This window comes from Burkholderia sp. ZZQ-2, assembly GCF_050768715.1.
Taxonomy (GTDB): Bacteria; Pseudomonadota; Gammaproteobacteria; order Burkholderiales; family Burkholderiaceae; genus Burkholderia; species Burkholderia cepacia.
The window spans coordinates 1-56,167 of record NZ_LDVA01000197.1; the positions used below are offsets into that span (position 1 = coordinate 1).

53 protein-coding genes and 1 pseudogene are annotated in these 56,167 nt (G+C 66.2%); 28 read left to right on the forward strand and 26 right to left on the reverse strand.

Annotated features, from left to right (window positions below):
• The 6 genes and pseudogenes from ABY44_RS13570 to ABY44_RS13595 form a co-directional block, all read right to left on the reverse strand.
• Positions 1 to 600 (reverse strand): annotated as a pseudogene (locus ABY44_RS13570) (hypothetical protein); the annotation flags it as partial.
• Positions 601 to 889: 289 nt separating this feature from the next.
• Positions 890 to 1,900, reverse strand: coding sequence for a HoxN/HupN/NixA family nickel/cobalt transporter (locus ABY44_RS13575; protein ID WP_060174861.1), 1,011 nt, complete (start codon positions 1,898 to 1,900; stop codon positions 890 to 892).
• 161 nt (positions 1,901 to 2,061) lie between these two features.
• Positions 2,062 to 4,173, reverse strand: a complete 2,112-nt coding sequence (gene fusA / locus ABY44_RS13580) for an elongation factor G (protein ID WP_027786656.1) — start codon at positions 4,171 to 4,173, stop codon at positions 2,062 to 2,064.
• A 262-nt stretch (positions 4,174 to 4,435) separates the two neighbouring features.
• Entirely contained in the window at positions 4,436 to 4,936 is a 501-nt protein-coding gene (locus tag ABY44_RS13585) for a DUF192 domain-containing protein (protein WP_027786657.1), read from the reverse strand.
• Between the two features lie 160 nt (positions 4,937 to 5,096).
• Entirely contained in the window at positions 5,097 to 5,312 is a 216-nt protein-coding gene (locus ABY44_RS13590; RefSeq protein WP_011352970.1) for a hypothetical protein, read from the reverse strand.
• 280 nt (positions 5,313 to 5,592) lie between these two features.
• The gene (locus ABY44_RS13595; RefSeq protein ID WP_021163328.1) at positions 5,593 to 6,171 is read right to left on the reverse strand and encodes a pseudouridine synthase; all 579 of its coding nucleotides are present in this window, start codon (positions 6,169 to 6,171) and stop codon (positions 5,593 to 5,595) included.
• Positions 6,172 to 6,448: 277 nt separating this feature from the next.
• On the opposite strand from ABY44_RS13595, the gene icd reads away from it, so the two are divergent.
• Together icd and ABY44_RS13605 are read left to right on the forward strand one after the other, a co-directional pair.
• Positions 6,449 to 7,705, forward strand: a complete 1,257-nt coding sequence (gene icd, locus ABY44_RS13600; protein WP_006478026.1) for an NADP-dependent isocitrate dehydrogenase — start codon at positions 6,449 to 6,451, stop codon at positions 7,703 to 7,705.
• Positions 7,706 to 7,984: 279 nt separating this feature from the next.
• Entirely contained in the window at positions 7,985 to 10,213 is a 2,229-nt protein-coding gene (locus tag ABY44_RS13605; protein ID WP_060174860.1) for an NADP-dependent isocitrate dehydrogenase, read from the forward strand.
• Between the two features lie 123 nt (positions 10,214 to 10,336).
• Here the strand turns inward: ABY44_RS13605 and ABY44_RS13610 are convergent, their stop codons facing one another.
• Positions 10,337 to 10,561 carry a hypothetical protein gene (locus ABY44_RS13610; protein WP_006490888.1) on the reverse strand — a complete coding sequence of 75 codons (225 nt, stop codon included), beginning with the start codon at positions 10,559 to 10,561 and terminating at the stop codon, positions 10,337 to 10,339.
• 671 nt (positions 10,562 to 11,232) lie between these two features.
• Here ABY44_RS13610 and ABY44_RS13615 point away from each other — a divergent pair.
• Positions 11,233 to 12,840: a multicopper oxidase family protein gene (locus tag ABY44_RS13615; protein WP_060174859.1), complete on the forward strand. Its 1,608-nt coding sequence runs from the start codon at positions 11,233 to 11,235 to the stop codon at positions 12,838 to 12,840.
• 181 nt (positions 12,841 to 13,021) lie between these two features.
• Here ABY44_RS13615 and ABY44_RS13620 read toward each other — a convergent pair whose 3' ends face one another.
• Entirely contained in the window at positions 13,022 to 13,225 is a 204-nt protein-coding gene (locus ABY44_RS13620) for a cold-shock protein (RefSeq protein ID WP_006488945.1), read from the reverse strand.
• A gap of 545 nt (positions 13,226 to 13,770) precedes the next feature.
• Between ABY44_RS13620 and clpS the strand changes: the two genes are divergently transcribed.
• The 4 genes from clpS (at position 13,771) to ABY44_RS13640 (ending at position 18,774) form a co-directional block, all read left to right on the forward strand.
• The gene (gene clpS, locus ABY44_RS13625) at positions 13,771 to 14,085 is read left to right on the forward strand and encodes an ATP-dependent Clp protease adapter ClpS (protein ID WP_006398529.1); all 315 of its coding nucleotides are present in this window, start codon (positions 13,771 to 13,773) and stop codon (positions 14,083 to 14,085) included.
• On the forward strand, positions 14,082 to 16,382 hold the full coding sequence (gene clpA, locus ABY44_RS13630) for an ATP-dependent Clp protease ATP-binding subunit ClpA (protein ID WP_027786662.1): 2,301 nt from the start codon (positions 14,082 to 14,084) through the stop codon (positions 16,380 to 16,382). The genes clpS and clpA overlap by 4 nt, the downstream gene beginning before the upstream one ends.
• A 103-nt stretch (positions 16,383 to 16,485) precedes the next feature.
• Positions 16,486 to 17,865 (forward strand): amino acid permease, encoded by a 1,380-nt coding sequence (locus tag ABY44_RS13635; protein WP_027786663.1) that lies wholly within the window; start codon positions 16,486 to 16,488, stop codon positions 17,863 to 17,865.
• A 138-nt stretch (positions 17,866 to 18,003) separates the two neighbouring features.
• Positions 18,004 to 18,774, forward strand: a complete 771-nt coding sequence (locus ABY44_RS13640; RefSeq protein WP_060174863.1) for a COG4705 family protein — start codon at positions 18,004 to 18,006, stop codon at positions 18,772 to 18,774.
• A gap of 51 nt (positions 18,775 to 18,825) precedes the next feature.
• Here ABY44_RS13640 and dut read toward each other — a convergent pair whose 3' ends face one another.
• The 5 genes from dut to ABY44_RS13665 form a co-directional block, all read right to left on the reverse strand.
• Positions 18,826 to 19,272: a dUTP diphosphatase gene (gene dut / locus ABY44_RS13645; RefSeq protein ID WP_021160741.1), complete on the reverse strand. Its 447-nt coding sequence runs from the start codon at positions 19,270 to 19,272 to the stop codon at positions 18,826 to 18,828.
• A gap of 55 nt (positions 19,273 to 19,327) precedes the next feature.
• A complete protein-coding gene (gene coaBC / locus ABY44_RS13650) occupies positions 19,328 to 20,539 on the reverse strand; it encodes a bifunctional phosphopantothenoylcysteine decarboxylase/phosphopantothenate--cysteine ligase CoaBC (RefSeq protein WP_059697759.1) in 1,212 nt (403 codons plus the stop codon).
• A 67-nt stretch (positions 20,540 to 20,606) separates the two neighbouring features.
• Complete coding sequence (gene lspA / locus ABY44_RS13655; RefSeq protein WP_021160743.1) at positions 20,607 to 21,107, reverse strand: signal peptidase II; 501 nt, start codon at positions 21,105 to 21,107, stop codon at positions 20,607 to 20,609.
• Positions 21,108 to 21,109: 2 nt separating this feature from the next.
• Positions 21,110 to 23,947: an isoleucine--tRNA ligase gene (gene ileS / locus ABY44_RS13660; RefSeq protein ID WP_027786666.1), complete on the reverse strand. Its 2,838-nt coding sequence runs from the start codon at positions 23,945 to 23,947 to the stop codon at positions 21,110 to 21,112.
• Between the two features lie 102 nt (positions 23,948 to 24,049).
• Positions 24,050 to 25,042 (reverse strand): bifunctional riboflavin kinase/FAD synthetase, encoded by a 993-nt coding sequence (locus tag ABY44_RS13665; protein ID WP_059686577.1) that lies wholly within the window; start codon positions 25,040 to 25,042, stop codon positions 24,050 to 24,052.
• Between the two features lie 122 nt (positions 25,043 to 25,164).
• Here ABY44_RS13665 and purN point away from each other — a divergent pair, with 122 nt between their 5' ends.
• The 6 genes from purN (at position 25,165) to nadC (ending at position 32,254) form a co-directional block, all read left to right on the forward strand.
• Complete coding sequence (gene purN / locus ABY44_RS13670; protein WP_060174857.1) at positions 25,165 to 25,827, forward strand: phosphoribosylglycinamide formyltransferase; 663 nt, start codon at positions 25,165 to 25,167, stop codon at positions 25,825 to 25,827.
• Positions 25,824 to 27,089: an RsmB/NOP family class I SAM-dependent RNA methyltransferase gene (locus tag ABY44_RS13675; RefSeq protein WP_021160747.1), complete on the forward strand. Its 1,266-nt coding sequence runs from the start codon at positions 25,824 to 25,826 to the stop codon at positions 27,087 to 27,089. Before purN ends, ABY44_RS13675 begins: the two co-directional genes overlap by 4 nt.
• 18 nt (positions 27,090 to 27,107) lie before the next feature.
• Positions 27,108 to 28,472 (forward strand): mechanosensitive ion channel family protein, encoded by a 1,365-nt coding sequence (locus ABY44_RS13680; RefSeq protein ID WP_060174856.1) that lies wholly within the window; start codon positions 27,108 to 27,110, stop codon positions 28,470 to 28,472.
• A 221-nt stretch (positions 28,473 to 28,693) separates the two neighbouring features.
• The gene (locus ABY44_RS13685; protein ID WP_027786669.1) at positions 28,694 to 29,887 is read left to right on the forward strand and encodes a DesA family fatty acid desaturase; all 1,194 of its coding nucleotides are present in this window, start codon (positions 28,694 to 28,696) and stop codon (positions 29,885 to 29,887) included.
• Positions 29,888 to 30,236: 349 nt separating this feature from the next.
• Positions 30,237 to 31,373: a quinolinate synthase NadA gene (gene nadA, locus ABY44_RS13690; protein ID WP_021160750.1), complete on the forward strand. Its 1,137-nt coding sequence runs from the start codon at positions 30,237 to 30,239 to the stop codon at positions 31,371 to 31,373.
• Positions 31,370 to 32,254 carry a carboxylating nicotinate-nucleotide diphosphorylase gene (gene nadC / locus ABY44_RS13695; RefSeq protein ID WP_060174855.1) on the forward strand — a complete coding sequence of 295 codons (885 nt, stop codon included), beginning with the start codon at positions 31,370 to 31,372 and terminating at the stop codon, positions 32,252 to 32,254. The genes nadA and nadC overlap by 4 nt, the downstream gene beginning before the upstream one ends.
• A 90-nt stretch (positions 32,255 to 32,344) precedes the next feature.
• Here the strand turns inward: nadC and nadB are convergent, their stop codons facing one another.
• From nadB to radC, 4 genes are all read right to left on the reverse strand, one after another.
• Positions 32,345 to 33,931 carry an L-aspartate oxidase gene (gene nadB / locus ABY44_RS13700; protein WP_060174854.1) on the reverse strand — a complete coding sequence of 529 codons (1,587 nt, stop codon included), beginning with the start codon at positions 33,929 to 33,931 and terminating at the stop codon, positions 32,345 to 32,347.
• A gap of 160 nt (positions 33,932 to 34,091) precedes the next feature.
• The gene (rpmG, locus tag ABY44_RS13705; protein WP_006478046.1) at positions 34,092 to 34,259 is read right to left on the reverse strand and encodes a 50S ribosomal protein L33; all 168 of its coding nucleotides are present in this window, start codon (positions 34,257 to 34,259) and stop codon (positions 34,092 to 34,094) included.
• A gap of 17 nt (positions 34,260 to 34,276) precedes the next feature.
• Positions 34,277 to 34,510, reverse strand: a complete 234-nt coding sequence (gene rpmB, locus ABY44_RS13710; protein ID WP_004186391.1) for a 50S ribosomal protein L28 — start codon at positions 34,508 to 34,510, stop codon at positions 34,277 to 34,279.
• A gap of 237 nt (positions 34,511 to 34,747) precedes the next feature.
• Positions 34,748 to 35,521, reverse strand: a complete 774-nt coding sequence (gene radC / locus ABY44_RS13715; RefSeq protein ID WP_060174853.1) for a RadC family protein — start codon at positions 35,519 to 35,521, stop codon at positions 34,748 to 34,750.
• A 135-nt stretch (positions 35,522 to 35,656) separates the two neighbouring features.
• Here radC and ABY44_RS13720 point away from each other — a divergent pair, with 135 nt between their 5' ends.
• The 8 genes from ABY44_RS13720 to ABY44_RS13755 all read left to right on the forward strand — a co-directional run bounded on the left by ABY44_RS13720 (position 35,657) and on the right by ABY44_RS13755 (position 42,885).
• Positions 35,657 to 36,112 carry an FKBP-type peptidyl-prolyl cis-trans isomerase gene (locus ABY44_RS13720; RefSeq protein ID WP_027786673.1) on the forward strand — a complete coding sequence of 152 codons (456 nt, stop codon included), beginning with the start codon at positions 35,657 to 35,659 and terminating at the stop codon, positions 36,110 to 36,112.
• Positions 36,113 to 36,114: 2 nt separating this feature from the next.
• On the forward strand, positions 36,115 to 37,095 hold the full coding sequence (gene ispH, locus ABY44_RS13725; RefSeq protein ID WP_021160756.1) for a 4-hydroxy-3-methylbut-2-enyl diphosphate reductase: 981 nt from the start codon (positions 36,115 to 36,117) through the stop codon (positions 37,093 to 37,095).
• Positions 37,096 to 37,299: 204 nt separating this feature from the next.
• Positions 37,300 to 38,043: an amino acid-binding protein gene (locus ABY44_RS13730; RefSeq protein ID WP_230948927.1), complete on the forward strand. Its 744-nt coding sequence runs from the start codon at positions 37,300 to 37,302 to the stop codon at positions 38,041 to 38,043.
• 211 nt (positions 38,044 to 38,254) lie between these two features.
• Positions 38,255 to 39,205 carry a branched-chain amino acid ABC transporter permease gene (locus tag ABY44_RS13735; RefSeq protein WP_006478051.1) on the forward strand — a complete coding sequence of 317 codons (951 nt, stop codon included), beginning with the start codon at positions 38,255 to 38,257 and terminating at the stop codon, positions 39,203 to 39,205.
• Positions 39,206 to 39,223: 18 nt separating this feature from the next.
• A complete protein-coding gene (locus tag ABY44_RS13740) occupies positions 39,224 to 40,393 on the forward strand; it encodes an ABC transporter permease subunit (protein ID WP_027786675.1) in 1,170 nt (389 codons plus the stop codon).
• Positions 40,394 to 40,417: 24 nt separating this feature from the next.
• Positions 40,418 to 41,194 carry an ABC transporter ATP-binding protein gene (locus tag ABY44_RS13745; protein ID WP_021160760.1) on the forward strand — a complete coding sequence of 259 codons (777 nt, stop codon included), beginning with the start codon at positions 40,418 to 40,420 and terminating at the stop codon, positions 41,192 to 41,194.
• On the forward strand, positions 41,194 to 41,910 hold the full coding sequence (locus ABY44_RS13750; RefSeq protein ID WP_027786676.1) for an ABC transporter ATP-binding protein: 717 nt from the start codon (positions 41,194 to 41,196) through the stop codon (positions 41,908 to 41,910). The genes ABY44_RS13745 and ABY44_RS13750 overlap by 1 nt, the downstream gene beginning before the upstream one ends.
• 303 nt (positions 41,911 to 42,213) lie before the next feature.
• Positions 42,214 to 42,885, forward strand: coding sequence for a DUF2278 family protein (locus ABY44_RS13755; protein WP_059686583.1), 672 nt, complete (start codon positions 42,214 to 42,216; stop codon positions 42,883 to 42,885).
• Positions 42,886 to 42,909: 24 nt separating this feature from the next.
• On the opposite strand, the gene ABY44_RS13760 is transcribed toward ABY44_RS13755, so the two are convergent.
• From ABY44_RS13760 to ABY44_RS13770, 3 genes are all read right to left on the reverse strand, one after another.
• Positions 42,910 to 43,365 carry a GNAT family acetyltransferase gene (locus ABY44_RS13760; RefSeq protein ID WP_027786678.1) on the reverse strand — a complete coding sequence of 152 codons (456 nt, stop codon included), beginning with the start codon at positions 43,363 to 43,365 and terminating at the stop codon, positions 42,910 to 42,912.
• 13 nt (positions 43,366 to 43,378) lie between these two features.
• A complete protein-coding gene (locus tag ABY44_RS13765) occupies positions 43,379 to 44,563 on the reverse strand; it encodes an acetylornithine transaminase (RefSeq protein ID WP_027786679.1) in 1,185 nt (394 codons plus the stop codon).
• A gap of 286 nt (positions 44,564 to 44,849) precedes the next feature.
• The gene (locus tag ABY44_RS13770; protein WP_021160764.1) at positions 44,850 to 45,881 is read right to left on the reverse strand and encodes a CDP-6-deoxy-delta-3,4-glucoseen reductase; all 1,032 of its coding nucleotides are present in this window, start codon (positions 45,879 to 45,881) and stop codon (positions 44,850 to 44,852) included.
• Positions 45,882 to 45,988: 107 nt separating this feature from the next.
• Between ABY44_RS13770 and ABY44_RS13775 the strand changes: the two genes are divergently transcribed.
• Positions 45,989 to 47,026, forward strand: coding sequence for an NAD-dependent epimerase/dehydratase family protein (locus ABY44_RS13775; protein WP_060174851.1), 1,038 nt, complete (start codon positions 45,989 to 45,991; stop codon positions 47,024 to 47,026).
• On the opposite strand, the gene ABY44_RS13780 is transcribed toward ABY44_RS13775, so the two are convergent.
• Positions 47,009 to 47,197, reverse strand: a complete 189-nt coding sequence (locus ABY44_RS13780; RefSeq protein ID WP_027786681.1) for a hypothetical protein — start codon at positions 47,195 to 47,197, stop codon at positions 47,009 to 47,011. The two genes, ABY44_RS13775 and ABY44_RS13780, sit on opposite strands and share 18 nt — an antisense overlap.
• A gap of 105 nt (positions 47,198 to 47,302) precedes the next feature.
• A complete protein-coding gene (locus tag ABY44_RS13785; RefSeq protein ID WP_060174850.1) occupies positions 47,303 to 48,019 on the reverse strand; it encodes a pseudouridine synthase in 717 nt (238 codons plus the stop codon).
• A 114-nt stretch (positions 48,020 to 48,133) separates the two neighbouring features.
• On the opposite strand from ABY44_RS13785, the gene copC reads away from it, so the two are divergent.
• The 4 genes from copC to ABY44_RS13805 all read left to right on the forward strand — a co-directional run bounded on the left by copC (position 48,134) and on the right by ABY44_RS13805 (position 51,168).
• Complete coding sequence (copC, locus tag ABY44_RS13790; protein WP_027786683.1) at positions 48,134 to 48,508, forward strand: copper homeostasis periplasmic binding protein CopC; 375 nt, start codon at positions 48,134 to 48,136, stop codon at positions 48,506 to 48,508.
• 68 nt (positions 48,509 to 48,576) lie between these two features.
• Positions 48,577 to 49,077: a DinB family protein gene (locus ABY44_RS13795; protein ID WP_059697739.1), complete on the forward strand. Its 501-nt coding sequence runs from the start codon at positions 48,577 to 48,579 to the stop codon at positions 49,075 to 49,077.
• Positions 49,078 to 49,256: 179 nt separating this feature from the next.
• Entirely contained in the window at positions 49,257 to 50,030 is a 774-nt protein-coding gene (locus ABY44_RS13800; RefSeq protein WP_021160770.1) for an SDR family oxidoreductase, read from the forward strand.
• Positions 50,031 to 50,229: 199 nt separating this feature from the next.
• Positions 50,230 to 51,168 carry a LysR family transcriptional regulator gene (locus tag ABY44_RS13805; protein ID WP_060174849.1) on the forward strand — a complete coding sequence of 313 codons (939 nt, stop codon included), beginning with the start codon at positions 50,230 to 50,232 and terminating at the stop codon, positions 51,166 to 51,168.
• A gap of 38 nt (positions 51,169 to 51,206) precedes the next feature.
• On the opposite strand, the gene ABY44_RS13810 is transcribed toward ABY44_RS13805, so the two are convergent.
• A complete protein-coding gene (locus ABY44_RS13810) occupies positions 51,207 to 52,103 on the reverse strand; it encodes a LysR family transcriptional regulator (protein ID WP_060174848.1) in 897 nt (298 codons plus the stop codon).
• A gap of 106 nt (positions 52,104 to 52,209) precedes the next feature.
• Here ABY44_RS13810 and ABY44_RS13815 point away from each other — a divergent pair, with 106 nt between their 5' ends.
• A complete protein-coding gene (locus tag ABY44_RS13815; protein ID WP_060174847.1) occupies positions 52,210 to 53,100 on the forward strand; it encodes an alpha/beta fold hydrolase in 891 nt (296 codons plus the stop codon).
• Between the two features lie 37 nt (positions 53,101 to 53,137).
• Here the strand turns inward: ABY44_RS13815 and ABY44_RS13820 are convergent, their stop codons facing one another.
• On the reverse strand, positions 53,138 to 54,037 hold the full coding sequence (locus ABY44_RS13820) for an SDR family oxidoreductase (protein ID WP_059697732.1): 900 nt from the start codon (positions 54,035 to 54,037) through the stop codon (positions 53,138 to 53,140).
• Positions 54,038 to 54,077: 40 nt separating this feature from the next.
• Positions 54,078 to 54,815 (reverse strand): SDR family oxidoreductase, encoded by a 738-nt coding sequence (locus tag ABY44_RS13825; protein WP_060174845.1) that lies wholly within the window; start codon positions 54,813 to 54,815, stop codon positions 54,078 to 54,080.
• Positions 54,816 to 54,932: 117 nt separating this feature from the next.
• Here ABY44_RS13825 and ABY44_RS13830 point away from each other — a divergent pair, with 117 nt between their 5' ends.
• Positions 54,933 to 55,835, forward strand: a complete 903-nt coding sequence (locus ABY44_RS13830; protein WP_059484675.1) for a LysR family transcriptional regulator — start codon at positions 54,933 to 54,935, stop codon at positions 55,833 to 55,835.
• 36 nt (positions 55,836 to 55,871) lie between these two features.
• Here ABY44_RS13830 and ABY44_RS13835 read toward each other — a convergent pair whose 3' ends face one another.
• Complete coding sequence (locus tag ABY44_RS13835) at positions 55,872 to 56,039, reverse strand: hypothetical protein (protein WP_021160775.1); 168 nt, start codon at positions 56,037 to 56,039, stop codon at positions 55,872 to 55,874.
• Positions 56,040 to 56,167: the final 128 nt, after the last annotated feature.

Sequence of the window (56,167 nt, forward strand, 5' to 3'; positions counted from 1 at the left end):
ACCACCGGAAGAGCCACCACCGGAAGAGCCACCACCGGAAGAGCCACCACCGGAAGAGCCACCACCGGAAGAGCCACCACCGGAAGAACCACCGCCGGAAGAACCACCGCCGGAAGAACCACCGCCGGAAGAACCCCCACCGGAAGACCCTCCCGAACCACCGTTACCAGACGCGTTGCCACCGCGGCCCGAGCCACCCGAACCGCTCGTGCCGCCGGATGTTCCGCTCGTCGTTCCGCCGACGCCGGCAGGTCCGACGGTACCGTTCCCGTTGTTGCCGTTGCCGCTGCCGCCGCCATTGCCATTTCCGCTACCGGGGCTGCTGCCGCTGCCATTGCCGGTCGCACCTGCGCCATTCCCGCCGGCGCGCCCACCGGCGAAGACGTGCACCGAGCACGCAGCCGGATTCGCTGCGCACGGCGAAGCGTCGTCGACCAGCATCATGACGGCGTCCGCGCCGGCAACGGCATCGGGCGCGGAGTCCGGTGTCGCGTCCTGTGCGACGGCATACGAGCAGCAGCACGCGAACGCGGCTGCGGCGAACAAGGTTGCGCGATGGCACCGTCCCGTCGTGCGGAACGGTCGTTTCGTCTTGAGCATCATGGCCTCCCCATGCGCGCGATGCCTCGTCGCCGCGCGGCAATCTACGTGTAGTGCAGGGGGCCGGTAAAGGTTCGTAGTCCTGTCGGCAGCCGATCGCCTTCGGGCCGGCGCTGGACGCCAGCCTCGATCGCGGAGCGGCATGCGGGCCCGCCGTGCGAAGCCCTATCTGCCAGATCCGTGCCATCGGCCGCTTGAGCCCGTGGCTCAAGGCGCGCGCAGCGCGCGACGGCGCATGCAACGTCTTTGGTAGGAGTTTTGTTTCCGGAATGAAACGTCTGAGCTAAGTTCAGCGCGCCGGCGCATCGGCCGCGCGCTGCCAGCGGTGGAACAGGATCGATGCGATCCAGCAGACGAGGAACAGGGCGACGATGCCGTAGCCGATCGAGCCGAAGCGCTCGCCGACCGCATCGAGCGCGTCGCGCACGGGGCCCGTCAGCGACAACTTGTCGGCCAGCAGGCCGGCTGCCTCGATCCCGCCGATCGCCAGCGCGACGGCCGCCGACACGAACGTGATGCTCGCGTTGTAGAGCAGCTTGCGCTGCGGATCGTCCATTGCCCAGCCGTACGCGTGAATCATCAGCACGTTATCGGTCGAGTCGATCAGCGTCATGCCGGCGGTGAAAAGCGCGGGAAACAGCATGACCGTATAGACCGGCAGCCCCTGGCTCGCCTGTGCGGCCGCGATCGCGAGCAGGCCGATTTCGGTTGCAGTATCGAAACCGAGCCCGAACAGCACGCCGACCGGATACATGTGCCAGCTCTTCGACACGAACCGGAACAGCGGACGCAGCAGCCGCGACACGAGCCCGGCCGGGCGGTGCACATGCGCCGCATCGTGCCCATGCCCGTGCGTGCCGCGATAGCGCCGCCACACGTCGCGCAGGATCGCCAGGTTCACGCACGCGAGCACGAGCAGGAAGGTGGCCGACACCGCCGTGCCGATCGTGCCGCCGATCTCGCGGAACGCATCGAACCGGTCGCGCAGCGCGAATGCCGTCAGCGCGATGCCGAGCGTCGCGGCGATCACGATCGTCGAATGGCCGAGCGAGAAGAACAGCCCGACGCTCACCGGACGCTGGCCGTCCTGCATCAGCTTGCGCGTCGCAACGTCGATCGCGGCGATGTGATCGGCGTCGACCGCGTGACGCAGCCCGAGCCCGTAAGCGATCGCCGCGGTGCCGAGCAGCAGCGGATGATCGCGCAACACGGCGAGCGCCCACAGCCAGACGGCGGCGTTTGCGGCGATCAGGCCGGCATAGAGGATCAGCAGGCGGCGCAGGGCAGGGGTGGGCGGCATCGGGACGTTCCATCTGACGATTCGCGCTGCATTGTGGCACGCGAAAAAAATACCGGTCGTGCCGATCAAAAAAGCCGTGTGCACGGTGTGCACGAATAAAAAAGGCCCGTCCGGTTCCGGACGGGCCTTGCTGCGTGCGACAGCGCGAGATCGCGCCGCGCTTACTTCACTTTCGCGCTGATCACGCCTTCCGATACGTTGGCCGGCGTTTCCGCGTACTGCTTGAACTCCATCGTGTAGGTTGCGCGGCCCTGCGTGGCCGAACGCAGCGACGTCGAATAGCCGAACATCTCCGCGAGCGGCACCTCGGCGCGAACGAGCTTGCCGCCGCCGCCCGCGATGTCTTCCATCCCCTGCACGATGCCGCGACGGCTCGACAGGTCGCCCATCACGTTGCCCATGAACTCCTCGGGCGTCTCGACCTCGACCGCCATCATCGGCTCGAGCAGCACCGGCTTCGCGCGGCGCATCGCTTCCTTGAACGCCATCGAGCCGGCCATCCGGAACGCGTTTTCGTTCGAGTCGACGTCGTGGTACGAGCCGAACGTCAGGTGCACCTTCACGTCGACGACCGGGTAGCCCGCGAGCACGCCGCTCTTCAGCGTTTCGGTGATGCCCTTGTCGACGGCCGGGATGAATTCACGCGGAATCACGCCGCCCTTGATCTCGTCGAGGAACTCGTAGCCCTTGCCGGGGTTCGGCTCGAGCGTGATCACCGCATGGCCGTACTGACCGCGGCCACCCGACTGCTTGACGAACTTGCCCTCGACGTCGGACGCCGTCGTGCGCACCGTCTCGCGATACGCGACCTGCGGCTTGCCGACCGTCGCTTCGACGCCGAATTCACGCTTCATCCGGTCGACCAGGATTTCGAGGTGAAGCTCGCCCATCCCCGAAATGATCGTCTGGCCGGACTCTTCGTCGGTCTGCACGCGGAACGACGGATCTTCCTGCGCGAGACGGTTCAGCGCGAGGCCCATCTTTTCCTGGTCGGCCTTCGTCTTCGGCTCGACGGCCTGCGAGATCACCGGTTCCGGGAATTCCATCTTCTCGAGGATGATCGGCTTCGCCGGGTCGCACAGCGTGTCGCCGGTGGTCGCTTCCTTCAGGCCGACGGCGGCCGCGATGTCGCCCGCGCGCACTTCCTTGATTTCCTTGCGCTCGTTCGCGTGCATCTGCAGGATCCGGCCGAGCCGTTCCTTCTTGTCCTTGGTCGCGTTCAGCACCGTGTCGCCCGATTCGACGACGCCCGAATACACACGGAAGAAGATCAGCTGACCGACGAACGGGTCGGTCATGATCTTGAACGCGAGCGACGAGAACGGCTCGTCGTCGCTCGGATGACGTTCCGCCGGCTTTTCCGGATCGTGGAAGTCGTGGCCGAGGATCGCGGGCACGTCGACGGGCGACGGCAGGTAGTCGATCACCGCGTCGAGCATCGCCTGCACGCCCTTGTTCTTGAACGCGCTGCCGCACAGCATCGGCACGATCTCGTTCGCGATCGTGCGCTTGCGCAGCGCGGCCTTGATCTCGTCCTCGGTCAGCGATTCATGGTCGTGCAGGTACTTCTCGAGCAGTTCCTCGCTCGCTTCCGCCGCGGCCTCGACCATCTTCTCGCGCCATTCGTGCGCGAGCTCGACGAGGTTCGCGGGGATGTCCTCGTACGTGAACTTCACGCCCTGGCTTTCGTCGTCCCACACGATCGCCTTCATCTTCACGAGGTCGACGACGCCCTGGAAATGATCCTCCGCGCCGATCGGAATCTGGATCGGCACGGCGACGCCTTTCAGGCGCTCGCCGATCTGCCGCTGCACGCGGAAGAAATCGGCGCCGATGCGGTCCATCTTGTTGACGAACGCGATGCGCGGCACCTTGTACTTGTTGGCCTGGCGCCAGACGGTTTCGGACTGCGGCTGCACGCCGCCGACCGAGTCGTAGACCATGCACGCGCCGTCGAGCACGCGCATCGAGCGCTCGACTTCAATCGTGAAGTCGACGTGCCCGGGCGTGTCGATGATGTTGATCCGGTGCTCCGGATAGTTGCCGGCCATGCCCTTCCAGAAGGCCGTGGTCGCGGCCGACGTGATCGTGATGCCGCGTTCCTGCTCCTGCTCCATCCAGTCCATCGTGGCCGCGCCGTCGTGCACTTCACCGATCTTGTGGCTCACGCCGGTGTAAAACAGGATGCGCTCGGTCGTCGTGGTCTTGCCGGCATCGATGTGAGCACTGATCCCGATATTGCGATAGCGCTCGATGGGGGTTTTGCGGGGCACGTGAACCTCCTTAGGTTCGGATCGTAAGCGGGCCGGCTGGGCCGGCCCGGGCTGGACTAGCGAGATTTAAAGGATAGCGCTTGTCCGTGGCTTTTGCAGATGCGGGCAGTGTTGGCCGAATCAAGGCGGGCGCCGCCGCCGACAGGCGAAAAAAAGCCGGCGCGCAACGGGCGGCCGGCTTGGGTCGGTACGCGGCGCGGCGCGGCGTGACGTGACGTGACGTGACGCGGGTCGGGTCGGGTCGGCGGCGCGGCGATATCCGTTACTGGGCTTGCGGCAGCCCTTCGAGCTTCATCCCGGGCTTGATACCTTTCGCCGCGAACCAGCCCTTGCTCATTTCGAGGGCATAGACGCCGTTGTTGCGCGGGCAGTGGTTGTCGGTCGTCTCGGCCTTCATCTCGTCGATGTCGGTGATCGTGCCGTCCGCGCGGATGAACGCGATCGACAGCGGGATCAGCGTGTTCTTCATCCAGAAGCAGTGCACCGCGTTCTCGTTGAACACGAACAGCATGCCTTCGTTCGGCGCGAGCTGCGAACGGTACATCAGCCCCTGTTCGCGGTCGGGGTCGTTCGCGGCGACGGCCGCGTCGATCACGTACATGCCGGCGCGCAGCTTCACGCGCGGGAATTCGCTCGGCTGCTTGGCGCCGGGCGGCACTTGCGCGCTGGCGGCCTGCATGCCGAGCGCGAGGACGGCGAGCGCGGCGGGAAACACGGCGGCGCGCGCAAGGCGGCCGAGCGACGAGCGCAGGGAGAATTGCACAGCAAGGCTCCTATCTGGAAAACAAGACCCGCATGGTACGCGATGCGCGCTGACGGGCACATAAAAGAAAAAGGCAGATCGCCTCGCGGTGATCTGCCTTTCAACGCCGTAAGAACGGCAAGACTGCGTGTTCTTGACTGCGTTATTACAGCAAGCTTACTTAGTTCGAAGCAGCTGCCGGTGCTGCTGCGTCGCTTGCTGCAGCCTTCTTCGATGCCTTGTGGTGCTTCTTAGCTGCGTGGTGCTTCTTAGCAGCGTGCTTAGCCGGTGCCGAAGCAGCTTCAGCAGCAGCCGGAGCAGCTTCCGGAGCCGATGCTTGTGCGAAAGCAGCCGTTGCGAAGAGGCCAGCGACCAGAGCGGCGATCAGTTTGTTCATGTTGTGTTCCTCAGCTTTAGTTAATTAACCAAATGACCCGGCAATAGGAGTCATGTCGTCTAACGGTGCCATCCACCTTTCGGTTGACAGACGCTTCGAGAAATTTCTCATTGCGCTGCGGGCGCCGAATCGTATTCGATAAAAACGTCGCTTTCGTGACGCAAACACGGCTCGGCTGCCAATGCCGGATAGCTAAGGTTGGCATCTGCGTGGTTTAACGCGCGATCTTCGCGGGCGGTTGACGAAAAAGATGACGAAAAATTCGCCTGTCCCGAATTCGTCATCCGGCGGGCGCGAAACCGTCCCACGGCGCGCGCGGCGGCAGCGCGATTGTTTCTCCCGGTGCAATGTCGAGCGCGAATATATCCAGTGCACCGATGCCGACGCGTACCAGGCGCAACGTCGGGAAGCCGACGGCCGCCGTCATCCGGCGCACCTGCCGGTTCTTGCCTTCGGTGATCGCGAGTTCGATCCACGTCGTCGGAATCGCGGCGCGGTAGCGGATCGGCGGGTTGCGCGGCCATAGCGCGTCGGGCGGTTCGATGAATTCGGCGCGGCATGGCCGCGTCACGTAGTCGCCGAGGTCGACGCCGCGCGCGAGCGCCTTCAGGTCGGCGGCGCCCGGCGCGCCCTCGACCTGTGCCCAGTAGCGCTTCACGAGCTTGTGGCGCGGCTCGGCGATGCGCGCCTGCAGCGCGCCGTCGTCGGTGAGCAGCAGCAACCCCTCGCTGTCCGCGTCGAGCCGGCCGGCCGCGTAGACGCCGGGCGTTTTTACCCAGTCGCCGAGCGACGGGCGCGTCTCGTGCGCGGAAAACTGGCAAATCGTGCCGAACGGCTTGTTGAGGGCGATCAGGTTCATGGCGGGTCGTCCGCCCGGCGCGCCGCGGGAGGCGGGGGCGGGCGGTCTATGGCAAATGGCGGAATCTTAATGCATAATACGGAACGCCAAGTCCTCTGTCTTATATAAGACATAAGTGGGGTCTTGATACGCAGTGCCGCGCTTCATGCCGAAGTGCCCGGTTGGGGCGCTAGAATAGCGGCTCGCTGTTGCCGTCACGGGGTGGCCATGCCGCGCCCCCGCGGCGCGCGCAGCTTCGACCAGCATCACCTGCTCAGCCACGTCACTGGAGTCGATCATGCCGTATCAGCACATCAAGGTTCCGGAAGGCGGTGACAAGATCACCGTCAACAAGGACTTCTCGCTCAACGTTTCCGATCAGCCGATCATTCCCTATATCGAAGGCGACGGTACGGGCTTCGATATCACGCCGGTCATGATCAAGGTTGTCGACGCGGCGGTCGCGCATGCCTACAAGGGCAAGCGCAAGATCCACTGGATGGAGATCTTCGCGGGCGAGAAGGCGACGAAGGTGTACGGCCCGGACGTGTGGCTCCCGGACGAAACGCTGCAGGTGCTCAAGGAATACGTGGTGTCGATCAAGGGGCCGCTCACGACCCCGGTCGGCGGCGGCATCCGTTCGCTGAACGTCGCGCTGCGCCAGGAACTCGACCTGTACGTGTGTCTGCGCCCGGTGCAGTACTTCAAGGGCGTGCCGTCGCCGGTGCGCGAGCCGCAAAAGATCGACATGGTGATCTTCCGCGAGAACTCGGAAGACATCTACGCGGGCATCGAATGGGCCGCGGGCTCCGAGCAGGCGAAGAAGGTCATCAAGTTCCTGCAGGACGAGATGGGCGTGAAGAAGATCCGCTTCCCGGAAACCTCGGGGATCGGCGTCAAGCCCGTGTCGACCGAAGGCACCGAGCGTCTCGTGCGCAAGGCGATCCAGTACGCGATCGACAACGATCGCAAGTCGGTCACGCTGGTGCACAAGGGCAACATCATGAAGTTCACGGAAGGCCTGTTCCGTGACGCCGGCTACGCGCTGGCGCAGAAGGAATTCGGCGGCGAGCTGATCGACGGCGGCCCGTGGATGCGCGTGAAGAACCCGAAGACGGGCAACGAGATCGTCATCAAGGATTCGATCGCCGATGCGTTCCTGCAGCAGATCCTGCTGCGCCCGGCCGAATACGACGTGATCGCCACGCTGAACCTGAACGGCGACTACATCTCCGACGCACTGGCCGCGCAGGTCGGCGGCATCGGGATCGCGCCGGGCGCGAACCTGTCGGATTCGGTCGCGATGTTCGAGGCGACGCACGGCACGGCACCGAAGTACGCGGGCAAGGATTACGTGAACCCGGGTTCCGAGATCCTGTCGGCGGAAATGATGCTGCGCCACCTCGGCTGGACGGAAGCAGCCGACACGATCATCGCCGCGATGGAGAAGTCGATCCTGCAGAAGCGCGTCACGTACGACTTCGCGCGCCTGATGGAAGGTGCGACGCAGGTGTCGTGCTCGGGCTTCGGTGAAGTGCTGATCGAGAACATGTAAGTCCCCTTCCGGGGTGGGCCGGCAGGTGCCGGCCGCCCCGGCGCTGACTGCCGGCGCCGGAGCGTTTCGTGGATGGCAGGTTTGTTGGCAGGGTGGTCCGGCATGCGGGCCGCGGCGCCGCGATGCGGCCCGGAGGCCCTGCAAGGTAGAACATGACGGCCCTCGCAACACCACCGCCCGGCTGAGCCGGCGCGCCCCTTTCGCGACCGACCTGGTCGCTCCCCGCCGGTTACCGCCGGCGCTCCTCAGTCCAAATTTTCACGTAGCAACGCATCGACCATGTCCACTTCGCCCAAGATCATCTATACCCTCACTGACGAAGCGCCCGCGCTCGCGACCTATTCGCTGCTGCCGATCGTCAAGGCCTTCACGCGTTCGTCCGGCGTCGCCGTCGAAACGCGCGACATCTCGCTCGCCGGCCGCATCGTCGCGGCATTCGCAGACGTCCTGCCGCCCGAGCAGAAGGGTTCCGACGATCTGGCCGAACTGGGCCAGCTCACGCTGAAGCCGGAAGCGAACATCATCAAGCTGCCGAACATCAGCGCATCGGTGCCGCAGCTCAAGGCCGCGATCGCCGAACTGCAGGCGCAGGGCTATTCGCTGCCGGCCTATCCGGAAGATCCGTCGACGGACGAAGAGAAGGCCGTCAAGGCCCGCTACGACAAGATCAAGGGCAGCGCGGTGAACCCGGTGCTGCGCGAAGGCAACTCCGACCGCCGCGCGCCGCTGTCGGTCAAGAACTACGCACGCAAGCATCCGCACAAGATGGGCGCCTGGAAAGCGACGTCGAAGGCGCACGTCGCGCACATGAGCGAAGGCGACTTCTACGGCAGCGAGAAGTCGGCGCTGATCGCCGAAGCCGGCAGCGTGAAGATCGAACTCACGACGACCGACGGCGCGAAGAAGGTGCTGAAGGAAAAGACGGCCGTGAAGGCGGGTGAGGTCATCGACGCATCGGTGATGAGCCGCAACGCGCTGCGCAGCTTCATCGAAGCGCAGATCGCCGACGCGAAGGCGCAGGACGTGCTGTTCTCGGTGCACCTGAAGGCGACCATGATGAAGGTCTCGGACCCGATCCTGTTCGGTCACTTCGTGTCGGTGTTCTACCGCGACGCGCTTGCGAAGCACGCAGACGTGCTGGCGCAGGCCGGTTTTAACCCCAACAACGGGATCGGCGACCTGTACGCGCGCCTGAAGGACCTGCCGGCCGACACGCGCGAAGCGATCGAAGCCGACATCAAGGCCGAATACGCGGTGCGTCCGCGCCTTGCGATGGTCAACTCGGACAAGGGCATCACGAACCTGCACGTGCCGAGCGACGTGATCGTCGACGCATCGATGCCGGCGATGATCCGCGATTCGGGCGGCATGTGGGGCCCGGACGGCCAGCTGTACGACGCGAAGGCCGTGATTCCGGATCGTTGCTACGCCGGTGTCTACCAGGTCGTGATCGAGGACTGCAAGCAGCACGGCGCGTTCGATCCGGTCACGATGGGCAGCGTGCCGAACGTGGGCCTGATGGCGCAGGCGGCTGAAGAATACGGTTCGCACGACAAGACGTTCCTGATCCCGGCGGATGGCGTCGTGCGCGTCACCGACGAAGCGGGCAACGTGCTGCTCGAGCATGCGGTGGAGTCGGGCGACATCTGGCGCATGTGCCAGACGAAGGACGCACCGGTGCAGGACTGGGTCAAGCTCGCGGTCAACCGCGCGCGCGCGACCGGCGCACCGGCCGTGTTCTGGCTCGATCCGGCACGCGCGCACGACGCGCAGATCATCGCGAAGGTCGAGCGTTACCTGAAGGACCACGACACGAACGGCCTCGACATCCGCGTGATGACGCCGGTCGACGCGACGCGCTTCTCGCTCGAGCGCATCCGCGCGGGCAAGGACACGATCTCGGTCACCGGCAACGTGCTGCGCGACTACCTGACCGACCTGTTCCCGATCATGGAACTCGGCACCAGCGCGAAGATGCTGTCGATCGTGCCGCTGATGGCCGGCGGCGGGATGTTCGAAACGGGTGCGGGCGGCTCCGCGCCGAAGCACGTGCAGCAGTTCGTCGAGGAAGGCTTCCTGCGCTGGGATTCGCTCGGCGAATTCCTCGCGCTCGCGGCATCGCTCGAACACCTCGGCAACGCGTACCAGAACCCGAAGGCGCTCGTGCTCGCGAAGACGCTCGACCAGGCGACCGGCAAGTTCCTGGACGAGAACAAGTCGCCGGCGCGCAAGGTCGGCGGCCTCGACAACCGCGGCAGCCACTTCTACCTGTGCCTGTACTGGGCGCAGGCGCTGGCCGAGCAGACCGAGGACGCGGCGCTGAAGGCGCAGTTCGAAGGCGTGGCGAAGTCGTTGTCGGACAACGAAGCGCGCATTCTGGAAGAGCTGGCTGCCGCGCAGGGCAAGGCGCAGGCCATCGGCGGCTACTATCGTCCGAACGTCGACCTGACGAGCCAGGCGTTGCGCCCGAGCGCGACGCTGAACGCCATCGTCGACGCGGTTGCCTGACACGGGCCGCGCGATCGCGCGAGTCGAAGCAAGTGACGGCGTGGCGGGCCTGGCTGCCCTCCGCCCGTCACAAGAAAAAAACGCCCCGGTCGCCCGGGGCGTTTTTTGTTGCAGGCTTGCCATTCAGACGTGAACGATTTCCCATTCGGCGATTTCGTGCGGCACTTCGAGCGTTGCCGTGTCCAGTTCGGACAGTTGCTCGCAGTCGCCGCGGGAGATGTGGTCGGCCGCCACTTCGGGGCACGAGAATGCGCCGAGCAGGGCGTTGCCGAACGTCGCTTCCCAGCCACCGTTACCCGGCAGGATGTAGAACGACCCGAGCGCTGAACCAAAGCGAAATCCCTTCATTTCCGTTCTCCCTTTCTGATCACAAGCGATTCTGTTGTGCCGTCTGCCGGTTCGACCGGCTGTGGCCCGACTGGCTGCTTGCGCCGCGTTCCTTATCGAACGTCGTGGCGAAGCGTCAGTGCATGGGACAAAGTCTACGTCCGCGACCCGGTTGGATGGTGCATGTCGAACGGCTCCACTAAACAAAAATTCTCTTTCAAAAACAAATATTTACATTCTGCGTTTTGTATTGCAGAACGTTTTTCGGCATCGCGAAACGGGAAATTTGTGCCCTGCACCACGAATTTTTACAACGCAGAGACTTGTTCCGCATCGTGAAATATTGGCGGGTTGGCGAACCGGTGACGCGGCCGGTGCTGGGGCGCGGCTGAACGGCAGGTGCCGGGCGGCCGCCTGGAGACTGCATGGGGCGGGCGGCGAGTGGGGTTGGGGAGCGAGTGAAGGGCTGCGGATCGCCGATCGGCGATGCCGGTCGATGCGTGCTGAATCCAGCGCGGCGTTGTCGAGTCTGCGGCGTATCGCCGCCAGTCCGGCGGCGACGCGTCTCGATATGAGCCTGCGGTTATGATGACGCGGGCATCAGGATTGGCGTCGCGCATCGGCGCTTCAGCCGGCCGGCGCGGGCGTCGCGGCGGTCGCGCGACGCAGCATGGATAACGAGGAACGATTTGATGATACGGAGAACCTTCCTGTCGCGCGCCATCGGTGTCGCGGCCGCGTCGCTGTTCGCCCGCGCCGCGTGGGCGCAGCATGCCGGTCACGCCGGCATGGCCGGCATGGACTCGATGGACGACATGCCCGGCATGTCGGACATGTCAGGAATGGCGGGTCACGGGCAGCATGGCAAGTCCGCGCCGGCCGCGCTCGCTGCCGCCGACGCGCTGCCGGCCGGCGCGCCGCTCGCGGCGCTGCGTACGCTCGCGAACGAAAGCCGCGATCCCGGCACGTTCCGGGCCACGCTGGTGGCCCAGCCGGTGGCGCGCCCGATGCTGCGCGGTGCGCGGCCGACCACGTTCTGGCAGTTCGGCTCGGGCACGCAGGGCCCAGTCGTTGGTCCGCTGATCGACGTGCGCGAGGGCGACTCGGTCGAGATCAAGTTCGTGAACAAGCTGCCGCAACCGTCGACGATCCACTGGCACGGTCTGCCGGTGCCGCCCGACCAGGACGGCAACCCGTCCGATCCCGTCGCGCCCGGCGCGTCGCGAGTGTACCGCTTCACGCTGCCGAAGGGGAGCGCCGGTACCTACTGGTACCACCCGCACCCGCACATGATGACGGCCGAGCAGGTGTTTCGCGGGCTCGCCGGCCCGTTCGTCGTGCGCGCCGCGGACGATCCGCTGGCGGGTTGGCCCGAGCGCAACCTGTTCGTGTCGGACCTGAAACTTGCGCGCGACGGCACGATTGCACCGAACGACATGATGGACTGGATGAACGGCCGCGAAGGCCAGTTCGTGCTGGTTAACGGCGCACGCCGGCCGCGGATCGACGTTGCGGGCGACGAGCGCTGGCGCGTGTGGAACGCGTGCAGCGCGCGCTACTTGCGGGTCGCGTTCGACGACGGCCGTGCATTCGAGCACGCGGGCACCGACGGCGGGCTGTTCGACGCGCCGCGCCGTGTCACGTCGCTGCTGATCGCGCCGGGCGAACGTGCGGAGCTGCTGGTGCGCGCCGGCGATCGCGCGTCGCGCGCGGTGCTGCAGGCGGCCGAATACGACCGCCGCAAGATGTCGATGTCGCACGATGACGGGCACGGCAGCCTGCCGGCCGATCCGGCACTGGCGCTGGCCGACGTCGCGTTTTCGCCGGCCACCGCGCGTGTGCTGCCGACGACATTGCGTGCGGTGCCGTCGTTGGGCGAGCCGGTTGCGCACAAGGAGGTCGCGTTCGGCGAGGAGATGGATATGGACGCGATGATGAAGGGGGGCGCACACGGCCGCCCGGCGGGCATGCGCTTCACGATCAACGGCGACACCTACGCGCCGCACCGTGCAACGCTGACGAGCCGCGCTGGCGACGTCGAGCGCTGGACGATCCGCAACGGCACTGACATGGATCACCCGTTCCACCTGCACGGCACGCAGTTCCAGGTGATCGAACGGGCATCGGGCGGTTCACGCACGAGCGAACCGTTCCGTGCATGGCGCGATACCGTGAACGTGCGCAGCGGCGAAACCGTGACGATTCTCGTCACGCAGGACATGCGCGGAGAGCGCATGTTTCATTGCCACATTCTCGAACACGAAGATCTCGGCATGATGGGTACGCTGAAGGTCGTGTAACGAAGTGACGATTATGTTTCACGTGCCGGATGAGTATCCGATCTGCGTGTGTGACAAGACAATACGTGTTCAATTATCGGGATTGAACGAAAAGGCCGGCCAATCGATAATCGATTGGCCGGCCTCGAAAAAAAGAAACCCGGCGCAATGCGCCGGGTTTCTTCGTCTGATATCCGGTGCCTTATACGGCCTGGATGTTCGACGCTTGCTTGCCCTTCGGCCCTTGGACGACGTCAAAGCTCACCTTCTGGCCTTCCTTCAGCGTCTTGAAGCCATTCATGGTGATAGCCGAGAAGTGCGCAAACAGATCCTCACCGCCCTCATCGGGAGTGATGAAACCGAAGCCCTTCGCGTCGTTGAACCACTTAACGATACCAGTTGCCATTTCCTACTTCCCCTGTCACACAGTCGCTGCTACTTACCACGAGCACGCTCGAAAAGCTAAACGACCGGAAAATGCAGCCGTTCCCCCCTCACAAGCTCACCTCGGCCTCTTTCAACTTGCCGACCGGCAAATTGAAAAAAGTGCCAGCTTGATTGTTGGCGCTCTTTATTGGAGTGTCAAGTGGAATTTTTAGACGTTTAGAGGGACGTTGTAAAGAACCCATTTTCAGGGTTTTTCCGGCTTTGCTTGGCAGCACGCGGCCAAGCGCGAGGACTTGAAAAGCCGCATAATCGGCTCATATACCAGGCTCGAGTGACACGCGTTCGAGTCGTCCCGGCTTGTGGGATACTGGATGCGGACACGACGTTCCGGTGCGGTTCCCCCTGACGGTTCGTGTTCCGCGCCACGCGTGAAAGCCGGCACCGCAGCCGGCTTTCGTATGGCACGAAGAAGATTGCGTGTTCCGGGATTCCGGGGAGGGCGCCGGCCGGTCGGTCGGGTAATGGCAGGATTGCGGGCCTGTCCGAGTTGTTTAGAATGGGTGTATGGCGATTATCCCGGACAAGCAGGACAGCACCGTCCTGGAACGCAAGCAGCAGAAGCTCAAGCCGCCTTCGATGTACAAGGTGGTGCTGCTGAACGACGACTTCACGCCGATGGAATTCGTCGTGATGGTGGTCCAGGAGTATTTCAAGAAGGATCGCGAGACGGCCACGCAGATCATGCTGAAGGTCCATCGCGAAGGGCGAGGGGTTTGTGGGGTCTATACGCGGGACATCGCGTCGACCAAGGTTGAGCAAGTCGTTACCCATGCGCGGCAGGCCGGGCATCCGCTGCAGTGCGTGATGGAGGAAGCATGATTGCCCAGGAATTGGAAGTCAGCCTGCACATGGCGTTCATGGAAGCACGCCAGGCGCGCCATGAGTTCATAACGGTCGAGCATTTGCTGCTGGCCCTGCTGGATAATCCGACGGCAGCCGAGGTGTTGCGCGCGTGCGCGGCCAACATCGAGGACTTGCGTCAGAACCTGCGCAATTTCATCCACGACAACACACCTACCGTCCCGGGTACCGACGATGTCGATACCCAGCCGACGCTCGGTTTCCAGCGCGTGATCCAGCGCGCGATCATGCACGTCCAGTCGACGTCGAACGGCAAGAAGGAAGTCACCGGCGCTAACGTGCTGGTCGCGATCTTCGGCGAGAAGGATTCGCATGCCGTCTACTACCTGCAGCAGCAGGGCGTCACGCGCCTGGACGTCGTGAACTTCATTTCGCACGGCATCGCGAAGACCAACGGCGGCGAAGCCGCGAAGTCGGCCGACGCGAGCGCGGAAAGCGAAGACGCGAACGCGCAGAAGGAAACGCCGCTCGCGCAATTCACGCAGAACCTGAACCAGATGGCGAAGGACGGCCGCATCGATCCGCTGATCGGTCGCGAGCCCGAAGTCGAGCGCGTGGTCCAGGTGCTGTGCCGTCGCCGCAAGAACAATCCGCTGCTCGTCGGCGAGGCCGGCGTCGGCAAGACCGCGATCGCGGAAGGGCTCGCCTATCGCATCACGCGCGGCGAAGTGCCGGACATTCTCGCGAACGCGCAGGTCTACTCGCTCGACATGGGCGCGCTGCTCGCCGGCACCAAGTACCGCGGCGATTTCGAGCAACGTCTGAAGACGGTGCTGAAGGAGCTGAAGGAGCGTCCGCACGCGATCCTGTTCATCGACGAAATTCATACGCTGATCGGCGCGGGCGCCGCGTCGGGCGGCACGCTCGACGCGTCGAACCTGCTGAAGCCGGCGCTGTCGTCGGGCACGCTCAAGTGCATCGGCGCGACCACGTTCACCGAATATCGCGGCATCTTCGAGAAGGATGCGGCGCTGTCGCGGCGCTTCCAGAAGGTCGACGTGAGCGAGCCGACCGTCGAGCAGACGGTCGCGATCCTGCGCGGGCTGAAGTCGCGCTTCGAGGAGCATCACGGCGTCAAGTATTCGTCGGGCGCACTGTCGGCCGCGGCCGAACTGTCGGCGCGCTTCATTACCGACCGTCACCTGCCGGACAAGGCGATCGACGTGATCGACGAGGCAGGCGCCGCCCAGCGCATCCTGCCGAAGTCGAAGCAGAAGAAGACGATCGGCAAGAGCGAGATCGAGGAAATCATCTCGAAGATCGCGCGCGTGCCGCCGCAGAGCGTGTCGCAGGATGATCGCAGCAAGCTGCAGACGCTCGACCGCGACCTGAAGAGCGTCGTGTTCGGCCAGGATCCGGCGATTGATGCGCTTGCGGCCTCGATCAAGATGGCACGCGCGGGCCTCGGCAAGATGGACAAGCCGATCGGCGCGTTCCTGTTCTCCGGCCCGACGGGTGTCGGCAAGACCGAAGTGGCGCGCCAGCTCGCGTTCACGCTCGGCATTGAGCTGATCCGCTTCGACATGTCGGAATACATGGAGCGTCACGCGGTGAGCCGCCTGATCGGCGCGCCGCCGGGCTATGTCGGGTTCGACCAGGGCGGCTTGCTGACCGAAGCCGTCACGAAGAAGCCGCACTGCGTGCTGCTGCTCGACGAAATCGAGAAGGCGCATCCGGACATCTTCAACGTGCTGCTGCAGGTGATGGACCACGGCACGCTGACGGACAACAACGGCCGCAAGGCGGATTTCCGCAACGTCATCATCATCATGACGACGAACGCGGGCGCCGAGTCGATGCAGAAGGCGACGATCGGCTTCACGACGCGCCGCGAGACGGGCGACGAGATGACCGACATCAAGCGCCTGTTCACGCCGGAGTTCCGCAACCGCCTGGATTCGATCATCAGCTTCCGCTCGCTCGATGAGGAAATCATCATGCGCGTGGTCGACAAGTTCCTGATCCAGCTCGAGGAACAGCTGCACGAGAAGAAGGTCGACGCGCTCTTCACCGACGCGTTGCGCAAGCATCTCGCGAAGCACGGCTTCGACCCGCTGATGGGCGCGCGGCCGATGCAGCGGCTGATCCAGGACACGATCCGGCGCGCGCTGGCCGACGAACTGCTGTTCGGCAAGCTCGTCAACGGCGGCCACGTGACGGTCGATGTCGACGAAAACGACAAGGTGCAGTTGTCGTTCGACAAGCTGGCGAATCCGCCGCACAAGCCGAACGAAGAGACGGTCGAAGTCGAGTAAGCGATAATTCGTTGTTCATGCGAACGGCGCGGGAAGTTCTCCGCGCCGTTTCGTTTTATCCGGCGCCGGCGGCGCAATGGTGGTGCAGGGGAGTGGTAAGGCAGTGACACAACAACAACGGTCGTTCGACAACATCGTCGCGCGCGAACAAGGGTTGCGCCATGCGCTGACGTCGGGGCAGATGGCGATGATCGCGATCGGCGGCGCGATCGGCACGGGCCTGTTCCTCGGCAGCGGGTTCGCGATCGGGCTCGCCGGCCCGAGCGTGCTGGTCTCGTATGCGATCGGCGCGCTGATCGCGCTGCTGCTGATGGGCGCGCTCGCGGAAATGACGGTCGCGCATCCGACCGCCGGCTCGTTCGGCGCGTATGCCGAGCACTACGTCGGCCCCCTCGCCGGCTTCCTGGTGCGCTATGCGTACTGGTTCGCGGTGGTGTTCGCGATCGGCACCGAGATCAGCGCGATCGCCGTGTTCATGAAGTACTGGTTCCCGGCCGTGCCCGGCTGGTACTGGGTGATCGGCTTCTCCGCGCTGCTGATCGCCGTGAATCTCGCGAGCGTCACGCTGTACGGCACGGTCGAATACGCATTCTCGCTGCTGAAGATCGCGGCGATCGTCGTGTTCATCGTGCTCGGCGCGTATCTCGTGTGGTCGGCGCCGGTCGCATCCGGCATCGGTTTCGCCAACTACACCGCGCACGGCGGCTTCATGCCGAAGGGGCCGTGGGGCACCTGGGTCGCGGTGATCGTCGCGATCTTCAGCTACATGAGCATCGAAGCCGTCGCGATCGCGGCCGGCGAGGCACGCGATCCGCAGCACGCGGTCACGCGCGCATTCCGCTCGACCGTGTTTCGGCTCGTCCTGTTCTACCTGCTGACGCTGTCGCTGATGCTCGCGATCGTGCCGTGGACGCAGGCCGGCACCGACGAAAGCCCGTTCGTGAAGGTGATGGCCGCGACCCACGTGCCGTACGCGGCGGGCGTGATCAACTTCGTGTTGCTGATCGCGGCGTTGTCGGCGATGAACAGCCAGCTTTACGTGACGACGCGGATGATGTTCAGCCTGTCGCGTGCGCGGCTCGCGCCCGCGGTGTTTGGCCGGCTCGGCACGAACGGCGTGCCGCGCGCGGCGCTGTGGATCTCGACCAGCGGCGTCGCGGTCGCGGCCGTGCTGGTCGCGCTCGCGCCCGACACCGCATTCACGGTGATGATGGCGATCGCGATGTTCGGCGCGCTGTTCACGTGGCTGATGATCTTCGTCACGCACCTGCGCTTCCGTTCGCGGTATCGCGGCCCCGCGCTCGCGTTCCGGATGTGGGGGCACCCGTTCGGCAGCCTGCTCGGTGCGGGGCTCGTCGCGGCGATCCTGTTCACGACCGCGTTCACGCGCGAATTCCGGATGACGATGGTGGTCGGCGTCGTGTTCGTCGTGCTGCTCACGCTCGCGTACGCGCTGCATTACCGGCACGAACACGCTCGTTGACGGTGCCGGCGCGGCCGCCCGCGCCGTTTTTTCCGGTCGCTAAGGTTCGGTTAAGCCCGCGGCGACTACATTCGATCCTGCCTGCAAGGCGGGCGCGGCATGCGCCGGCTCGCCACCTTCCTGCAAAAAGGGGTGCGAATGAACAAACTTCCCGAAATCACGGTCGCGTTCTGGATCATGAAGATCTGCGCGACGACGCTCGGCGAAACCGGCGGCGACCTGTTGTCGATGACGCTGAACGTCGGCTATGCGGCGAGCTCGATCCTGCTGTTCGGTTTCTTTCTCGTGACGCTGGGTGCGCAGCTCAGGACGACGCGTTATCGCCCGGCGATCTACTGGGCCGTGATCGTCGCGACGAGCACGGCCGGCACGACGATGTCCGATTTCATGGATCGCACGCTCGGCCTCGGCTATGCGGCCGGCTCGTCGATCCTGGTCGCGATCCTGCTGGCCATCTTCGCCGTGTGGCGCCTCAGCGGCGAATCGCTGTCGGTCGACCTGATCCGCACGCGCAAGGTCGAGCTGCTGTACTGGATCGCGATCCTGTTCTCGAACACGCTGGGCACCGCGCTCGGCGACTTCCTCGCGGACAGCTCGGGGCTCGGTTTCGGCGGCGGCGCGCTGCTGATCGGCGGGTTGCTCGCGGCGATCGTGCTTGCGCACTATTTCACGCGGATCTCGGGCGTGCTGCTGTTCTGGGCCGCGTTCGTGCTCACGCGGCCGTTCGGTGCGACGGTCGGCGATCTGCTGACGAAGCCGGTTGCGAAGGGTGGTCTCGCGCTCGGGACGGTTGGTTCGTCGGCGGTGCTGCTCGGCGTGCTGGTCGCACTGGTGATCTACGCGATCGTCGCCCAGGCGCGGCAGCGCGACCTTGCGCCCGCGCGGATCGTGCAACCCGTCGAAGAGTGACGGCGACGGACTGGAAAAAGGGGCCGCGAGGCCCCTTTGTCATTGCGCCGTTCAGTGACGGCCAGTGCTGCCGAAGCCGCCCTCGCCGCGATCGCTTTCCGCGAAGTCGTCGACGATGTTGAACTGCGCCTGCACGACCGGCACGATCACGAGCTGGGCGAGCCGTTCGAACGGATTCAGCACGAACTCGGTCTGGCCGCGGTTCCACGTCGAGACCATCAACTGGCCCTGGTAGTCGGAATCGATCAGGCCGACGAGGTTGCCGAGCACGATCCCGTGCTTGTGGCCGAGGCCCGAGCGCGGCAGGATCAGCGCGGCGTAGCCCGGATCGGCGAGGTGGATCGCGAGCCCCGTCGGCACGAGCGTCGTTTCGCCCGGCTGCAGCGTCACCGGCGCGTCGAGGCACGCACGCAGGTCGAGGCCCGCGCTGCCGGTGGTCGCGTAGGCGGGCAGGTAGTCGCGCATGCGCGCGTCGAGAATCTTCAGGTCGAGTTTCATGCGGTTGTCGGATGAGGCGGGAAGGGCGCGGCGGCGACGGCCGCCGCGCGGGAGATCAGATCAGGCGGTTGTCGGGCAGGCGTTTCGCGATTTCCGCGACGAGCGTGTGCGCGAGTTCGTCTTTCGGTGCACGCGGCAGGCGCGTGAGGCCGGCGGCCTCGAACAGCACGACTTCGTTGTCGTCGCGGCCGAACGTCAGCGGGCCGAGGTTGCCGACGAGCAGCGGCACGTTCTTGCGTTTGCGCTTCTCGTCGCCGTGCACGTCGAGGTCGCCGCTTTCGGCCGCGAACCCGACGCAGTACGGCGGATCGGGCAGCGCCGCGACCGATGCGAGGATGTCCGGGTTCTCGACGAATGCGAGTGCGGGCATCTTGCGGTCGGCCGTCTTCTTCATCTTGTGCTCGGCCGGCTGGGCGACGCGCCAGTCGGCGACCGCGGCCACCGCGATGAAGATGTCGGCGTCGTTCACGGCATGCATCACCGCGTCGTACATCTGCTGGGCCGTCTGCACGTCCTGCCGGTAGACGCCCCACGGCGTGTCGAGCGCGACCGGCCCCGCGACGAGATGCACGTCGGCGCCGGCCTGCTGCGCGGCGCGCGCGAGCGCGAAGCCCATCTTGCCGCTCGAGCGGTTCGTGAGGCCGCGTACCGGATCGAGCGGTTCGAACGTCGGGCCGGCCGTGATCAGCACGCGCCGGTGCGCGAGCACCTTCGGCGCGAAGTGCGCGACGATCGCTTCATAGATCGCCTCGGGCTCGAGCATGCGGCCGTCGCCGACTTCGCCGCACGCCTGCGCACCCGAATCCGGGCCGAGCACCGACACGCCGTCCGCGCGCAGTTGCGCGGCATTGCGTTGCGTGGCCGGGTTTTGCCACATCTGGCGGTTCATCGCGGGGACGACGAGCAGCGGGCAATCGCGCGCGACGCACAGCGTCGACAGCAGATCGTCCGCGAACCCGTGCGCGAGCTTCGCGAGGAAATCCGTCGACGCGGGCGCGATCACGATCGCGTCGGCTTCGCGCGACAGGTCGATGTGCGCCATGTTGTTGTCGATGCGCGCGTCCCATTGGCTCGTATAGACGGGCCGGCCCGACAGCGCCTGCATCGTGACGGGCGTGATGAACTGGGTAGCGGCTTCGGTCATCGCGACCTGCACGGTCGCGCCTGCCTTCACGAGCAGCCGCGTGAGCTCGGCGATCTTGTAGCAGGCGATGCCGCCCGTCAGGCCGAGAACGAGGTGTTTTCCTGCGAGTTCTGCTTGTGCCAACTCAGGCCTCCAAGGGTCGAACGGAACGGCCGGCGCGAAGCCGGCCGTCGACGCCGAGTATGCGCGCTTAGCGCGAGCCGCGCACGCGACGCAGTTCGTCGTAGATCAGCAGCACCGCGCCGATCGTGATCGCGGAATCGGCGAGGTTGAACGCCGGGAAGTGCCAGGCGCCGAGGTGGAAATCGAGGAAGTCGATCACGTGGCCGTAGACGAGCCGGTCGATCACGTTGCCGAGCGCGCCGCCGAGGATCAGCGCGAGCGACACGCTGAACAGCCGCTGGTGGCCGTGGCGCTTCAGCAGGAAGCAGATCACGAGCGTCGCGCCGATGCCGAGCGCGGTGAACGCCCAGCGCTGCCAGCCGCTCGCGGTCGACAGGAAACCGAACGCGGCGCCGCGGTTGTACACCAGCACGAGGTTGAAGAACGACGTCAGCGCATGCTGCGCGCCGTACACGAACGTTTTCAGGATCGCGATCTTCGACAGCTGGTCGAACAGGATCACGATCAGCGAAATGCCGAGCCAGGGCGCAAGCGCGCCGCTGGCCGGTTTCGAGAGGGTTTTCGCCATATTCAAGCAGCGCTCCGGATTTCGCCGTTTTCGAACAGGTTGGAGAAGCAGCGGCCGCACAGCGTCGGGTGATCGGCGTGCGCGCCGACATCTTCGCGGTAGTGCCAGCAGCGTTCGCACTTCTGGTACTTCGACGCTGCGACGTCGACGCTTTCCTGCGCCTCGTCGTCGACCTTGACGACCGTCGCGGCCGACGTGATCAGCACGAACTTGAGATCATCGCCGAGGCTCGTGAGCGCGTCGTAGCGTGCGCCGCTCGCATGCACGGCGACTTCGGCCTGCAGCGACGAACCGATGCGGTTCGCGGTGCGCGCTTCCTCGAGCGCCTTCGTCACGTTGCCGCGCACGTCGCGCAGCAGCGCCCACTTCTCGATCAGCGCGGCCGAGCCGGCGACTTCCGGATACGCGTAGTAGGTTTCCGTGAAGATCGTGTCGCTGGCCGGCTGGAACACCTTCCACGCTTCTTCCGCCGTGAACGACAGGAACGGTGCGAGCACGCGCAGCAGGCCGTGCGTGAGGTGGTACAGCGCGGTCTGCGCGGAGCGGCGCGCGCGCGAATCGGCCGCGCTCGTGTACAGGCGGTCCTTCAGCACGTCGAGGTAGAAGCCGCCGAGATCTTCCGAGCAGTACGTCTGCAGCTTCGCGACGACCGGGTGGAATTCGTACTTCTCGTAGTGGCCGAGCAGTTCCGTCTGCAGTTGCTGCGAGAACGCGACCGCATAACGGTCGATCTCGAGCCATTCGTCGACGGGCACCGCGTGCTGCGCGAAGTCGAAGTCCGACAGGTTCGCGAGCAGGAAGCGCAGCGTGTTGCGGATGCGGCGGTAGCCTTCGGTCACGCGCTTCAGGATTTCCTCGGAGATCGCGAGCTCGCCCGAATAGTCGGTCGATGCGATCCAAAGGCGGATGATTTCCGCGCCGAGGCGGTTCGCGACTTCATGCGGATCGATGCCGTTGCCGAGCGACTTGCTCATCTTGCGGCCTTCGCCGTCGACCGTGAAGCCGTGCGTGAGCAGGCCCTTGTACGGCGCGCGGCCGTCGATCATCGATGCGGTCAAGAGCGACGAGTGGAACCAGCCGCGGTGCTGGTCCGAGCCTTCGAGGTAGAGGTCGGCCGGGAACTGCAGCTGATCCTTGTGCGAGCCGCGCAGCACGTGCCAGTGCGTCGTGCCCGAGTCGAACCACACGTCGAGCGTGTCGCGGTTCTTTTCGTACAGGTTCGCGTCGTCGCCGATCAGCTCGCGCGGGTCGAGCGTCTGCCAGGCCTCGATACCCGACTGCTCGACGCGCTTCGCGACTTCCTCGAGCAGCTCGAGCGTGCGCGGGTGCAGCTCGCCGGTTTCCTTGTGCACGAAGAACGCCATCGGCACGCCCCATTGGCGCTGGCGCGACAGCGTCCAGTCGGGACGGTTCGCGATCATGCTGAACAGGCGCTGCTTGCCCCACGACGGGTAGAACGCGGTGGCGTCGATGCCTTCGAGCGCGGTTTCGCGCAGCGTCTTGCCGCCGTCGCGCGGCGTCACGTCCATGCCGGCGAACCACTGCGACGTCGCGCGGTAAATGATCGCCGTCTTGTGACGCCAGCAGTGCATGTAGCTGTGCTTGTAGTGCTCGCTGCGCAGCAGCGAGCCGGCCTCGCGCAGCGCGTCGACGACCTTCGGGTTTGCGTCCCAGATCGACAGGCCGCCGAACAGCGGCAGCGATTCGATGTAACGACCGTCGCCCATCACCGGGTTGATGATGTCCGAGTCGGTCATCCCGTGCGCCTTGCACGACTGGAAGTCCTCGATGCCGTACGCGGGCGACGAGTGCACGACGCCGGTACCGGTGTCGGTCGTCACGTAGTCGCCGAGGTAGACGGGCGCGGTGCGCTTGTAGCCGGGGTGAGCCGATGCGAGCGGGTGGTGGAAGCGCAGGTTCGCGAGCTTCACGCCCGGCGCGGTCGCGACGACGCGGCCGGTCAGCTTGAAGTCGGTCATGCAGGCTTCGACACGTTCTTCCGCGATGATCAGCAGCCCGCGCTCGGTGTCGACCAGCGCGTAGACGATTTCCGGATGGAGGTTCAGCGCCTGGTTCGCGGGGATCGTCCACGGCGTGGTGGTCCAGATCACGATGCCGCCCTCGGCGCGCGGCAGCGCCGGCAGGCCGAACGCCTGCGCGGTCTTTTCCGGTTCCGCGAACGCGAACATCACGTCGATCGTCGGGTCGGTGCGGTCCTTGTACTCGACTTCCGCTTCCGCGAGCGCCGAGCCGCAGTCGAAGCACCAGTTCACCGGCTTCAGCCCGCGATACACGTAGCCCTTTTCGATGATCTTGCCGAGCGCGCGGATCTCTTCAGCCTCGTTGACGAAGTTCATCGTCTTGTACGGGTTGGCCCAGTCGCCGAGCACGCCGAGACGCTTGAAGCCGACCTTCTGCTTCTCGATCTGCTCGGTCGCGTACGCGCGTGCCTTGCTCATCACTTCGGCCGCCGGCAGCGACTTGCCGAACTGCTTCTCGATCTGGATCTCGATCGGCATCCCGTGGCAATCCCAGCCGGGCACGTACGGCGCGTCGAAGCCGGCCATGTTGCGCGACTTGACGACGATGTCCTTCAGGATCTTGTTGACGGCGTGGCCGAGGTGGATGTCGCCGTTCGCATACGGCGGGCCGTCGTGCAGGATGAACTTCGGCCGGCCCTTGCTGGCTGCGCGGATCTTCTCGTAGAGGCCGCGCTCTTCCCATTCCTTGACCCACTGCGGCTCGCGCTTGGGCAGGTCGCCGCGCATCGGGAACGGCGTGTCGAGCAGGTTGACCGGATACTTGGCCTGCGGTTTCGAATCGGCTTTCTTGTTGCTCATGATGGGATCGCTATCTAAATCGGGAGACGCGCGAGCGTCGTGAATCGGGGATGCGCGCGAGTGAGCGGCGCGAGGGTGCGGCGCCAGGCGCCGCCGTCCGGATCAGCTAATTCGGTCGGTGGCCGACGTCGAGAAGCCCGTGGCGCGGCTGCCCGGCGCACGGTCACGCTCGATGAAGTACGCGCGTGCATTCGCGACGTCCAGCGCGATCGCGCGCGACAGCGCCTCGAGATCGTCGAATTTCGCCTCGTCGCGCAGCTTCTTCAGGAATTCGACGCGGATGAGCTTGCCGTACGCGTCGCCGTGCCAGTCGAGCAGGTGGACCTCGAGCAGCACGCGGCCGGAATCGTCGACGGTCGGGCGCAGCCCGAGGCTCGCGACGCCCGGCAGCGGGGTGGGGCCGAGGCCGTGCACCTGCACGACGAAGATGCCCGCGAGCGCCGGACGCTTGTGCGCGATCGGGAGGTTCAGCGTCGGGAAGCCGAGGTCGCGGCCGAGCTTCAGCCCGTGCGCGACGTGGCCGCTGATCGCATAGCCGTGGCCGAGCGCCTGCGCGGCCGCGTCGAGATCGCCCGCGGCGAGCGCGGCGCGCACGCCCGAGCTGGAGATGCGCGTGCCGTCGCTGCCCGCGACCGTACCCATTTGCTCGACCTCGAAGCCGTACTGTTCGCCGGCCGCCTTCAGCGTGTCGAAGGTGCCCGCGCGCTTCGCGCCGTAGCAGAAATCGTCGCCGACCATCATCCAGCGCGTGTGCAGCCCGCCGACCAGCGTGCGTTCGACGAACGCCTGCGGCGACTGGCTCGCGAATGTGTGATTGAAGTGCTCGACGACGACGCGGTCGACACCGTGGTCGCGCAGCGCCTCGAGCTTGTCGCGCAGCATCGCGATGCGCGGCGGCGCGCCGGCAGGGTTGAAGAATTCGCGCGGGTGCGGCTCGAACGTCATCACGCACACGGGCAGGCCGCGCGCGTCCGCTGCCGCGCGCACGCGCGCGAGCAGGGCCTGGTGGCCGCGATGGACACCGTCGAAGTTGCCGATCGTCAGCGCGCAGGGGGCGCGGCTCTCGGCGTTGGGCAGGCCGCGGAAGACTTTCACGATAGCGGATGCAGCGTCGGGGAATGGGCGGTGGGATGCCGCAAAGCAGAAGATTATAAACGTTCGGGCGGGCCGGCGGCCGAGAAGGCGGGAAAGGCGGGGGCGAATGGTAAAATTCGCGGATGAAAAAACTCGTGATCCTGATTTCCGGTCGCGGCAGCAACATGGAGGCCATCGTCCGCGCGTGCGCGCAGGAACGCTGGCCGGCCGAGATTGCCGCCGTGATCGCCAACCGGCCCGACGCGGCCGGACTGGCTTTTGCCGCGTCGCACGGGGTGGCGACGGCGGTGGTCGACCACCGCTCGTTCGACGGCCGCGACAGCTTCGACGCGGCGCTCACCGCCGAGATCGACCGGTTCGCGCCCGATCTCGTCGTCCTCGCCGGCTTCATGCGCATCCTCACGCCCGCATTCGTCAGACGATACGAAGGCCGGTTGCTGAACATCCATCCGTCGCTGCTGCCGAGCTTCAAGGGCATCCACACGCATCAGCAGGCGCTCGACGCGGGTGTCGCGCTGCATGGCGCGAGCGTGCATTTCGTCATCCCCGAGCTCGACAGCGGCGCGATCGTCGCGCAGGGCGCGGTGCCCGTGCGCGCGGGCGACGACGCGGCGGCGCTCGCGCAGCGCGTGCTGGCGGTCGAGCATGTGCTGTATCCGCGCGCGGTGCGCTGGTTCATCGAGGGCCGTTTGCGCCTCGAGAACGGCCGCGCAGTGGTGGCGCCGGAAGAGGCGCGCTGGATTTTCGCGGATCAACCGCATACCGAAACGAGTGAGGGCGTATGAAGCTGCACGGATTCCTGATCGGCCAGACCGAGACTTTGCTGGCCGAGGTGCTGAAGTTCGCCGGCCCCGCCGACGCGACGACGAGCCGGTTCTTCCGCGCGCACCCGAAGCTCGGGCACGCGGAGCGCGGCGTGATCGCCGAGGCGGTGTTCGCGGTGCTGCGCCGGAAAATGGAGTTTTCGCACCTCGCCGAGAGCGGCACCGGTACGCCGGCACGACGCCTCACGCTGCTCGGCCTGATGCAGACGGTCGGCCGCAATGCGCTGAAGCCGTTCCTGTCGGACACCGAGTCGGCGTGGCTCGAGCACGTGTCGAAAATCGACCCGGCGAGCCTGCCCGTGCGCATTCGCACGAACCTGCCCGACTGGATTCACCAGGCGCTGTCGGCCCGTTTCGACGCAGACGAGCTCGCGCAGCTTGCCGCCGCGCTGAACTATCCGGCGCCGCTCGACCTGCGCGCCAACGCGCAGAAGGCGAGCCGCGACCAGGTCATCGACGGGCTGCGCGCGAGCGGCATTGACGCGGGCGCGACCCCGTTCGCACCGTTTGGCGTGCGCGTGGTCGGCAAGCCGGCGCTGACGCGCCTGAAGCTGTTCGAGGAAGGCGCGATCGAGGTGCAGGACGAAGGCAGCCAGCTGCTGTGTTCGCTGGTCGCGCCGCGCCGCGGCGAGATGGTCGTCGATTTCTGCGCGGGCGCGGGCGGCAAGACGCTCGCGCTGGGCGCGATGATGCGCTCGACCGGGCGCCTCTATGCGTTCGACGTGTCGGAGAAGCGCCTCGCGAAGCTGAAGCCGCGCCTCGCACGCAGCGGGCTGTCGAACGTGAACCCGGTGCTGATCGACAGCGAGCACGACGCGAAGATCAAGCGGCTCGCCGGCAAGATCGACCGCGTGCTGGTCGACGCGCCGTGCAGCGGCCTCGGCACGCTGCGCCGCAATCCGGACCTGAAGTGGCGCCAGACGCGCACCGCGATCGATGAACTCACGCCGAAGCAGGCGTCGATCCTCGCGAGCGCCGCGCGTCTGGTGAAGAAGGGCGGCCGGCTCGTCTATGCCACCTGCAGCGTGCTCGACGCCGAGAACGAACGTATCGTCGAGCAGTTCCTGGCCGACCATCCCGAGTTCGTGCTGGTGCCGGCGCAGAAGGTGCTGGATGACCAGCGCATCGCGCTCGAGACCGGCGACTACCTGTCGTTGTGGCCGCACCGTCACGCAACCGACGGCTTCTTCGCCGCCGTCCTCGAACGGCGCGCTGCGCAATAACGACCGCCCGGACTGACGATGGAAAACCTGCAGAGCCGCCTGCTGTCGCACCGGCTGGAATCGGTCATTCGTGACTTCCACCAGCCGGTGATGATCTGGCAGGCGGCGATCCTCGTCGGCGCGCTGTGTTTCGCATGGGTGACCGCGCGCTTCGTGCACGGCCGCATCGATGCACGCCGCCGGGCGGCCGGCCGCGCACCCGGCGCGGGCGCGCAAAGCCTGAAGCGCGCGCTGTTCCCGTTGTTCGGCAGCGTCTTCGTCGGCGCCGCGCAGCTCGCGTTCGACCCGTTCATGTCGACGTCGCTGCTGTCGCTGGCGCTCGTGCCGCTGTTCGGCATCGGGCTGATCTACGTGCTGTTCTTCTTCGCGCGGCGCGTGTTCGCGCGCGACGGCCACACGCATGCGTGGCTGTCGATCGTCGAGAAGATCGTGTCGACCGTCGTGTGGGCCGCGATGGTGCTGACCGTGCTGGGCATTCAGCGCGACGTGCTGGGCTGGCTCGACAGCGTGCAGTTCCGCGTCGCCAACGCGCACCTCACGCTGCTGTCGGTGATTTCCGGCGCGCTGTGGGTATGCGTGACGCTGATGGTCGCGATGTGGCTGGGCTCGGTGCTCGAGGATCGCCTCACGCGCGCAAGCACGCTCGACGCGAACCTGAAGGTCGTGCTGTCGCGGGTCGGCCGCGCGCTGCTGGTATTCGCGGCGATCCTGATCGGGCTGTCGCTGGTCGGCATCGACGTGACGGTGCTCGGCGTGTTCGGCGGCGCGGTGGGTGTCGGCCTCGGTTTCGGGCTGCAGAAGATCGCCAGCAATTACGTGTCGGGCTTCATCATCCTGCTCGACCGCTCGCTGCGGCTCGGCGACGCGATCAGCGTCGGCGGGCTGCAGGGCGTCGTCACGCAGATTCGCACGCGCTACACGGTCGTGCGCGGCCTCGACGGCAACGAGACGCTGATTCCGAACGAGAAGCTGATCACCGACGTCGTGCAGAACCAGTCGTCGTACCTGACGCGCGGCTACGCGAAGGTTGCGGTGCAGGTCGCGTACACCAGCGATGTCGAGCACGCGCTCATGTTGCTCGCCGATGCGGCCAGGGACGTGCCGCGCGTGCTGGCGGAGCCGGCTCCGACCCCGTATCTGGTGAGTTTCGGTGCGGACGGGATCGACCTGGAGCTCGGTTTCTGGATCGAGGATTCGGCGAAAGGGACGTCCGGCGTGCGTTCGACCGTGAACCGCAATATCTGGCGGCTGTTCAGCGAGCACGGGATTTCGATCCCGTTCCCGCAGCGCGAAGTGCGGGTCGTGGGGCTGCCCGACGGCTTTTCTTCCGCCGGCGTGTTGGCCGGCAACGGCGCGGCGGACGGGCGCGCGCCGGCTGCGTAGCGCAAGCCAGTCGCCAAATGTGTCGACCCCGCGGTCGGAACCGGATCGCGGGCCGTTCCAAGTCCGCCCATGGACTGCGCCTGTTGCGTCAGGGCAAGAAAATGTTCATTTTTTACAAAGACTTGGAACGGTTGAAGTAAAATTCTGGTCTACACGCGGTATGCTTTCATTTTTCTGACGCTTGGCGCGGGCCGGCGTCGCTCTCATCACAGGTAACTGCCTTGTTGAATTCCCTGCTCGATTTTCTTTCCCACGGGCTCCTGCATTTTTCGTGGTGGCAGGTCGCGCTGTTCGCGCTCGCCGTCACGCACGTCACGATCATCGGCGTGACGGTCTACCTGCACCGCTGCCAGGCGCATCGCGCACTCGAGCTGCATCCGATCGCGAGCCACTTCTTCCGCCTCTGGCTGTGGATGACGACCGGCATGCTGACGGGCCAGTGGGCCGCGATTCACCGCAAGCACCATGCGAAGTGCGAGACCGAGGAAGATCCGCACAGCCCGCAGACGCGCGGCATCTGGAAGGTATTCCTCGAGGGCGCCGAGCTGTACCGCGCGGAAGCGAAGAATGAAGAGACGATGCGCAAGTTCAGCCATGGCACGCCGAACGACTGGATCGAACGCAACATCTACTCGAAGTACCCGATCCTTGGCGTGAGCCTGATGATGGTGATCGACGTCGCGCTGTTCGGCGTGCTCGGCCTGACCGTCTGGGCCGTGCAGATGGTCTGGATTCCGTTCTGGGCTGCTGGCGTCGTCAACGGCTTCGGTCACTTCTGGGGTTATCGCAACTTCAACTCGGCCGACGCGAGCACGAACCTGTTCCCGTGGGGCATCGTGATCGGCGGCGAAGAGCTGCACAACAACCACCACACGTTCGCGACGTCGGCGAAGCTGTCGAACAAGTGGTACGAGTTCGACATCGGCTGGATGTACATCCGCATCATGTCGGCATTCGGTCTCGCGAAGGTGAAGAAGGTCGCACCGACGCCGCGCCTGAACAAGCCGAAGACGGTGCTCGACCAGGAAACGCTGCAGGCCGTGCTGTCGAACCGCTACGAAGTGATGGCGCGCTACGGCAAGGCCGTGAAGCGCGCATACCGCCAGGAGCTCGCGCACCTGAAGGAAATCGGCGGCGAGAAGTACCAGCTGATGCGCGGTGCGCGCAAGTGGTTCCACAAGGATGCCGACGGCCTCGACGAGCCGCAGAAGAAGCTGCTGCCGGAAATCTTCGCGAACAGCCAGAAGCTGCACACGTACTTCCAGCTCCGCCAGGATCTGGCCGCGATCTGGGATCGTTCGACCGCGTCGCGCGAACAGCTTCTCGCGCAATTGCAGGATTGGTGCCATCGCGCAGAACAAAGCGGCATCAAGGCGCTGCAGGAATTCGCGACGCGCCTGCGCCGCTACGCCTGATTCGAAATCGATTAGAATCTAAGGACGTCAAAAACCCCGCGTTGGCGGGGTTTTTTATTTGGGCTTCCGGTTTTTGAAGGTGATCGGCAGGGCCGGATTTGTATGAGGCTTGGGGCAGCGGCGAATGGTTGCCCTGGGGCGAGCACAGGGGTGAGGCCGGAGGGGGCGCCAAGGCGCTGATGCTGGTCGACCGCGAAGCATGGATCGAAGTAAGCGCCAAAGCGCTAACTTGGATCGACCGCGAAGCATGGATCGAAGTAAGCGCCAAAGCACTAACTTGGATCGACCGCGAAGCATGGGATCCAAGTAAGCGCTAAAGCGCTAACTTGGATCGACAGGAGATATGGAGATGCAATCGACGATCAAACCCGTCGAATACGATCGGCCCGTCGCAGCAGGGACCGTGTGCGGCGTGGGGCAGGCATGGGCCAAGGTGCCCGACGCACCGTCCGCCGAAGAGCGCGCTGCACTGAAGGCACGTATCAAGGCGCTGCTCGTGCGTGAAAAGGCCGTCCTGGTCGCGCACTACTACGTCGACGCCGAATTGCAGGAACTGGCCGACGAAACGGGCGGCTGTGTCGCCGACTCGCTCGAAATGGCCCGCTTCGGCCGCGATCACGACGCGCAGACGCTGGTCGTCGCCGGCGTGCGCTTCATGGGCGAAACCGCGAAGATCCTGAGCCCGAACAAGCGGATCCTGATGCCCGACCTCGATGCGACCTGCTCGCTCGACCTCGGCTGCCCGGTCGACGAATTCTCGGCGTTCTGCGATGCGCATCCCGACCGTACCGTCGTCGTCTACGCGAATACCAGCGCCGCCGTGAAGGCGCGCGCGGACTGGATGGTCACGTCGTCGATCGGCCTCGAGATCGTGGCCGACCTGCATGCGCGCGGCGAGAAGATCATCTGGGCGCCGGATCGCCATCTCGGCAGCTACATCCAGAAGAAAACCGGCGCGGACATGCTGTTGTGGCAAGGCTCGTGCCTCGTCCACGACGAGTTCAAGGGCATCGAACTCGACCTGCTGCGCGCCGAGTATCCGGACGCGAAGGTGCTCGTCCACCCCGAATCGCCGGAAAATGTCGTCGCACAGGCGGACGTCGTCGGCTCGACGACGCAATTGATCGACGCAGCCGTGAAGTTCGACGCGACGCGCTTCATCGTCGCGACCGATCTCGGCATCCTGCACAAGATGCAGCTTGCGGCGCCCGGCAAGACCTTCATCGCCGCACCGACGGCCGGCAACAGCGCAACCTGCAAGAGCTGCGCACATTGCCCGTGGATGGCGATGAACGGCCTCGCGAACCTCGCCGACGTGCTCGAACGCGGTCACAACGAGATCTTCGTCGATCCCGCGATCGGTGAGCGTGCACGTCTGCCGATCGACCGAATGCTCGATTTCGCAGCGGCGCACAAGAAGCGCGTGCAGGCGAGCGGCGATCTGCAGCGCGACCAGCAACTGTTTGCGAACGTGGGGGCTGCATGACGAACGCAGCCGTATCCCCGCTGTTCGACGTCGTCCGCGAGCAATACGGCGCGGCATTCGACGATGCGATCGCGCGCAACGTGGCCGATGCGATCGCGGAAGACGTCGGCACGGGCGACCAGACCGGGCGGCTCGTGCCGGCCGGCGGGCGTCGCCGGGCGCGCATCATCGTGCGCGAGGACGCCGTGCTGTGCGGTGTACCGTGGTTCGAGGCCGTGATTGCACGAATCGATCCGGCGATCGCCGTGGAATGGCGCTATCGCGAAGGCGACCGGATGACGCCCGATTCGACCGTCTGCGAACTCGAAGGGCCGGCGCGTGCACTGCTGACGGCCGAGCGCAACGGACTGAACTTCCTGCAGTTGCTGTCGGGTGTCGCGACTGCGACGCGCCGTTACGTCGAGCGCGTCGAAGGCACGCGCGCGAAGATCCTCGACACGCGCAAGACGCTGCCGGGCCTGCGGCTCGCGCAGAAATATGCTGTGCGTGTCGGCGGCGGCGAGAACCAGCGTCTCGCGCTGTATGACGGCATCCTGATCAAGGAGAACCACATCGCAGCGGCAGGCGGTGTCGGCGAGGCACTCGACGCGGCGTTCGCGCTGGAGTCGGGCGTGCCCGTGCAGGTCGAAGTCGAGACGCTCGCGCAACTCGATACGGCGCTCGCGCACCGCGCGCAGTCGGTGCTGCTCGACAACTTCACGCTCGACATGATGCGTGAAGCGGTGCGCGTCGCGAACGGCAAGGCTGTGCTCGAAGTGTCGGGCGGCGTCAATTTCGATACGGTGCGTGCGTTCGCGGAAACGGGTGTCGACCGTATCTCGATCGGCGCGCTGACGAAGGACGTGCGCGCGACGGACTATTCGATGCGTATCGTCGACTGACCGCGCGACATACCGTCTGACAAAAAAAGCCGCTGGCGCGCAAACGCCAGCGGCTTTTTTCGTGGGCCGCAGCCGGGAACGGCGTGGCGGTCAGCGGCGCGAGCGGGGCGTGAGCACGCTCGGCAGCGCCTTCGGCAGCGTGTGCGGCCAGTCGCGGCTGTAGTGCAGCCCGCGGCTTTCGCGGCGTGAGTACGCGCTTTTCACGATCAGTGTCGCCACGTCGACGAGGTTGCGCAGTTCGAGCAGGTCGCGCGTCACGCGGAAGTTCGCGTAGTACTCCTGGATCTCGTCGCGCAGCAGCGACAGCCGGTGCTTCGCGCGTTCGAGACGCTTGTCGGTACGCACGATGCCGACGTAGTTCCACATCAGGCGGCGCAGCTCGTCCCAGTTGTGCGCAACGACGACTTCCTCGTCCGCATCCGACACGCGGCTTTCGTCCCACGCGGGCAGCGTGGCGGGCGTTTCGGCATCGAAGCCGGCCGCCTCGATCGCGTCGGCCGCCGCGCGGCCGATCACGAGACATTCGAGCAGCGAGTTGCTCGCGAGCCGGTTCGCACCGTGGAGCCCGGTGTACGACGTTTCGCCGACCGCATACAGGCCCGCGAGATCGGTGCGCCCGGCGAGATCGGTGACGACGCCGCCGCACGTGTAGTGGGCGGCCGGCACGACGGGAATCGGCTGCTTCGCGATATCGATGCCGAATTCGAGGCAGCGCGCGTGGATCGTCGGGAAGTGCTCGCGCAGGAATGCTTCCGGCTGGTGGCTGATGTCGAGATACACGCAGTCGATCCCGCGCTTCTTGATCTCGAAGTCGATCGCGCGTGCGACGATGTCGCGCGGTGCGAGTTCGGCGCGCGGATCGTGCGCGGGCATGAAGCGCGTACCGTCGGGCAGCTTCAGCAGGCCGCCTTCGCCGCGCACGGCTTCCGAGATCAGGAACGACTTTGCATAGGGATGGAACAGGCAGGTCGGGTGGAACTGGATGAATTCCATGTTGGACACGCGGCAGCCCGCGCGCCACGCCATCGCGATGCCGTCGCCGGTCGCGGTGTCGGGGTTCGTCGTGTACAGGTAGACCTTGCCGGCGCCGCCGGTCGCGAGCACCGTATGCGGCGCCTCGATCGTGATCGTGCGGTCGTTGTCGACGTCGAGCGCATATAGGCCGTGACAGCGGCGGCCGGGCAGGCCGAGGCGGTCCGACGTGATCAGGTCGATCGCATGGTGGTTTTCGAAGAGCGTAATGTTCGGATGCTGGCGCGCCCGCGCCGACAGCGTCGCGAGCACCGCGTGGCCGGTCGCGTCGGCCGCGTGGATGATCCGGCGGTGGCTGTGGCCGCCTTCGCGCGTGAGGTGGAAGCCGAGCTCGGCTGCGTCGTCCTTCGTGAACGGCACGCCCTGGGAGATCAGCCATTCGATCGCTTCGCGGCCGTGCTCGACGATGTAGCGCGTCGCGCCTTCGTCGCACAGCCCGCCGCCGGCGACCAGCGTGTCGTCGACGTGGTTCTCGATGCTGTCCGCCGAATCGAGGACGGCCGCGATGCCGCCTTGCGCGTTATCGCTTGCTCCCTCCATCATCGAACGTTTCGCGATCAGCGCGACACGTCGCGTGCTGGCCAGGTTGAGTGCGACCGACAGCCCTGCCAGGCCGCTGCCGACGATCGCCACGTCGAATTTCATGCTGCATCTCCATCGTTACGCTTTTGATCTTGTGCGTTCCGGCGGCCGCAGCCGCGGAAAGGGGAGAGCATACCGCGTCGCGCCGGAGCGTGCGCGCAAAACAAAAAGCCCCGCATGTGCGGGGCTTTTCGGTCGCCGTCAGGCTGGCAGAAACCGGAGATTACTTGATCTTGGTTTCTTTGTATTCCACATGCTTGCGGACGACGGGATCGAACTTCTTGATCGCCATCTTTTCCGGCATGTTGCGCTTGTTCTTCGTGGTCGTGTAGAAGTGACCCGTACCAGCGGTCGACTCGAGCTTGATCTTGTCGCGTGCGCCTTTTGCCATGATTGTGCTCCTTGGGCTTAGGCTTCGCCGCGTGCGCGCAGGTCAGCGAGCACGGAATCGATGCCGTTCTTGTCGATCAGGCGCAGGCCGGCGTTCGAGACGCGCAGGCGCACCCAGCGGTTTTCGCTCTCCACCCAGAACCGGCGGTTTTGCAGGTTCGGCAGGAAGCGGCGCTTCGTCTTGTTGTTGGCGTGGGAAACGTTGTTGCCGCTCATCGGCGCTTTCCCAGTTACTTGGCATACGCGTGCCATGAGAGCACTCCTAATACGCTAAATTCGGGGTTCGATCGCCGATGAAGGTTCCATCGTACCGCCACGTGATCCATGGCTGCACTCAGAACGCCGAAGCCCTTACAGACAAGGCCCTTCGATGGCTAGAACTGGTTGGAAAAAAGACAGACGGCGATTCTAGCAGAAAAAGTTCAGAAAAATCAAACCTAATTTCGCATCGCCGTTGCGGCGCCCTCAGGCGGGCCGCAACCGCACAGTCTACAGCCAACCGGCCCGTGCGAACGAAAAAGTATCACTGGTGCCGATGACGACGTGATCGAGCAGCTGAACGTCGACGAGCGCGAGCGCGTCGTGCAGCACGCGGGTCAGGCGCCGATCCTCCGCGCTCGGCTGCACCGCGCCGGACGGATGGTTGTGCGCGACGATCAGCGCCGCGGCGTTGTGCACCATCGCGCGGCGCACGATCTCGCGCGGGTAGACGGCCATGCGCGTCAGCGAGCCGCGCGTGATTTCCTCGGTGTCGATCAGGCCGTGGCGTGCGTCGAGGTAGACCGCGGCGAACACTTCGTGCGGGCGCGCACCGATCTTCATCCGCAGATAGTCCTCGACCGCGCCGGGCGAATCGATCAGCCTCTTCTCGCGCGCTTTCTCCTTCAGCACGCGCCGCGCGATCTCGGTGACCGCAACCAGCCGCGCGGAGCGCGCGGGGCCGATGCCGGGGTGCGCCTCGAAATCGTCGGCGGTTGCTTCGAGCAGCCCGCGCAACGTCTTGAACTGCCCGACCAGCGCGCGGGCCGTGACGAACACGTCGTGCCCCGGCTTGCCGGTGCCGAGCAGCAGGGCGATCAGTTCGTCGTCGGTCAGCGCGGCCGACCCGCGCTCCAGCAATCGCTCGCGCGGCCGCTCGGGCCGCCAGTCGCGCGGGCGGCGCTTGCGCCGGCGGATCGGGAGGCCGCGGCCGGGCGGAGCGGCAGATAGATCGGCGGTGTCGCGGCATTCGACGGGCGGCGGGGTGAGGCAGGGTGACAGCATGCTCGAAACTCCATTGGCGGCGGGCGGTGTGCGCGACGTCGTCGCACTTTCCGCCTTGCGCGCTCAGGTGACTTACAATATTGGCTTTGCGCCGGGCCTTTCGGCCGTATCGGGCGCCGACCGAACGAGTAATTCATGAGCCTCATCGATCTATCCGAAGTGAAGCCCGGTTCCCACGTCACGTTGCATTACCGGCTGGCACTGGCCGACGGCGCCGACATCGTCAACACCTTCACCGACAAGCCGGCCACGCTGCTGCTCGGCGCGGGGCAACTGGCGCCGTCGCTGGAACAGATTCTGATCGGGCTCAGGGTCGGCGACCATTCGACTTTTCAGCTAACGCCCGAACAGGGGTTCGGTCCCCGCAATCCCGACATGCTCCAGCGCGTCACGCTGTCGACGCTGCGCGAGAACGGGATGGTCGGCGACGATTTCACGCCGGGCGAACTGATCGAGTTCAATGCGCCGGACGGCGGCCGGTATGCGGGGGTGCTGAAGGAAGTCAGCGAGACCTCGGCACTGTTCGACTTCAATCATCCGCTCGCGGGCCAAGCGCTCACGTTCGAAGTGAAAATCATCGGAATCCTGTAATCATGAGCACCACCGATACGCTGTCCGGGCAGACCGTCGCAGCCGACGCCGAAATCCTGCTGGCCCAGCCGCGCGGTTTTTGCGCGGGTGTCGATCGCGCGATCGAGATCGTCGAGCGCGCAATCGCGATGCACGGTGCGCCGATCTACGTTCGTCACGAAATCGTCCACAACAAGTACGTGGTCGAGGATCTGAAGAAGAAAGGCGCGATCTTCGTCGAGGAACTCGAGGAAGTGCCGGCCGGCAATACCGTGATCTTCAGTGCGCACGGCGTGTCGAAGGCCGTGCGCGACGAGGCCGACGTGCGCGGGTTGCGCATTTACGACGCAACCTGCCCGCTCGTTACGAAGGTGCACGTCGAAGTGGCGAAGATGCGCCAGGACGGCGTCGACATCGTGATGATCGGCCACAAGGGCCATCCGGAAGTCGAAGGCACGATGGGGCAGGTCGAGCGCGGCATGCATCTCGTCGAGAGCGTCGAGGACGTGCAGAAGCTCGAGCTCGCCGATCCCGAGCGCATCGCGCTCGTCACGCAGACGACGCTGTCCGTCGACGATGCAGCCGAGATCATCGGCGCGTTGAAGGCCAAGTATCCGAAAATCCGCGAGCCGAAGAAGCAGGACATCTGCTACGCGACGCAGAACCGCCAGGACGCAGTGAAGTTCATGGCGCCGCAATGCGACGTCGTGATCGTCGTCGGCAGCCCGAACAGCTCGAATTCGAGCCGCCTGCGCGAAGTGGCCGAGAAGCGCGGCGTGGACGCCTACATGGTCGATGCACCCGACCAGATCGACCCGGCATGGGTCGCGGGCAAGCGCCGCATCGGCGTGACGGCCGGCGCGTCGGCACCCGAAGTGCTCGCTCAGGCCGTGATCGCGCGCCTGCGCGAGCTCGGTGTGCGCAACGTCCGCGCGCTCGAAGGCATCGAGGAAAACGTGTCGTTTCCGCTGCCGCGCGGGTTGAACCTGCCGCCCGCCGCGTGATTGACGCAGCGCACCTGCGGACACACCGAAGCGCGCCTCCCGGCGCGCTTTTTTTTACCCGTTGGAATTGCAATCGCAACCATTCTCCGCATCCATGGTGCAACCGGGTTGCTCCTGTCGTTTTCAAGCGTCTCTCAAAATTGGTTGCAATGCAGGAAAACCCCATCGAATCAGGATTATTGGCGTCCTATAAATGGAGTTACAATGCGCCCGTTTTCAGGCCTGAATGGCTTTGAAATCGGGTTTTGGCAAGGCGCGGGAGACCATTCGATGCATGTGAAGTTGGCTTACGCCGTGTCCGTCGCCGCACCGGTTGCAATGCTTGCCGGCTGCAGTAAAAAGAGCGACGGCGGGGCGGGGAGGGAGGCTGCGGTGTTCGCGGCACCGCCGGCCAGCGGCGTGCGCGTCGCCGGAACCGTTCGTGCGGCACCGTTCGCGTGCCGCATCGCGCAATTGGGCAAGGACAAGGAAAACGGGGCACGTTTGGCGATCGAGGAAATCAACGCGCTTGGCCTGGCGAACGGTCAGGCAGCGGGCACGCAGGTTGCAATGCAGCAAGCCGCCGGTCGTGGCGTGACAGCGACCGTGCGCGCCGATCGACGCAGGCCGGCCATGGTGCCCGGCGCTGCGGGCAGCGTGCCGATGTCGCCGGCCCCCTTTCATTTCGATTCGACGAAACAGCGCGTTGCCGCGAGCAATGGTGTTGCGGCGCGCGGCCTGATTCGTACGATGGATTCCGACGCAGCCCTGACGAATGTCGGGCGCGGCGTTCGCGGTGCCTCGCGGGGCGGCGCGACACGGAATCCGATCTGCCCGGATGCGGGGCTCGCCTCGCACCGGACGGGAAAAGGCACGGATGCCGGGCAACCGGACGATGGCCGTCTCGGCATGCTGCCCTACGACTTCAAGGAGGCCACGAACACCGTCCTCGATGTCGTGACGATTTAGCGACGGGACTCATGACGGCACCGGAACAGTGCGGTGCCGTTTCTGTATCCGCTCCGGCGGCAAGTCCGGCCGTACAGGCCGGGCGGCGCGCGCCGGGACGATCCACCCTTACCGGTATCGACTAGTACCCGCAGTGTCGCCGAGAAGGCGCGATTCCTCGCTTACCCGCGGGGCGCACCGTCCTCCGGCAGCACGGGCCAAGGAGCTTTAAATGGATATTTTCGTCCAGCAGGTTCTCAACGGGCTGGTGCTCGGCAGTGTCTACGCCATCATCGCGTTGGGCTACACGATGGTGTACGGCATTCTCGGCATCATCAACTTCGCGCACGGCGACGTGCTGATGATCGGCGCGATGGTCGCCTTGTCGGCCATCACCGTGCTGCAGAACCATTTCCCCGGACTCGGCAACGTCGCGACGCTGACGATCGGCCTGGGCATCGCCGCCGTCGTCTGTGCGTTCGTCGGCTTCACGATCGAGCGGGTCGCATACCGGCCGCTGCGCCGCGCACCGCGCCTCGCCCCGCTGATCACCGCGATCGGCGTGTCGATCCTGCTGCAGACCGCCGCGATGATCATCTGGTCGCGCAACCCGCTGCCGTTCCCCCAATTGCTGCCGACCGATCCGATCAACGTGATCAAGGCGACCGACACGACGCCCGGCGCCGTGATCTCGGTTACTGAAATCGTGATCATCGCGGTGGCGTTCATCGTGATGGGCGGCCTGCTGCTGCTCGTGCACAAGACCAAGCTCGGCCGCGCGATGCGCGCGATCGCCGAAAGCCCGAACACCGCGAGCCTGATGGGCGTGAACCCGAACTTCGTGATCTCGGCGACGTTCATGATCGGCTCCGCGCTCGCCGCGCTGGCCGGCGTGATGATCGCGTCCGAATACGGCAACGTGCACTTCTACATGGGCTTCATCCCCGGCATGAAGGCATTCACGGCTGCGGTGCTGGGCGGGATCGGCAACCTCGGCGGCGCAATGGTCGGCGGCGTGCTGCTCGGCCTGATCGAGCAGCTCGGGGCCGGCTACATCGGCAACCTCACGGGCGGTGTTTTCGGCAGTAACTACCAGGACGTGTTCGCCTTCGTCGTGCTGATCATCGTGCTGGTGTTCCGTCCGTCCGGCCTGTTGGGCGAACGTGTCGCGGATCGCGCGTAACGGAAGGGAGCAAACAACATGACATCCATTCAACCGATTGAATCCTCGACGTCGCTCGTCGAAGAGCGCAACACCGCCAAGACCGTCATCATCGGCATCCTGACCGCTGCGTTCGTGATCGCCGCGCCGATCATCATCGGCTCGGCCGGCGGCAACTACTGGGTCCGCGTGCTCGACTTCGCGATGCTGTACGTGATGCTCGCGCTGGGCCTGAACGTGGTGGTCGGCTTCGCCGGCCTGCTCGACCTCGGCTATATCGCGTTCTACGCGGTGGGCGCGTACACGGCGGCATTGCTGAGCTCGCCGCACCTGACCTCGCAGTTCGAGTGGATCGCGGCGCTCGCGCCGAACGGCCTGCACATCCCGTTCCTGATCATCGTGCCGATCGCGATGGCGCTGGCGGCGACCTTCGGGATCCTGCTCGGCGCGCCGACGCTGCGCCTGCGCGGCGACTACCTGGCGATCGTGACGTTGGGCTTCGGTGAAATCGTCCGGATCTTCATGAACAACCTCGACCGTCCGGTGAACATCACCAACGGCCCGAAGGGGATCACGGGCATCGATCCGGTGCACGTCGGCGGCTTCAACCTGTCGCAGACGCACTCGCTGTTCGGCCTGCAGCTGCCGTCGGTCTACATGTATTACTACCTGTTCGTGCTGTGCTCGCTGCTGGTGATCTGGGTGTGTACGCGCCTGCAGCACTCGCGTATCGGCCGTGCCTGGGCAGCCATCCGCGAAGACGAAATCGCGGCGAAGGCGATGGGCATCAACACCCGCAACGTGAAGCTGCTCGCGTTCGCGATGGGCGCGTCGTTCGGCGGCCTGTCGGGCGCGATGTTCGGTGCGTTCCAGGGCTTCGTGTCGCCCGAGTCGTTCACGTTCTGGGAATCGATCGTCGTGCTCGCCTGCGTGGTGCTCGGCGGCATGGGCCACATCCCGGGCGTGATCCTGGGCGCGGTGCTGCTCGCGATCTTCCCGGAATTCCTGCGCTCGACGATGAGCCCGCTGCAGCACGCGCTGTTCGGTCATGACGTCGTCGATACGGAAGTGATCCGTCAGGCGCTGTACGGCCTCGCGATGGTGGTCATCATGCTGTACCGCTCGGAAGGCCTGTGGCCCGCGCCGAAGCATGAGGACAAGATCGCGAAACTGGCGAAGCGCAACAGCAAGAAGCCGGTGCGCGCTTAACCTACGGACACAGGGGATATACACATGAGCGACAAGCAAATCCGACTGTCCGTCAAGGGCGTGAACAAGCGCTTCGGTGGCCTGCAGGCGCTGTCCGACGTCGGCCTCGAGATCAAGGAAGGCGAGATCTACGGGCTGATCGGCCCGAACGGCGCCGGCAAGACGACGTTCTTCAACGTGATCACGGGCCTCTACACGCCGGACTCAGGCGAGTTCAAGCTCGACGGCTCGGAATACAAGCCGACCGCGGTGCACCAGGTCGCGAAGACGGGCATCGCGCGCACGTTCCAGAACATCCGCCTGTTCGGCGGGATGACGGCCCTCGAGAACGTGATGGTGGGCCGCCACGTGCGTACCAAGCACGGGCTGCTCGGCGCGGTGTTCCAGACGCCGGCCGAACGCCAGGAAGAGCGCGAGATCAAGGAGCGCGCGATCGAGCTGCTCGAATACGTCGGTGTGCTGCAGTACGCCGACTACACGTCGCGCAACCTCTCGTACGGCCACCAGCGCCGTCTCGAGATCGCGCGCGCGCTGGCGACCGACCCGAAGCTGCTCGCGCTCGACGAGCCGGCGGCCGGGATGAACGCGACCGAAAAGGTCGAACTCACGCGCCTGCTCGACAAGATCCGCTCGGACGGCCGCACGATTCTGCTGATCGAGCACGACGTGAAGCTCGTGATGGGGTTGTGCAACCGGATGACGGTGCTCGATTACGGCAAGGTGATCGCCGAGGGTCTGCCGCAGGACGTGCAGAAGAATCCGAAGGTGATTGAGGCATATCTCGGCGCAGGGGTGCACTGATGGCAGCGGCAATGTTGAAAATCAAGGGCTTGCAGGTCAACTACGGCGGCATCCAGGCCGTCAAGGGCGTTGACATGGAAGTCCGTCAGGGCGAGCTCGTGACGCTGATCGGCGCGAACGGCGCAGGCAAGACCACGACGATGAAGGCGATCACGGGTCTCAAGCCGTATTCGGCGGGCGACATCGAGTACGACGGCAAGTCGATCAAGGGCGTGCCGACCCACGAGCTGCTCAAGCGCGGCCTCGCGATGGTGCCGGAAGGCCGCGGGATCTTCGCGCGGATGTCGATCGTCGAGAACATGCAGATGGGTGCGTACCTGCGCAACGACACCGAGCAGATCAAGAAGGACGTCGACCGCATGTTCGGCTTCTTCCCGCGTCTGAAGGAGCGTGCGACGCAGCTCGCGGGCACGTTGTCGGGCGGCGAGCAGCAGATGCTGGCGATGTCGCGCGCGATCCTGTCGAAGCCGAAGCTGCTGCTGCTCGACGAGCCGTCGATGGGCCTGTCGCCGATCATGGTCGAGAAGATCTTCGAAGTGGTGCGCGAGATCTCGAAGGAGGGCATCACGGTGCTGCTCGTCGAGCAGAACGCACGCCTCGCGCTGCAGGCGGCCGACCGCGGCTACGTGATGGATTCGGGCACGGTCACGATGGAAGGCGATGCGAAGCAGATGCTCGACGATCCGAAGGTGCGGGCCGCGTATCTCGGTGAATGAGTGAGTGAATGAGCGGGCCCGGTGGCGCGCGACGGCAGGTGCCGGGCGCGTCGCACACGGGCTATCGAAAGGCTGTCACGGGATGCCGTGACAGCCTTTTTTTTCGTGTCATGCGATCCGGGGCGAACTTGTGCGTGCGGGCGCGACTCCATTCGACTGTTGCGCCGCGCACGCGACGCGGGAACGATGGGGCAGGGCCGCCCGAAGCCGGTCGCCCGAAGCCGGTCGCCCGACGCCGGTCGCCTGCAAACCGACACACGGGCCGTGTAGCATCGACGGCCCATCGGGACACGGAGAGCACGCATGAGTCTGGACTACGGTTTCGTGAAGGCGAAGGTGACATCGGTGGCGAAGCTGAAGGGCTCGCCGCACGGCAGCGAGATCCAGTATCACATCCACCTGACGCTGGCGTTGCCGGGCGGCAACTGGGACGTCGCGATCAACGTCGGCACCAGCGACGCGGACGACTTGCTGAACTACAAGCTCGTCTACGATTTCCACCACCCGATCACGCAGACGCTCGCGGCCGCGGCCGAAGGCTATACCGACCTGACGGGGCAGGCCGCATTGCCCGCGCTCGACTACCTGCGCAGCGACATCCTGAACGAAACGGGGGCGTGGCGCGCGAGCGCCGTGATGGACGGCACGGAGAATCCGGAGCCGATCCCGTCGCTGCTGCGGCTCGTGAACGCCGCGCAGTCGCAGGGGCTCGACGTCGTCGTGTTCGGCCGCTCGTATGCCGAAGGCAACGGTATCCACGACACGCACATGAACCAGGGTTCGACCGGCTCGAACTACGTGCACCGTGCGGGCGACGACCACAACGACCACAACGACATCTGGCAGGACGGCGCGCTGATCGTGCGCGTGAGCGACACGCAGTGGGCCGCATATTTCGCCGCGTTCGAGCAGCAGGCCGTGCCGACCGACGCGCTCGGCAATCCGCTGCCGGGCGCGGGGCCGATCACGCGCTGAGATCGCCGGCGGCCGGCTTTCGCGTCATGCGGCCGGCAGCGTCTTGCCGAACGAGATGCGTTCCTCGACGCGGTAGCCGAGCGCCGCGTAGAAGCGGCACGCATCGTCGTTGCCCGGCAGCACCTGCAGGTTGATCTTCAGGCAGCCGCGCGCGGCGAGCGCGCGTTCCGCATGTGCGATCAGCGCGCGGCCGATGCCGAGCCGCCGCGCGTCGTTCGATACGCCGAACGAGTAGAGCCAGCCGCGATGTCCGTCGAAACCCGCCATCAGCGTGCCGACGACGCGTGCGCCGCTGGTCGCGACGAAAAACAGCTCCGGCTGCGTCGCGAGCTTCAGCTCGATCGATCGCATCGGATCGCGGTGCGGCGGCGCACCGGCTTCGTCGTACTGCGGGAACGCGTCGCGCCATACCGCGAGCACGGCATCGGTGTCGGCGCGTTCGAACGGGCGGATTGCGACAGCATCGGCGGCGGCATCCATCGGCGGGCTCTCCTCAGAGCGTGTCGAGAACCGACCGCAGCATCGCCATCATCTGGTCGATCTCTTCGGTCGTCACGTTCAGTGCGGGCATGAAGCGCAGCAGGTTCGGCCGCGCGGCGTTCAGCAGCAGGCCGTCGGGCTGCATGTCGCGTGCCTTCTCGACGATCTGCGGGCCGATGTCCTTGCCGAGCAGCAGCGCGCGCAGCAGGCCTTCGCCGCGTTCGCCTTCGAAACCGCGCTCTTCCGACAGCTCGAGCAGCTTGCGCTTCAGGTATTCGCTGCGCGCGCGCACGCCTTCGAGGAAGCCGGGCGCGACGAGCTGCGAGATCACCGAATAGCCGACCGCTGTCATCAGCGGGTTGCCGTTGTACGTGCCGCCCTGGTCGCCGGCCTCGAACACCGCGACCTCGGCCTTCGACAGCAGCGCGCCGAGCGGGGCGCCGCCGCCGATGCCTTTCGCGAGCGTCATGACGTCGGGCTCGATGCCGGACAGCTCGTACGCGAACAGCGTGCCCGCGCGGCCGCAGCCGCTTTGCACCTCGTCGACGATCAGCAGCAGGTTGTGCTGCTTCGTCAGCGCGCGCAGCGCCTGCATGAATTCGCGCGTCGCCGGAATCACGCCGCCTTCACCCTGGATCGGCTCGAGCATCACCGCGACGGTCTTGTCGGTGATCAGCCTCTCGACCGAGTTGATGTCGTTGAGCTCGGCCTTCGGGAAGCCCGGCACCTGCGGTGCGTAGATCGTGTCCCAGCCCGGCTTGCCGCTGGCCGACATCGTCGCGAGCGTGCGGCCGTGGAAGCTGTGGTCGAACGTGATGATCTCGTAGGCGCCGTTCTTGAACTTGCGGCCCCACTTGCGCGCGAGCTTGATCGCGCCTTCGTTTGCCTCCGCGCCGCTGTTCGTGAAGAACACCTTGTCGAACACGCTGTGCTGCGTGAGCAGGCCCGCGAGCTTCGCCATCGGTTCGTTGTAGAACGCGGGCGACGGGTTCAGCAGCTTTTCCGCCTGGGTCTTCAGCGCTTCGACGATGCCGTCGTTGCAGTGGCCGAGGCTGTTGACGGCCCAGCCCTGGATGAAGTCCAGATAGCGCTTGCCCGTGTGATCGTAGAGCCACGAACCCTTGCCGTGCGTAAACACGATGTCGGGGCGGTTCGTGATGTACATCAGCGAGTCGATCGGATAATCGTTCAGGGGCATGGCAGCAGACTCCAGCGGGCGTTGAAAGGGAAACAGGCAATAAAAAAGCCACGGAAGGCCGTGGCTGGTGGGTCGAACAGCTTGTGCGTAACCGGTGAGGCGGTGTGGGGGTTACGCGCGAGTCCGTGACGAGCCTGCGGCATCCGGGCGGAGCGGCGAGCGGCGACGTCGAAGGGCGGACAGGAAGCAGTTCATGTGCGCAAGCATAAGGCATCCCGCGCCTCACTGTAAACCGCCGCGATGCCACGGATGTGACATCGCGGTGCGGGACGCGGGTACGCGGGTGTCAGACCGGATGCGCGAGATCGGCGGCGCTCGTGAACGAGTCGGCGTAGAACTCGTCGGCCGGCAGCGCGTGGTGCTGCGTGAAGTCGCGCTGCGCGGATTCGACCATCACCGGCGCGCCGCACGCGTACACCTGGTAGCCCGACAGGTCGGGCAGATCCTCGATCACCGCGCGATGGACGAAGCCGGTGCGGCCCGTCCACTGGTCGCCGGCGTCCGGCTCGGAGAGCACCGGCACGTACTTGAAATTCGGGATCTCGCGTGCCCACTGCTCGGCGAGTTCGTCGAGGTAGATGTCCTTCTTGCGGCGCGCGCCCCAGTAGAGCGTCATCGGGCGCGTGATGCCCGTGTGCTTCACGTGCTCGATGATCGCCTTGATCGGTGCGAAGCCCGTACCCGATGCGAGCAGCACGATCGGCTTGTCGGAATCCTCGCGCAGGAAGAACGTGCCGAGCGGGCCTTCGAAGCGCAGGATGTCGCGCTCCTTCATCGCGCCGAACACGTGGTCGGTGAACTTGCCGCCCGGCATGTGGCGGATGTGCAGCTCGATCGGGCCTTCCTCGTGCGGCGCGTTCGCCATCGAGTAGCTGCGGCGCGAGCCGTCCTTCAGGATGAACTCGACGTACTGGCCCGCGAGATACTGCAGGCGTTCGTTGGCGGGCAACTGCAGCTTCACGACCATCACGTCGTCGGCCTTGCGCTCGAGCGCGGCGATCCGGCACGGCAGCTTCTTGACCTGCACGCCGTCGACGCCGGCGATTTCGCGCACGTCGATTTCGAGATCGCACTGCGCCTTCGAGCAGCACAGCAGCGCGAGGCCGCGCGTGCGCTCGTCGTTGGACAACGCCGACGCGGCGTGCGGGCCCTGTTCGATCTGGCCCGACACGATCTGGCCCTTGCAGGAGCCGCACGCGCCGTTCTTGCAGCCGTACGGCAGATGGACGTTCTGGCGCAGCGCAGCCGCCAGCACGGTTTCATCCGACTCGACCTGGAATTGCCGGCCGCTTTGCTTGAGAGTGACGTTGAATGCCATAGAACCAAACTAGAACAAAATGTGGGGACCGTGCATGTCGAGCACGGCAGCTACAATGCAAGCCCGTTGCGCGTCGCGCAACGGTGGCTACTGATTTCGCAACCAACATGATCGCGACTCGAATCCTGCGCCGGCCGCGCGCATTGATCGTCGGCTGCGGCGACGTCGGCATGCGCTGCGTTGCGCAATGGCGCGACACGCATCGCAACCTGCGGATCTTCGCGCTGACGAGCCACCCGGCCCGCCGCGACGAACTGCGTGCCGCGGGCGCGACGCCGATCGTCGGCGATCTCGATCGCCGGGCGACGCTCGGCCGCCTTGCGGGTCTGGCCCGCACGATCCTGCATCTCGCGCCGCCGCAATCCGACGGCCGCGACGACCGGCGCACGCGTGCGCTGATCGCCGCAACGACCGTGCCCGCGCGTCGTCCATCGACTCCACCAGCGCCGGCGGTCGGCCGGCTCCGAACGCTGCGCACCGCTGCACGGCAGGCCGGCGCACCCGTTCGGGGAGCGCGTATTGTACCCGACGGCCTTCGCGCGCCGAGGCTCGTCTACGCGAGCACGACGGGCGTATACGGCGACTGCGGCGGCGCGCGCATCGACGAGACGCAGCCGTTGCGTCCCGCGAATCCGCGCGCGTTCCGACGCGTGTCGGCCGAGCGGCAACTGCGCGCGGCGACGGTGCGCGGCGTGCTGTCCGCGCGCATCGTGCGCATTCCGGGCATCTACGCGGCGAACCGCCTGCCGGTCGCACGGCTCGAGCGCGGCACGCCGGCACTCGAGCAGGCCGACGACGTCTACACGAACCACATCCACGCGGACGATCTCGCGGCGATCCTGCGCCGCGCGGCCGAACGCGGCAAGCCGGCGCGCGCCGTGCACGCATCGGACGACAGCGAACTGCGGATGGGGGAGTATTTCGACCGGGTCGCGCAGACGCTGGGCCTGCCGAGGCCGCCACGCGTCAGCCGCGCGGACGCCGAGCGTCAGCTCGAGCCGACCCTGCTGTCGTTCATGCGCGAGTCGCGGCGCCTGTCCAACGCACGGCTCAAGGCCGAATTGTGCGTGACGTTGCGGTATCCGACCGTAGACGATTTCCTTCAAACGCTCGCGCCGGGCAGCGCGTCAGGTCAGCGCCGGTAATGCCTCGATCAGCAGGAAGCACAGCAGCGCGCCGATCAGCGCGCCAATCAGGTTCGGATGATATTTGTGCTTCAGGTGCATCGCGGCCAGCAGGCCGCCGATCACGATGACACCGATGACCGCGAACGCGATCATCATGTACGACAGTTCGAAAGTATGGTTGATGTTCATGATGTCTCCCCTGCATCGCTGCTCGTACAGCTTGTCATTTCAGTATAGCGGGGGAACATGCGGCAGGGATGCGGCCGGACGTCGAACGATCGTGCGGATTTTCCCTTACAGGGTTTCGACGGAATTGCGCAGCGCTGAAAGGTCGGCGTCATCGAGCCAGCGCCACGCACCTGGGGCGAGATCGCCCGGCAGCGCGAAGCCGCCGATGCTTTCGCGATGCAGCGCTTCGACGCGATTGCTCGCCGCCGCGACCATGCGCTTGACCTGGTGATACTTGCCTTCGAGGACGGTCAGCGCGAGCGCGTGCGGTGCGCGCGCGTCGGCGGCGACCGCCGCCATCGGTTTCGGCTCGCCGTGCAGCTGCACGCCGGTGCGCAGCGCATTCAGCTGCGCATCGTCGAGCGGGTGGCGCACGGTCGCCACATAGGTCTTCGGCACCTTGCGCTTCGGCGACGTGTACGCGTGCACGAACTGGCCGTCGTCCGACAGCAGCAGCAGGCCCGTCGTGTCCTGGTCGAGACGTCCGACGCACTGCACGCCGCGCGCGACGAGCGGCGCGGGCAGCAGGCTGAACACGCTCGCGTGGTGTTGCGGATCGCGCGAACACTCGTAGCCGGCCGGCTTGTTGAGCGCGAGATACGCGCGCGCGTGGAACGGCCACGCCGTATCGTCGACCGAGAACACAAGGCCGTCGGTATCGAACGCGGCGTCGGGGTCGGCCGCACGCGCGCCCGCCACGCTGACGCGGCCCGCTTCGATCAGGCCGCGGCACTGGCGGCGCGAGCCGAAGCCCTGGGTGTAGAGAATGCTTTCGAGATCCATAGCGCGCGCATTCTATCAAGCGGCGGCGCGCGGCCGGCGTGAACCCGCATGCGCTGGTAAGCTGCCGGTACGCCGCGAGGGGCGCGGCGCCCGTTCATTCTTCACGGAAAGTCCATGCCTTTCGCTTCGTTCCCGTTCGGCCGCAAGGCTGCCGCCGTCATCCTCGCCGCAACCGTCTCGTCGGTTGCGTTCGCGCACGCGCATCTCGCGAAGAGCGACCCGGCGGCAGGCGCGGCAGTGGCCGCCGCACCGGCTGCCGTCACGATCGACTTCACCGAGCCGCTGGAGCCGGCGTTCAGCTCGATCGTCGTCGTCGACGGCAACGGCAAGACGGTGTCGGACGGCCGTGCGCGCATCGACGCGTCGAACCGCAAGCGGATGACGGTGCCGCTCACGGCGGTCGGCACGGGCGCCTATACGGTGAAATGGGTGGCCGTCGCGACCGACGGGCACCGCACGCAGGGCGCGTACGGCTTCAGCGTGAAGTGACGTGACGCAACGGCGGCGGCAGGCCCGTGCCAGGGCTGCCGTCGCCTCCATTCGACAGGGAGTCCCGCATGAATCCGACGACGCTCGACGCACTCGCCGATTTTCCCCGTCAGCTCGAAGCTCATTTCGCGGCCGTGCCCGACGGCTACGCGCGCTGGACGCCCGACGACTGGGCCGGAATCCCGAGCGAGCACTTTTCGCCGCTCGGACAGCTCTGCCACGTGCGCGACATCGAGACCGACGGTTATCACGTGCGGCTGCGGCGGATGCTCGAGGAAGACCGGCCGCTGCTCGTGTCGATCGATGGCGACGCGCTCGCGATCGAGCGCCGCTACAACGACGCGTATGCGTCCGACGTGCTCGCGGCGATCCGCGAAGCACGGCGCGAGACGCTGGACCTCGTGGCGCGCCTCACGCCCGAGCAGCTCGCACGCACCGGGGCGTTCGACGGTTACGGCTCGCTGACCGTGCGCGGGCTCGTCCACTACCTGTGCAGCCACGACCAGCAGCATCTGGCCGGCATGCAATGGCTGCTCGGCAAGATCGACGCGGCGCTGTACGCGCGCTGAGCCGGCCGGCATCCGCGGAATCGATCCGTGATTCCTGAGTCATTGTCGGTGCGGCAGGCTACATTACGTTGCGGCAATTGGATCGATTTTCTGGATAATCCATCCAGCCGCGACCGGCTGACCGGTGCGTCGCGCGTGCCTACACTCCAGGATTCGTTCATCGAGAAAAGGAGTCCACCGTGGCAATTCATACGCTCGCAGACAAGGTCGTCCTGATCGCAGGCGGCGCAAAGAATCTCGGCGGCCTGATCGCCCGGGATTTGGCGAGCCACGGCGCGAAGGCAGTGGCAATTCACTACAACAGCGCCGCATCTCAGGCACAGGCCGAGGAGACGGCCGCCGCGGTGCGCGCGGCCGGCGCGGAGGCTGCCACGTTCCAGGGCGACCTGACGACGGCCGCCGCGGTCGAGAAGCTGTTCGACGACGCGAAACAGCGCTTCGGCAAGATCGACATCGCGATCAACACGGTCGGCAAGGTGCTGAAGAAGCCGTTCACCGAGATCAGCGAGGCCGAGTACGACGAGATGTTCGCGGTCAACAGCAAGTCGGCGTTCTTCTTCATCAAGGAAGCGGGGCGGCACCTCGAGGATCACGGCAAGCTCGTCACGCTCGTGACGTCGCTGCTCGGCGCGTTCACGCCGTTCTATGCGGCGTACGAAGGATCGAAGGCGCCGGTCGAGCATTTCACGCGTGCGGCGTCGAAGGAATACGGCGCGCGCGGGATCTCGGTGACGGCCGTCGGGCCGGGTCCGATGGACACGCCGTTCTTCTATCCGGCCGAGGGCGCCGATGCGGTCGCGTATCACAAGACGGCGGCCGCGCTGTCGCCGTTCAGCAAGACGGGCCTGACCGACATCGAGGACGTCGTGCCGTTCATTCGCCATCTCGTCACCGACGGCTGGTGGATCACGGGCCAGACGATCCTGATCAACGGCGGCTATACGACCAAGTAATCGACCAAGTAATCGTTCGGGCAACGCGCCGCTTCGGCGGACGTCGCGGGGTGCGGCGTGCACCGCAATGGCGCGTTTGCGTGGACAATGGACGGGCGCGCGGCCTCGCGGCTGCGCGCCCGTTTTTCTGTGCCGCCGGACCTTGCCGCGACGCGCGACAGCCGGCGGCGACGCGCTTCCGAATCTACGTTCCCTGCCGATGGACAAGCTGGATCAGGTCAGAATCTTCCTGCAGGTTGCCGAGATGGGCAGCTTCATCAAGGCCGCACACGCGCTCGACGTGCCGCGCGCGACCGTGTCGGCGGCCGTCCAGCAGCTCGAGACGGGGCTCGGCACGCGCCTCCTGCATCGCACGACGCGCCAGGTGCAGCTGACTGCCGACGGCGCGTTGCTGCTCGAACGCGGCCGGCGCCTGCTCGCGGAAGCCGACGAACTCGACCGCCTGTTCCGCCGCCGCGACCGCGACGTGATCGGCCGGCTGAACGTCGACGTGCCGAGCCGGATCGCGCGGCGCATGGTGGCGCCCGCGCTGCCGTCGCTGTTTCGCCGTTACCCGAAGCTGCAACTGTCGCTCGGCTCGACGGATCGGTCGATCGACCTGGTGCAGGAGGGTGTCGACTGCGCGATCCGCGTCGGGCGGCTCGCGGACAGCAGTCTCGTCGTGCGGCCGCTCGGGCAGTTCACGCTGATCAACTGCGCGAGCCCCGACTACCTGCGCGAATGCGGCGTGCCCGAGCATCCGGACGCGCTCGCGCACGGACACTGGGCGATCGGCTATGCGTCGCCGACGACCGGGCGTGAACTCGACTGGGAATACTGCTCGGACGGCCAGCGGTACACCCTCACGCTGCCGAGCCGCGTGATCGTCAACAACGCCGAAACCTATATCGCCAGCTGCATCGCCGGGATGGGGCTGATCCAGATTCCGCGCTTCGATGTCGAGCATCTGCTCGACAGCGGGGCGCTGGTCGAGGTGATGCCGGGCCATCGGGCCGCGCCGATGGACGTGTCGGCCGTGTATCCGCACCGGCGCCATCGTTCGCGCCGGCTCAATGCATTCGTCGAGTGGTTCGGCGAGCTGATGGCGAGCGCACTGACGAGGGGCGGGGAGGACCGGGAGGGCGGAGAGGGCGACTGACCGGCGCGCGGTTCGCGTCGCGTGCCGCCGCGCCGGGTTCAGCCGGGCAGCGCCGTGAACCGCCGGCTGCGCCCGGTATCCCGCACCGCATCGATCAATGCCGCACCCGCGCCGTCCGGTTTTGCCGCGAACGCGTAGAAGCGCGCGGCCGGCAACGCCGGCAGACCGTCTTGCGGCCCGCATTCGCGCAAGCCGTCGCGCAGCTGGCTGCGCGCCAGCGCGGTGACCGCGAAGCCGGCGAGCGCGGCGGACACGCAGCCGGCCATGCTGCCGCTCTCGAACAGCACGCGAAACGGGCGCAGCGCGGCGGCGAGTGCCGCGACGGCGGCTTCGCGATAAACGCACGGCTGCGGAAACAGCGCGAGCGGCACCTCACCTTCGGCGTCGAGCGTGCGATCCGACGCGAACGCCCACACGAGCGGCTCTTCCCACAGCAGTTCGCCCGGCGTGTCGACCTGCCGGCACTGCTTGCCGAACACGACGTCGAGCCGACCGAGCGTCTGCTCGCGCAGCAGCGACGCGGTGATGCCGACCTTCAGTTCGATCGACGTGCGCGGGTGGCGGTCGCGAAACGTGCGCAGCACGTGCGGCAGCCACGCGCCCGCGAAATCCTCCGACGCGCCGACCCGCAGCGGCCCGTGCGCCGGCGCGCCGCGCAGCCTCGCGCGCACTTCGCGCTCCATGTCGACGATGTTGCGCGCGTACGCGTACAGCGTGTCGCCGGCCGGCGTGAGCGCGATGCGGCGCGTCGTGCGCGCGAGCAGCACCGTGCCGGCCGCCTGTTCGAGCCGCTTGATGTGGCCGCTGACCGCCGACGGCGTCAACGCAAGCCGTTCCGCGGCCGGCGCGAACCCGCGGCTGTCGACGACTTCGAGGAAGGTGCGCAGCAGCGTGATGTCGAGCGCGGTCGACGCGGGATCGGTCAGCGGTTCCATGGTTCGATTCAACACAATACGCGAAGAGTGAACAATGATACTCCGCGAATCGTGATGAACGACCGGCCTACCATCGTGCACTCGGATCGACCCAACGGAGTGCACGATGACGACCTACGCGCATGCGACGACCGCGTCGCTGGATATTGCCTATCTCGAATGGAACCCGCGCGGCGAGCGCGTGGCGGTGCTGCTGCACGGCTGGCCGGACAGCCCGATCGGCTGGGACGCCGTGGCGGCGACCCTTGCCGCGCGCGGCTACCGCGTGCTCGCGCCTGCGCTGCGCGGCTTTGCGCCGACGCGCTTTCGTGACGCATCCGTGCCGCGCAGCGGCCAGCTCGCGGCGCTCGGACGAGATGTGCTCGACTTCGTCGATGCGCTCGGTCTCGAGCGGCCCGTGCTGGTCGGGCACGACTGGGGCGCCCGGGCGGCCGCGAACGCGTGCGGGCTGCGCGATGACGCCGCATCGCATCTCGTGATGCTGTCGGTCGGATACGGCACCAACGACCCCGGGCAGCCGCTGTCGCTGCAGCAGGCGCGCAATTACTGGTATCACTGGTTCATGGCGACGCCGCGCGGCGAGCAGGCGTTGCGCGACGATCGCCGCGCGTTTGCCCGTTTGATGTGGGACACGTGGTCGCCACCGGGCTGGTATCGCGACGGCGATTTCGAGGCGGCGGCAGACGCGTTCGACGGCCCCGACTGGATCGACGTCGTCCTGCATTCCTATCGGCATCGGTGGGGATTCGCGCCGGGCACGCCGGCCCATGCCGATGACGACGCGCGCCTGAATCCCGCGCCGGTGCTGGCATTGCCGACGCTGGTGCTGCACGGCGGCGCGGACACCTGCAATCACCCGGACAGCTCGGCCGGGCGTGAGCCCTTCTTCACGGGCCGCTACGCGCGGCAGGTGCTGGACGGTGTCGGCCACTTTCCGCAGCGCGAGGCGCCGGCGGCGGTTGCGGAAGCGATCCTCGGGTTCTGCGAGCCGCGCTGATGCGCGCCGGCGCGCCCGGCGCCGGGCGCGCACCGGATCAACTGCCGACGCGGGCGGCCAGCAGGTCGGCGAGGCCGATGTTCCTGAACATCTCGCGGCGGACGCGATCGCCGACGCGGAACACTTCCTCCGCGCCGTCCTGCGACGGATCGACGAATACGCGGTATGGGCGCTTGCCGGCGGGTGCGGCGACGATGTCGGCAATCGCCGTCGCGACGGTGCCGGCATCGGCGTCTGCCGGTTCGAGCGCGGCGAGGCCCTGCAGCGCCTGCCCGGCGACGCCTGCATAGGGGCCGTCGTCGTAGGCGGCCTGCACGGCCGCATCGGCCGGCTTGCCCGCGTGGGCGAAGTGATTCGTGCCCTGGGTGAAGGCGCCCGGCACGACGATCGACGTCTCGATACCCCAGCGGGCGAGTTCGGCGGCATAGGACACCGCGAGCGAATCCATCGCGGCCTTCGCGGCGAAGTAAGGGGCGAGGAACGGCGGCGTACCGCCGCGTGCGGACGACGACGACACCCAGACGAGCAGGCCGCGGCCCTGACGGCGCAGGTGCGGCAGCGCCGCGCGGTTGACGCGCTGGGTCGACACGACGTTGATGTCGTAGAGCTGGGCGATCTGCTCGGGCGTGAACGCTTCGGCCGCACCGAACACCATGTGGCCGGCATTGTGGACGATGACGTCCAGGCGGCCGTTGTCCGCGATCACGCGATCGATGGCGGCACCGACGGACGCGTCATCGCCGACGTCGAGCTCGACGGTGCGCAGGTCGACCCCGTGCTCCTGCGCGTAGGCGGCAATGGCGGCGACGCGCGGCGCGTTGCGGCCGGTGCTTTCGCGCATCGACGCGTAGACGGTATGGCCGGCGCGGGCGAGCGCCTGGGCCGTCAGCAGGCCGAAGCCGCTGGACGCACCCGTGACGAGAATGACTTCCTTCATGATCGATCTCCGGTAAGCGGGGGGCGAGGCAGGCGGCCCGTCAGCACATGCCGCCGTTGGCGCGCAGGATCTGGCCGTTGATCCACGCGCCGTCGGGGCCGGCGAGGAATGCGACGACGCGCGCGATGTCGTCGGGCTGGCCGAGCCGCTCGAGCGGGTTCAGCTTCGCGAGCCGATCGACGAGTTCGGGGCTCTTGCCCTGCAGGAACAACTCGGTCGCGACCGGTCCCGGCGCGACGGCATTCACGCGGACGCCGCGTCCGCGCATTTCCTGCGCGAGCACCTGCGTCAGGCTTTCGACTGCCGCCTTGCTGGCGACGTACACGCCGTAAGTCGGCATGCGCATGCCGATCACGCTGGTCGACAGGTTGATGATGCGTCCCCCGTCGCGCACCCGCCTGGCCGCTTCGCGGCATACGTTGAACGTGCCTTTCACGTTGGTGGCGATCGTTTCGTCGAAGAGCGCATCGTCGCAGTCGGCGATGGTCGCCAGCTTCATCACGCCCGCGGAATTGACCACGACATCCACGCCGCCGAATGCATCTTGCGCGGCGTCGAACAGCGCGGCCACGGCCGCCGGGTCGGCGACGTTCGCCTGCACCGCGACGGCATGGCCGCCGTCGGCGACGATCGCGTCGACCACTTCGCGGGCCGGGCCGGCGCTCCCGGCATAGTTGACGATGACCCGGAAGCCGTCCCGGGCGAGCTGGCGCGCGATTTCCGCGCCGATGCCGCGCGATGAACCCGTGACGAGGGCGATCTGTTCCGATGTGCTCATGTCCTGCTCCTTGGTTCGTGAGTGCCGAGCGATCCGGCGACAGGACTAATGTAGGCTTCCTCGGCCAATAAAAATAATGAATAATGAGAAGATCGAGAATGACTGAAAGTATGTCTTATGGCATTCGACAGCAGGCTTTTGAGCGGGATCGGCGTGCTCTCCGCGGTGATCGAGGCCGGTACCTTCGCGCGGGCCGGCGAAGCGATGGGATTGACGCAGCCGGCGGTGAGCCGTGCCGTCGCCCGGCTGGAAGAGCGCGTCGGCATCCGGATCTTCAACCGCACGGCGCGCGCGATCACGCTGACCGACGAGGGGCGGCGTTTCTATGAGGCGGTCGCGCCGCTGCTGGCCGGCATCGAGGAGGCGGCGATCGACGCCGGCCAGTCGAAGGCGCGTGTCAGGGGGCGGCTGCGCGTCAATGTCGACGCGACCTTCGGCCACTACGTGCTGGCGCCGAAGATGGCCGAGTTTCTCGACCGCTTCCCCGACCTGTCCGTCGAGATCAGCGTGCGCGACCGGATGGGCGACCTCGTCGCCGACGGGTTCGACGTGGCCGTGCGATTCGGCATTCCGGAACCATCGTCGTATCGTGCGCGGCTGCTGCTGGAAACGCGCGTGCTCACCTGCGCGTCGACGGCCTATGTCGCGCGTCATGGCGAACCGCGGCATCCGCGCGACCTCGCGGACGGGCACCGTTGCGTGCTGATCCGCGACCCGGTGACGGGGCGGCCGTTCGAATGGGAATTCCATCGCGGCAAGGAAGTGGTGCCGTTCGATGCCGCCGGCCGGCTGATGGTCAACGATACGGGCATGCTGCTCGGTGCGTGCCTGGGCGGCGCGGGGATTGCGCAATTGCTGGAACTCTATGCGCGGGACATCCTGGCTGAAGGGCGGCTGGTGCTGCTGTTGCCGGAATGGGCGGACGAGACGTTTCCGCTTTACGCGTATCACCACGCGTCAAACCTCGTCTCGGCGAAGGTGAGGGTGTTTCTCGACTTCGTTCGCGAACTGATGGCCTGAGCGCGAGACGCGGCCGGCGGCAGGACGGCCGGCGCTTCATTCGGTGCGATGCGGGATGTTGTCCGGGAACGGATACGGTGCGTGCGGGCCCGGCCAGTCAGGCACCGGCGGCGCGGTCAGGACGTCGCATCCACCCAGCACGAGCACGAGCGCCACGGCGAGCACGCGGCGGCGGAGCGGGGATGAAATCGTGCGCATGGACATGGCGTGCCTCCGTGCCGCGCATCCTCATGATGCTTCGACTGTTGCGCGGGGGCGCGCGTTGCGGCGCGTGCGGCAAAAACAAAAAACCCGCGAAGCGGCGAGCTTGCGCGGGTTTCGACAGATGCAGC

Bases quoted from the DNA above. Each gene is read 5' to 3' on its own strand.
- ABY44_RS13575 (WP_060174861.1), bottom strand. From the start codon at position 1,900: ATGCCGCCCACCCCTGCCCTGCGCCGCCTGCTGATCCTCTATGCCGGC.
- ABY44_RS13590 (WP_011352970.1), bottom strand. From the start codon at position 5,312: ATGAACAAACTGATCGCCGCTCTGGTCGCTGGCCTCTTCGCAACGGCT.
- ABY44_RS13595 (WP_021163328.1), bottom strand. From the start codon at position 6,171: ATGAACCTGATCGCCCTCAACAAGCCGTTCGGCACGATTTGCCAGTTT.
- icd (WP_006478026.1), top strand. From the start codon at position 6,449: ATGCCGTATCAGCACATCAAGGTTCCGGAAGGCGGTGACAAGATCACC.
- ABY44_RS13605 (WP_060174860.1), top strand. From the start codon at position 7,985: ATGTCCACTTCGCCCAAGATCATCTATACCCTCACTGACGAAGCGCCC.
- ABY44_RS13610 (WP_006490888.1), bottom strand. From the start codon at position 10,561: ATGAAGGGATTTCGCTTTGGTTCAGCGCTCGGGTCGTTCTACATCCTG.
- ABY44_RS13615 (WP_060174859.1), top strand. From the start codon at position 11,233: ATGATACGGAGAACCTTCCTGTCGCGCGCCATCGGTGTCGCGGCCGCG.
- ABY44_RS13620 (WP_006488945.1), bottom strand. From the start codon at position 13,225: ATGGCAACTGGTATCGTTAAGTGGTTCAACGACGCGAAGGGCTTCGGT.
- clpS (WP_006398529.1), top strand. From the start codon at position 13,771: ATGGCGATTATCCCGGACAAGCAGGACAGCACCGTCCTGGAACGCAAG.
- clpA (WP_027786662.1), top strand. From the start codon at position 14,082: ATGATTGCCCAGGAATTGGAAGTCAGCCTGCACATGGCGTTCATGGAA.
- ABY44_RS13640 (WP_060174863.1), top strand. From the start codon at position 18,004: ATGAACAAACTTCCCGAAATCACGGTCGCGTTCTGGATCATGAAGATC.
- dut (WP_021160741.1), bottom strand. From the start codon at position 19,272: ATGAAACTCGACCTGAAGATTCTCGACGCGCGCATGCGCGACTACCTG.
- lspA (WP_021160743.1), bottom strand. From the start codon at position 21,107: ATGGCGAAAACCCTCTCGAAACCGGCCAGCGGCGCGCTTGCGCCCTGG.
- ileS (WP_027786666.1), bottom strand. From the start codon at position 23,947: ATGAGCAACAAGAAAGCCGATTCGAAACCGCAGGCCAAGTATCCGGTC.
- purN (WP_060174857.1), top strand. From the start codon at position 25,165: ATGAAAAAACTCGTGATCCTGATTTCCGGTCGCGGCAGCAACATGGAG.
- ABY44_RS13675 (WP_021160747.1), top strand. From the start codon at position 25,824: ATGAAGCTGCACGGATTCCTGATCGGCCAGACCGAGACTTTGCTGGCC.
- ABY44_RS13680 (WP_060174856.1), top strand. From the start codon at position 27,108: ATGGAAAACCTGCAGAGCCGCCTGCTGTCGCACCGGCTGGAATCGGTC.
- nadA (WP_021160750.1), top strand. From the start codon at position 30,237: ATGCAATCGACGATCAAACCCGTCGAATACGATCGGCCCGTCGCAGCA.
- nadC (WP_060174855.1), top strand. From the start codon at position 31,370: ATGACGAACGCAGCCGTATCCCCGCTGTTCGACGTCGTCCGCGAGCAA.
- nadB (WP_060174854.1), bottom strand. From the start codon at position 33,931: ATGAAATTCGACGTGGCGATCGTCGGCAGCGGCCTGGCAGGGCTGTCG.
- rpmG (WP_006478046.1), bottom strand. From the start codon at position 34,259: ATGGCAAAAGGCGCACGCGACAAGATCAAGCTCGAGTCGACCGCTGGT.
- rpmB (WP_004186391.1), bottom strand. From the start codon at position 34,510: ATGGCACGCGTATGCCAAGTAACTGGGAAAGCGCCGATGAGCGGCAAC.
- radC (WP_060174853.1), bottom strand. From the start codon at position 35,521: ATGCTGTCACCCTGCCTCACCCCGCCGCCCGTCGAATGCCGCGACACC.
- ABY44_RS13720 (WP_027786673.1), top strand. From the start codon at position 35,657: ATGAGCCTCATCGATCTATCCGAAGTGAAGCCCGGTTCCCACGTCACG.
- ispH (WP_021160756.1), top strand. From the start codon at position 36,115: ATGAGCACCACCGATACGCTGTCCGGGCAGACCGTCGCAGCCGACGCC.
- ABY44_RS13730 (WP_230948927.1), top strand. From the start codon at position 37,300: ATGCGCCCGTTTTCAGGCCTGAATGGCTTTGAAATCGGGTTTTGGCAA.
- ABY44_RS13735 (WP_006478051.1), top strand. From the start codon at position 38,255: ATGGATATTTTCGTCCAGCAGGTTCTCAACGGGCTGGTGCTCGGCAGT.
- ABY44_RS13740 (WP_027786675.1), top strand. From the start codon at position 39,224: ATGACATCCATTCAACCGATTGAATCCTCGACGTCGCTCGTCGAAGAG.
- ABY44_RS13745 (WP_021160760.1), top strand. From the start codon at position 40,418: ATGAGCGACAAGCAAATCCGACTGTCCGTCAAGGGCGTGAACAAGCGC.
- ABY44_RS13750 (WP_027786676.1), top strand. From the start codon at position 41,194: ATGGCAGCGGCAATGTTGAAAATCAAGGGCTTGCAGGTCAACTACGGC.
- ABY44_RS13755 (WP_059686583.1), top strand. From the start codon at position 42,214: ATGAGTCTGGACTACGGTTTCGTGAAGGCGAAGGTGACATCGGTGGCG.
- ABY44_RS13760 (WP_027786678.1), bottom strand. From the start codon at position 43,365: ATGGATGCCGCCGCCGATGCTGTCGCAATCCGCCCGTTCGAACGCGCC.
- ABY44_RS13765 (WP_027786679.1), bottom strand. From the start codon at position 44,563: ATGCCCCTGAACGATTATCCGATCGACTCGCTGATGTACATCACGAAC.
- ABY44_RS13770 (WP_021160764.1), bottom strand. From the start codon at position 45,881: ATGGCATTCAACGTCACTCTCAAGCAAAGCGGCCGGCAATTCCAGGTC.
- ABY44_RS13775 (WP_060174851.1), top strand. From the start codon at position 45,989: ATGATCGCGACTCGAATCCTGCGCCGGCCGCGCGCATTGATCGTCGGC.
- ABY44_RS13780 (WP_027786681.1), bottom strand. From the start codon at position 47,197: ATGAACATCAACCATACTTTCGAACTGTCGTACATGATGATCGCGTTC.
- ABY44_RS13785 (WP_060174850.1), bottom strand. From the start codon at position 48,019: ATGGATCTCGAAAGCATTCTCTACACCCAGGGCTTCGGCTCGCGCCGC.
- copC (WP_027786683.1), top strand. From the start codon at position 48,134: ATGCCTTTCGCTTCGTTCCCGTTCGGCCGCAAGGCTGCCGCCGTCATC.
- ABY44_RS13795 (WP_059697739.1), top strand. From the start codon at position 48,577: ATGAATCCGACGACGCTCGACGCACTCGCCGATTTTCCCCGTCAGCTC.
- ABY44_RS13805 (WP_060174849.1), top strand. From the start codon at position 50,230: ATGGACAAGCTGGATCAGGTCAGAATCTTCCTGCAGGTTGCCGAGATG.
- ABY44_RS13810 (WP_060174848.1), bottom strand. From the start codon at position 52,103: ATGGAACCGCTGACCGATCCCGCGTCGACCGCGCTCGACATCACGCTG.
- ABY44_RS13815 (WP_060174847.1), top strand. From the start codon at position 52,210: ATGACGACCTACGCGCATGCGACGACCGCGTCGCTGGATATTGCCTAT.
- ABY44_RS13820 (WP_059697732.1), bottom strand. From the start codon at position 54,037: ATGAAGGAAGTCATTCTCGTCACGGGTGCGTCCAGCGGCTTCGGCCTG.
- ABY44_RS13825 (WP_060174845.1), bottom strand. From the start codon at position 54,815: ATGAGCACATCGGAACAGATCGCCCTCGTCACGGGTTCATCGCGCGGC.
- ABY44_RS13830 (WP_059484675.1), top strand. From the start codon at position 54,933: ATGGCATTCGACAGCAGGCTTTTGAGCGGGATCGGCGTGCTCTCCGCG.
- ABY44_RS13835 (WP_021160775.1), bottom strand. From the start codon at position 56,039: ATGTCCATGCGCACGATTTCATCCCCGCTCCGCCGCCGCGTGCTCGCC.